Source organism: Faecalibacterium prausnitzii, assembly GCF_003324185.1.
Classification (GTDB): Bacteria; Bacillota; Clostridia; order Oscillospirales; family Ruminococcaceae; genus Faecalibacterium; species Faecalibacterium prausnitzii.
On record NZ_PXUP01000010.1, the window covers coordinates 1 to 54611 of the forward strand.

The following is a 54611-nucleotide window of genomic DNA, read 5'->3' on the forward strand; positions in this document are numbered from 1 at the left end:
TAGCCGTTTTACTGCGTACGTGCGTACGAGAGATTGGTACGCACGTACGCAGCGATTTGCCCGAAGCGCACCCTATACAGCCGTTTCCCCCTCGGAGAGCCCACTACACTTTGCAGACCGCAGGGATGAAAGTGTCATAGTGGGTTATTACACTTCCGCAGAAGCGCCTTTTCCTCGCCGCAAACAGCCGGGGTGCACTTTTGTGGAGCTCTTCTGTGCGGCGAATCCACATCGCCCACAGGCGATGTGAGCAGGGATTCCAAAGAGGGCGCAGCACCCTTGGCACACGACTTTGGTACAAAGTCTAGTGTGTTACACCTTGATAGAGGTGTACAGAATCCCGATATGCAAAAAGCCCCATGCCCAACACCTTAACGGTGCGGACATGGGACTTGATGCTTCCTCGGCCTAGCCGGGTACTCGTAACCAATCCTGACAGGCAGTTGCCATGTCATTTCTCGAAAACTGTTTTACGAACACCCAGCTAACAGCCGGGGTGCTTTTTGTCTGGTCATGAAAGCTTTTTGTAATATATACTTGTCATTTAGAATGGTAAATGCTACTATATGTCCAGAGGATAAAACAAATGCCGACCCGGCAGGAAAGGAGCGTATCAATGCCGAAGAACCTGAAATTAAAGGCCGCTCGTGCGGAAAAGGACATGACGCAAGGCGCGCTTGCCGAGGCGGCAGGGGTTTCGCGCCAGACTATCAATGCCATTGAAAAAGGGGAGTACAACCCCACCATCAACCTTTGCCGCAGTATCTGTAAAATTCTGGATAAGACATTGGATGAACTGTTCTGGGAGGAATGAACTATGAAATTTTCACTATACAGCAAGAAAAACCAGTTAGACGAGATGCAGGAGCAGACCATGCGCAAAATTGAAAGCCATGGCTTCTGGCTGCTGTGGGGCAGCCTTCTGGCGGCGTGGATCGTGCAGACGGTGTTCGGGGCTGCGGACAAGGCCGCCGGAGAGTGGGTCGTATTCATGATCGGCTGTATCTATACGGTTGTCGCGTGTCTGCGCAATGGTCTGTGGGATCGCCACTTTTTGGATACGCCCCCGGCCAATGCCGTGTGGTCTCTGGTGGCTGCGGTGGCGGTTACGCTGATCTGCGGTTTTTCCCGTGGATACTGGGTCGGTGCCGCTTTTGCCGGTGTTTTTACCGGCATCCTGTGCTTTGCATTGCTGCAGCTGTGCGCCGTATTGACACGCAAACGGCGCGAGCATCTGGATGACCCGAAGGACGGAGAATAATATTATAAAAAGGGGCTGCTGCACAGCATTTGATGCAGCAGCCCCTTTTGCATGGGTGCATGATATTATCCCGCATTGACAAATCTGCGCAGAATAAGTACAATAAAACATAGCTATCCGCAAATTTTTTGCATGAGAATAAAGGAGCGTTTTTCTATGCCGAGCAATAAAGTCCGCACCCGTTTTGCACCCTCGCCCACGGGTTATATGCACGTTGGCAACCTGCGTACCGCCCTGTACACCTACCTGATGGCCAAGCACGAGGATGGCACCTTCATCCTGCGCATCGAGGACACCGATCAGGGCCGCTATGTGGAGGGCGCTGTGGATGTCATCTACAATACCCTGCGGGAGACCGGCCTTCTGTGGGACGAGGGCCCGGATATCGGCGGCCCCGTGGGCCCCTATGTGCAGAGCGAGCGCATGGGCATGTTCAAGCAGTACGCCGAGCAGCTGGTGGCAGAGGGCAAGGCCTATTACTGCTTCTGCACCGAGGAGCGTCTGGAAGCCCTGCACGCCGAGCAGCGCGCTGCCGGTGAGATGACCCACTACGACGGCTGCTGCCGCGAGCTGCCCAAGGAGGAAGTGGAAAAGCGCCTTGCCGCAGGCGAGCCTTACGTCATCCGCCAGAAGATCCCCCGCGAGGGCGTGACCGGCTTTGACGATGTGGTGTACGGCCACATCGAGGTGAACAACAGCGAGATGGACGACCAGATCCTCATCAAGACCGATGGGATGCCCACCTACAACTTTGCCAACGTGGTGGACGACCACCTGATGGGCATTACCCACGTCATCCGCGGCAGCGAGTATCTGTCCTCCACCCCCAAGTATAACCTGCTGTATCAGGCCTTTGGCTGGGACATCCCCACCTATATCCACTGCCCGCCGGTGATGAAGGACGCCCAGAACAAGCTGTCCAAGCGCAACGGCGATGCAAGCTATCAGGATCTGGTAGCAAAGGGCTACCTGACCGAGGCAGTGCTGAACTATATCTGCCTGCTGGGCTGGAGCCCCCGCGGCGAGTACGCCGAGCAGGAGATCTTCTCCCTGCCGGAGCTGGTCAAGATCTGGTCCCCGGAGGGCATCTCCAAGTCCCCCGCCATCTTCGACCCCCTCAAGCTGCGCGCCATCAATGCGGAGTATATCCGCCGCCTCAGCCCCGAGGAATTCCAGAAAAAGGCCGAGCCGTGGATCGACAGCGCCGTGCACAGCGCCATCGACAAAAAGCTGCTGTGCGCAAACCTGCAGCCCCGGTGCGAGGTGCTGGGCGAGATCCCCGAGCAGCTGGATTTCTTTGACGCCATGCCGGAGTACGACGTGAGCCTGTACGCCAACAAAAAGCAAAAGACCACCCCGGAGACTGCAAAAGAAGCACTGGAAGCCCTGCTGCCGGTGCTGAGCGACGAGGCGCTGGATTTTGCAAACCGCGATGCCGTGTTTGATGCCTGCAAGGCAAAGGCAGAGGAGCTGGGCAAAAAGAACGGCTGGCTGCTCTACCCGCTGGGCATTGCCCTGTCCGGCAAGCAGCGCACCCCCGGCGGCGGCACCGACCTTGCCTGCATGATGGGCCGCGAAAAGACCCTGCAGCGCGTGCAGGATGCCATTGCAAAGCTGAACGGTTAAGTGATATAAGTACAGTGATCTGGGAGGTGGAACCTATGATGTACCCGTTTATGACATTGGACGACGATACCGAAATCGTGCATTCCGAGATGAAGCCCGATGGCCGGGTGAAGGTGTACCTTGAAAAACCGGATGCAGAAGATTGTTTCCACTCAGCAGTGTGCTGGCTGCCGGGCTATGACTGGCAGGAGGTGCACGGTTTCACGCCGGAGGAGATCGCGCGGTATCAGAAAATCGTGGAGTCCACCGCGCATCTGATCTTGCAGTTCTCCCAAGAAGGAGGCGTGGAAAATGCCGCAGGTTTTTAAGGTTGGCTCCTACTGGGTCTACTTCTGGGCCAATGAGAACGAACCGCTGGAGCCAATCCATGTGCACGTTGCACAGGGGGCACCCAACAGCAACGCCACCAAGATCTGGATCACCAAGGCGGGTGGCTGCTACCTGTGCAATAATAACTCTCAGATCCCGCCCCGGGTGCTGCGCAACATTATGGCAGTTATTGAAGCGCGCAGCGGGGAAGTGATCGAAAAATGGACAGCCTTTTTTGGCGAGATCCGCTATTTCTGCTGAACAGTTGAAAATACCCCCAAAGCCCTGCGGCAAAATGACGGCCGCAGGGCTTTTTTGCGTCTTTGGGCGGGTTTGGGGCGGTTCTATGCACCGCGCCAAAAACTGCCGCTGCCCCGCGTTACAGTATATGCAGACAGTGCGGGGAACAGAACAAAATTCCCCGCCGGAAAGCGGGGGATTTTTATGACAGAGCGGATGAGTGTTTTATCTTCGGACGGGCGGTGCTTGCAGCCTTCGCCCTTGGCGGCACGGGCGATGCTGCGCCCGGCGGCGCGGCGGCTGGCAGCGGTGGGCATCGGCTTTGCCGGCGGCTGGGCGGTGCTGTACGGGGCGCTGATGCCCTTTGGGCTGGGGCTGACCCTTGGGCTGGCAGAGGATTGCTTTGCGCCCTGTGCGGCAGGGGCGGCGCTGGGGCTGCTGCTCCATGGGCTGGGGGCGCTTTCGCTGCGCAGCCTGTGTCAGCTGTGTGCGCTGGGCGCTGCCGTGGCAGCCCGCTGGCTGCTGCCGCAAAAGTTTGTCCCCGCCGCGCTGGCGGGCTGCGGTACATTGACCGGTATGGCGCTGTGCTTTGCGCTGGGCAGCAGCGGCGGGGCAGACCTTTTGTTGTACAGTGCGGCAGACGCATTGCTTGCGGCGGGCATCGGCTTCGGACTGCGTAGATTCGCCCCGGAGCGCCCGGGCATGGGCACGCTGCTGGTGGGCGCAGCTGTGGCGGCGGCGCTGGGCAGTGTGCGGTGGGGGTGGTTTTCGCCCGGGGTATTGGCGTGTGCCGCCGCAGAGCTGGCGCTGTGCTGCCGGGCACAGAAGTTTGCCGCCCTGAGCGGCAGCGCGGTACTGGGGGCAGCTCTCTGCGCCGCAGACCCTGCCCTTGCCCCGGCGGCAGCGGGGCTTGGCTGTGCCACGGCAGCGGCGGCGGTGCTGGCACCCGGACGGCGGATGGAAACCCTTGCCGCCTACGCGGGCGGGTGCGTGTCCGGGGTACTCTGCGTACAGCCGCCCGGAAACGCCTTTGGGCTGCTGTTCAGCGCCTGCGGCGGCATGGCGGTGGTCTGTCTGCTGCCCGGCGGCTGGCTTGCCCCGGCAGCAGACACCCCGCAGAGCGGGGAAAACGCTCCCGCGCCCGCCCGCAGTGCGGCGGCGTCCACCCGGCTGGAAGCCGTGGCACAGAGCCTTTCCTCGCTGGCGGAGACGGTGAACGCGGTCTACGAGGGCTTGCCCCGGCGGCGGGAAGGTTTCCGCTGGGTCATAGACAATGTACATGATACTCTTTGTTTTAACTGCGGGCGGCGGGAGACCTGCTGGAAGCAGGAATACACCGCCACCATGGCGGGCATGGAAGCGCTGCGTCCGCTGCTGGAACAGAATGGAAGCGTGGAAGCGGCACAGTTGCCCGGGGAATTGTCCCGCTGCATCCACCCGGCGGCGCTGTGTGCGGCGGCGGGGCGCAGCTTTGCGCTGTACCGCAGCCGCAAGGAAGCGCGCATCCATTCCGAGGCCATGCGCACCGCCCTGACCGAGCAGTACAGCGCCGTAGCCGAGGCACTTGGGGTGCTCAGCGAGCAGCTGGGACGTCCCGGCGACCCCGAGCCCTATAAATCCAGCCGGGTGGCGGAGTTCTTCACCGGGCTGGGTGCGCCGCCGCAGGAGTGCGCCGTCACGCTGGACGACCTTGGCCGCACCCATGCCGCCGTCACCCTGCCGCGCACCCGGTTCACCCCGCAGGAGCTGGCGGCGCTGGCGGGGGAGGTGGGGCATATCTGCCGCCGCACGCTGGAGGTGCCGCAGGTGCTCTCCTGCAAGGGCATGACCACCCTGCTGTTCAGCGAAAGACCGGCGCTGCGGGCGGTGTTCGGGGCGGCAAGCGCTGCCGCCCGGGGTGAGGTATCCGGCGATGCAGTGCAGCAGTTTTGCAGCCCTACGGCGGCGCAGATGATCCTATGTGACGGCATGGGTACCGGACGCCCGGCGGCGGTGGACGGCAATCTGGCGGCAGAGCTGACCGCCCGGCTGCTCAAGGCGGGCTTTACCGCCGAGCTGGCGGCGCGGCTGGTGAACGTGGCGCTGGCCCTGAAAAGCGAGGACGAGAGCGGCGCAACGCTGGACCTGATCAGCGTGGACTTATACACCGGCACGGCGCGGCTGTTCAAGGCCGGTGCCGCCCCGGGGTTTCTGGTGCACGGCGGGCGGGTGCGGGCTGTGGGCGAAGCCACCCTGCCCATGGGAGTGCTGGGCGGGGTGAACGGGCAGAGCCGGGTGGTGCACCTGACCGCCGGGGACTACGCGGTACTGGTATCGGACGGCTTGCTGGTGGATGGCGCGGGCTGGGTGGCGAAGCAGGTGGAGCTTTCGGCGGCGGCAGGAGACGCACCGGAAAAGCTGGCGGAGACGCTGGTACAGACCGCCCGCATCCGCGCGCAAAAGACCGGCCGCCCGGATGATATCACCGCCGCCGTGCTCCGGCTGGAAAAGAGCGGATAACAGGCGTTGCATATCATGAGCAATTCTCCGCTTAAAGGCTTCCCCCGGTCGGGGAAAATCTGTCCCCAAGGGGTGAAGGCTTTTGTGCTGGCGGGAAAGTTTGTGGCATAACGAAAGGCTTCCGTTGCAATTTGCGGGAAGGAGGGGTATACTGGAAGCATATTTTTCAGCCCGGCAGTGCCGGGCGCAGGAGGCGGCTTATGCTTACCATCAATGTTGCACCCGACGGCAGCGGACAGTTTACCACCATTTCCGAGGCGGTGCTGGCAGTGCCCTACGACTGCCCTGCGGTCATCCGCATCGCGCCGGGTATTTACCGGGAAAAGCTGGTTTGTGAGAAAAAGGATATCACCCTTGCGGGCGCGGGCATGGATGCCACCCGGCTGGTATGGAACGACGGCGGCAAGCTGCCGCACCCGGACGGGCGCCCCACCCACACCTTCCGCAGCTATACCGCCTTTTTCAGCGGCGAAAAGCTGCGGGTGGAGGATATGACCATCGAGAACGACGCAGGCCCCGGCGCAAAGGCCGGGCAGGCCATCGCAGCCTATGTGGACAGCGCCCGGGCGGCGTTTGACCGTGTGCGGCTGCTGGGCAATCAGGATACTTTGTTCTGCGCCCCTCTGCCGGAGAAAGAGCGGGAGAAGGACGGCTTTCTGGGCCCGCGCGGGCTGGCACCCCGCCGGGCAAGCGCACAGTATTACCACGCCTGCGAAATTGCCGGGGACATTGATTTTATCTTTGGCGGGGCAGACGCCCTGTTTGAGCACTGCACCCTGCGCACGGTGGATAACGGCCTTGCGCACAGCTGGGTCACCGCACCCTCCGGTGCGGCGGATGGGCTGGGCTTTGTGTTCTGGGACTGCGATTTTGTCTCGGACTGCCCGGCGGGCAGCGTGTATCTGGGCAGACCGTGGCGGCCTACCGGTAAAACGGCGGTGCTGGACTGCCGCCTTGGGGCGCACATTGCGCCGGAGGGTTTTGCCGGCTGGAACGACCGCACCGACACGGCGCTGGCCGGCTTTGCTGAGGCAGGCAGCACCGGCGCAGGCGCAGGAGAGCGCCCCGGGTGGGTGCAGGCGCTTTCGGCTGCCGAGGCCGCTGCGCTGCTGCGCGCTGCCCGGCAGAAGTGCCGCATGGAGACTACGGAAAGGATAACGGAATGAAAAAATTACCCAATGCAGTAAAATGGCTCATCATTCTGGTGGTGCTGGGTGCCATGGGTGCCATGATGTGGGCGGTGAACGACCGCGCCTCCCGCGTGGAGATGCCCGCCCCGGACAACACCTTTGGCATCTACCATACAGCAGAGAGCGGAACATAATAAAGCACCGGCAGTTTCCCGATTGGAAGAGTTGGAAAACTGTCGGTGCTTTTTCTGTGTTACAGGGGGCGTTCACTTGCCCTCAAAGTCGTCCACATAGGGCAGGTCACTCATGACGAACCAGAAGGTGGTGCCCTTGCCTACGGTGCTTTGTACGCCGAAGCGGAAGCTGTGCTGCTGGAAGATGGCTTTGGTGATGGAAAGCCCCAGACCGGTGCCCTGCTTGCCCGCGTCCGAGCGGGAGCGGTAGTACCGGTCAAAGATATAGGGCAGGTCGGCGGCGGCAATGCCCGGGCCATGATCCTCCACCTCTACCCGCACGCCCTCAGAGCAGCGGAAGGCGCGCAGGATAAAAATGCCGTCCTGGCCGATGTGGTGCATGGCGTTGCCCAGCAAATTGTGCAGCGCGCGCTGCATCATGTCCGGGTCGGCGTAGACCGGCAGTTCCTCCTCCGGCAGTTCCAGCTGCAGCTGCCAGCCGTTCTGGGCGCAGATGGCGTCGTAGCGCTCGCTCACCTCGTCGCACAGCTGCCCCATGTCAAAGTGCACCCGCTCACACTTATAGGTGCCGCTGGTCACCTTGCTCAGCTCCATCACGCTGGAGACCAGCGCGGTCAGGCGGTCGGCCTCGTCCACGATGATGTTCATCTGCTCGTCCCGGTGGGCTTTATCGTCGCCGGTCAGATCGCGCACCGTCTCGGCGTAGCCCTTGATGAGGGTCAGCGGGGTGCGCAGGTCGTGGGAGACGTTGGCCAGCAGATCGCGCTGCATCTGCACCGCGTGCTGCACCTCCTCGGCCATGTGGTTAAAGTCCCGGGCAAGGTCGCCCAGCTCGTCGTTGCGGCGGTTGTCCACCTGCACGGCGTAGTTGCCCAGCGCCATCTGCCGTGCGGCGCTGGAAAGCTGGCGCAGCGGCTTTGTGAACCACTCGCTGAACAGCCACGCCGCCGACATGGCAAAGCCGAAGATCAGCGCCGCCGCCAGCGGCAGCAGGGTGCTGAGCACCTTGCCGGCCTCGGTAACGTGCACAAGGCTGGTGGTCACCAGCACGGTATAGCTGCCGTCGGCGGTAATGCGCCCTACCAATAGCTGCGCCGAGCCGGAGAGCCGGGGCGGGTTGAGCGTCTGCACAAAGCTGCCCACGCTGCGGCACTTGCGGCGCATGGCAAGGGCAGTGGCAATGATCTTATCGTTGTTGGCAGAGTCTGAAAGATAGGTGCCGTGCAGGTTGCAGAAGGACTGGTTCTCGATCTTATAAATGGTGTGCAGGGTGGTGTCCGAGATATCCACGCAGAAACTGTTCAAAGAGCCTTTGGTGTACAGTTCCAGCGTGAGCTTATCAAAAAAATCACTGTTGACCGCAAGCTGCCCAAAAGACCAGCTGGACAGCACCTTGCCCTCGGCAATGGCATCGTCCAGCCGCTCCACGATGCTGTCGGCCTGATTGGTAAGCTGGGTCTCGATGTGTTTGGTGTACAAAGGCTCCAGCAGCTGGGTGGACAGCAGCCAGAACAACCCCAGCAGAAACAGGCAGATGAAGCACAAAAACCACATCAGCTGTCCGCGGATGCCAAGGGTATGCCGTGCTTTGGTGGTTTGCCGCATGCTCCGCACGCTCCTTCAGTCAACGGGCGGCATCGGGGTCGAACTTATAGCCGATGCCCCATACCGTAGCAATGTAGCTGCGGCATTTGCCCAGATGGCCGCGCAGCATCTTCACATGGGTGTCCACGGTGCGGTCCTCGCCGAAGTAGTCGTAGTTCCACACCTTCTGCAAAATCTTTTCCCGGCTCAGGGCAATGCCTTTGTTGGAGGCCAGAAATACCAGCAGGTCAAACTCCTTGGGGGTCAGGGCGACTTCCTCGCCGGACACCCGCACGGTATGGCTGGCGGTGTCGATGGTCAATTCACCAAAGGTCATGGTGTCGGCGGCCTCGGTGGGGCGGGGCATGGTGCGGTTCAGCACTGCGCGCACCCGCGCCACAAGCTCCCGGGGGGAGAAGGGCTTTACCACATAGTCGTCCGCGCCGCTTTCCAGCCCGGCAAGCTTATCGTATTCCTCGCCCCGGGCGGTCAGGATGATGACCGGGGTGTTGATGTGGCGGGCACGCATCTCCCGCAGGCAGGTCATGCCGTCCATAAAGGGCATCATCAGGTCTAAGATCACCAGATCAAACCCGCCGCCGGACAGCTGTGCCAGCGCCGCAGAGCCGTCCCCGGCTTCCTCGCAGATATACCCGGAATATTGCAGATGCTCGTGGATCAGCTCCCGGATGCGGGGCTCATCGTCAACGATCAGGATCTTTGCCATAAAACAGGACTCCTCCCTATCATATATCAGTATACAGCTCTATTTTAATGCAAGAATTGGAAAAAGCTGTGAATTTTAAGTGAATGGTTTGGAAAAACAAAGCCGTCTGCACCCAGTATACCACACAGGGCGGCGGGGCGGCAATCTTTTTGCGGGAAAGCGCAGAAAAAGGCACTGGGGAACTTGACAAGAAAACGGGCGTTTTTGTAAAATAAAGTCGTAAAGACTGGGGTATTTGCGATGAAAAAGGAGAAGTGATCATGAGCATCCCCAAGATCATCCATTACTGCTGGTTCGGCGGCGGGCCCATCAGCCCGGAGAGCCGTAAATGTATCGAAAGCTGGAAAAAATACTGCCCGGATTACAAGATCATCGAATGGAACGAGCAGAACTTTGAGATCAGCCAAAACCGCTACGCACAGCAGGCCTACGAGGCAAAAAAATATGCCTTTGTATCGGACTATGTGCGGCTGGCAGTGCTGTATGAGTACGGCGGCATCTATCTGGACACGGACGTGGAGCTGGTGCGCCCGCTGGACGAACTGCTGGAGCACAAGGGCTTTATCGGCATGGAGCACAGTGCGCCCTCGCCCTACGGCCGCACGCTGCTGGTGAATACCGGCTCCGGCGTAGGCGCAGAACCGGGCTGCGAGATGATCGGCAAAATGCTGGCGGCCTACCGCAATGCCGCCTTTGTTCAGGAGACCGGCGAGCCGGATTTGCGCACCTGCACCCAGCGGGATACCCCGCTGTTTACCAAGGCCGGTTTGCAGCAGAAAGACGAGCAGCAGGAACTGGACGGCTTTCTGGTGCTGCCCACCGACTGCTTTTCCCCCTTTGATTATGTGACCGAGCGGATGCACCGGACACCGCGCACCTTCGGCATCCACTATTACAGTGGCAGCTGGCAAAGCGGCGATAAGGCAAACCGCTGGCGCAAGCGCTTCAAGTGCACCAAAGTCGGGCGCTGGTGTATGTGGCTGCGGCAGTGTTCGCCCCGCTGGCTGCGGGAAAAACGGCGCAGCCTGCATAACCGCTGCCGCCTGCAATGGAAAAAATGGTTCGGCTGCCGGGGACTGCAATTTGGCAGCAGCATCCTGCTGGACAGGGAACTCCGGCTGCGGCTGAACAGCGGCTCCCGGGTGACGCTGGGCGACCGGGTGGAGAGCGACGGGCGGATGTCCATCACCACCGGATATTCCAGCCAGCTGAACATCGGCAGCGGGGTCTACTTCAACGACGGCGCGGTCATCAGCTGCCTTGGAAAGATAACCATCGGCGAAAACACCCTTTTCGGCCCCGGGGTGAAGATCTTTGATAACAACCACCGCTTCAGCCGGGAGGAAGGGGTCAGCCGGGAATGCACGGCGGGCTGCATCACTGTGGGGCGCAGCTGCTGGATCGCCTCAGACGTGGTGCTGCTCAAGGGCACGGACATCGGGGACAACTGCGTCATCGGCGCGGGCTGCGTTATCCGGGGCGAGGTGCCCGCCGGTTCCCTCGTGACCCGCAGCGGGGAGCAGACCACCCGGCCAATCGAGATAAGATGAGAATCCCCTTCTCGTAAAAATGTGTTCATCGCGGCCCGCAGGCCGCGATGAACACTCAAATTTAAAAAAATCATTCCGCTGCGCATGGCCAGAGCAACGCGGAGGCCATTTGAAATCGTTGTTCTTAGAGGAGCTGCTGCACGATGCTGTGCGGCAGTTCTTTTTTGTCCCGCTTGCCCTTTTTGCGCAGGAATGCTATACTTTAGCGATAAAGGACAGTGCGCTGTCCGCAGGTTTTTCGGAGATAAGGAAAAGCGCTTATGCGAATCGGACTGATCGAATTTTTGCTCATACTGGCCATTGCGTCCCTCACGGTAGGGCCGCGGGTGGCTTTGTTCGTGGACCGGTGGATGCGCCGCGCCAACCGCGCCAACGCCATGGCGGCGCGCCGCCGGGCAGAGTATGCCGCCCAGATGGCCGCAGAACGGGACGCCATGCTCAAGCGGTTCCGCACCGCCAGCACCGTGTTCGGGGTGGGCATCCTGCTGGTGCTGGTGTACGCGCTGGGCTTCCGCCCCATCGACACCCCGCCGCAGATCTATAAAGCCCCCGACCTCCGGCAGGAGACGGGCGCGATGCAGACGGCCGTTTCCACCGACCGCAAGACCCAGCTGGAGCTGGGGGAGTATCAGGGCGTGGACTGCATCCGCGCCAAGGACGGCCTTTTGTATGCCGCTGCGTGGAACGGTGCTGCATTGAAAAAGCGCACCAGCGATCTTGTGCGCACCGATGGCGGGCACGCTGCCGCCATCCTGAGCGTGGAGGGCGAGCTGACCGGCTTTGCCTTTGATGCCGCCGGGGATGTGTGGCTGACCCAGCTGACCACCGCCGGGGGCACCTTGTGCCGCGCTAAGCACGACAGCTGGGGCGCAGCGGTGGAGCAGGTGGTCACCCAGCTGGACGGTGCGCCGCTGGGGGCGGTATCTGCCGTGGAGGTAAGCCCGGCGGGTAAGGTGTACTTTGCTGTGGCAGCGGCGGCAGGCGCGGAGAACGGGCTGGAAAGCGCCCTGCGCACCGAGCTGCTGGCGCACACCGCCACCGGCTGCGTGTATGTGTACGATCCCGCCGCCCGCACGGTGGAAAAGGTGCTGGGCGGGGTGGCAGGCGCTGCCGGTCTGGCGCTCAGCCCGGACGGCAGCACCCTGTATGTCTCCGACCTTGGCAGCCGCTGCATCTGGGCGGTGGATGCCGCTGCCCGGGAACTGACCGCCGGGGGACGGGGCTGCACCGCTGCCTTTGCCGGTCTGCCGGGCTATCCCGGAGCGCTGGCTGTGGACACGGACGGCACGCTGTACATCAGCTACCGCTGGGCGCGCAGCAACTGGCTGGAAAAGAACGCGGACAGCACCCTGCTGCGGGGCATTGCCCTGCGGGCGGGGCAGAATACGCAGGAGCGGCTGTTCCGGTGCACCGCAGATGCCCCCTGCGCCGAGGCGGTAAGCCTTGCCACAGGGACTTGGGAGCAGACCTTTACCGGCCTTGCACAGGACAGCTGCGCGGCGGTGTGTCCGGTGGAAAGTAAAGTATATTTCGGTGCAGCAGGGGCAGACAGTCTGCTGGCTGCAAACCGATAAGTGAGGTGTTTTTGTATGACCGAAGCATTTGCAAAACAGATTGAGGCCGAGGCACGGCAGGCTATGACCGAGCTGGTGGCTGCGGCAAAGCTGAAAAAGGGAGATGTGCTCGTGGTGGGCTGCTCTTCCAGTGAGATGGTGGGCGGTCACATCGGCAAGGATTCCAGCATAGAAGCCGCCCGGGCGCTGTACGCGGGCGCTGCGCCGGTGCTGGCGGAAAAAGGCATCTGGCTGGCAGCCCAGTGCTGCGAGCACCTGAACCGCGCCCTTATCCTTGAGCGGGAAGCCGCAGAAAAATACGGCTGGGAGGAAGTGTGCGTCGTGCCCCGTCCCCATGCGGGCGGCAGCTGGGCCACTACCTGCTGGAAAAACTTCAAAGACCCGGTGGCGGTGGAGGAGATCCGCGCCAACGCGGGCATGGATATCGGCGGCACCCTGATCGGGATGCATCTGAAGCGGGTGGCAGTGCCGGTGCGGCTGAGCCTTAATAAGATCGGTGAAGCAAACATTCTGTGTGCCTACACCCGCCCGAAGCTGATCGGCGGCGAGCGTGCCCGCTATACCGAGGAGGATTGAGCCAGATGGCAGAAAAAACGTTGGAAGAGATGCGGCAGGCCGTGGCCGAGATCCGGGAAAAGATGGCCGCAGCCGCCCGGGAAGCCGGGCGCGACCCGGCAGCGGTGCAGCTGTGCGCCGCCTGCAAGACCCGCACGGCGCAGACCATTGCAGCCAGTGCGGGTTTGCCCATTGATGTGTTTGGCGAAAACCATGTGCAGGAGCTGTGCGCAAACTACGATGCCGGAGCTTACTGCGGTAAGCCCAGCCATTTTATCGGCCACTTGCAGACCAATAAGATCAAAAAGGTGCTGGGGCGGGCAAGCCTGATCCAAAGCGTGGACAGCGAGCACTTGCTGCTTGCCATCGAGAAGGAAGCCGCCAAGGCCGGTATCGTGCAGGACATTTTGCTGGAAGTGAACATCGGCGGGGAAGAGAGCAAGACCGGTGCCGCGCCGGAATTGCTCTGGCCGCTGCTGGATACCGCCGCTGCACAGGAGCATATCCGGGTCAAGGGTCTGATGGCCATCCCGCCTGTGAACGATGACGATGCCCAGAACCGCCGGTATCTGGCGCAGGTGTATCAGCTGTTCGTCCGGGCAGGGGAGCGCGGCTACCACAACGTGGAGATGCAGACCCTTTCCATGGGCATGAGCGGCGATTTTGAGAACGCCATCCGCGAGGGCGCTACCCTTGTGCGCATTGGCACCGCCATCTACGGTGAGCGGGATTACAGTAAAAAGTAACGATAAAAACGGAGGAACCATGCCGAAAACTAAGACCAACGACCCCGGGGCGCACCACGCAAGCAGCGGTGCGCTGATCCGGCGTTTTCTGCCGTATCTGGCAAACTATAAGATGGTGCTGTGCCTTGACCTGTTCTGCGCAGCACTGACCACCCTGTGCGATATCGTGCTGCCCAAGATCATGAGCACCATCACCAACTCCGCCATGGGGGTGGGCATCACCCTGACGGCGGGCATCGTGCTGAAGCTGGCGGCGCTCTACTTTGTGCTGCGCATTATCGACGGCGCAGCCAGCTACTATATGTCCAGCATCGGTCATATCATGGGCGTGCATATTGAAACGGATATGCGCCGCGATGCCTTTGACCATCTTTTGCAGCTGGATCACACCTACTACAACAACACCAAGGTGGGCACCATCATGGGGCGCATCACCAACGATTTGTTTGATGTGACCGAGTTCGCCCACCACTGCCCGGAGGAGTTTTTCATCGCGGGCATCAAGATCGTGGCGTCCTTTGTCATCCTGTGCCGCGCCAGCATCCCGCTGACCTTGGCAGTGTTTGCCTGTGTGCCGCTGATGGGTGTGGTGTCGGTGTACCTGAACGGACGTCTGCGGGCACGCTTCCGCCAGCAGCGCGTCCAGATCGGCGAGCTGAACTCCACCATCGAGGACAGTCTGCTGGGACAGGGCGTGGTCAAGGCCTTTGCCGCCGAGGACGAGGAGCGGGAAAAGTTCGCCAAGGGCAACCGCGCCTTTGAGCAGATCAAGACCCTTGGCTACTACGCCATGGGCGCCTTCAACACCTCCACCCGCCTGTTTGACGGGTTGATGTATCTGGTGGTCATTCTGGCGGGCGGGCTGTCGCTGGTGTACGGCAAGATCACCGCCGGCGACCTTGTGGCCTATATGCTCTACGTCACCACCCTCATCGCCACCATCCGGCGCATCGTGGAGTTTGCCGAGCAGTTCCAGCGCGGCATGACCGGCATCGAGCGCTTTGCCGAGATCATGGACACCCCGGTGGCCATCAAGGACGCCCCGGACGCCGTGCCATTGCAGCCCGGCCCCGGCGAGATCCGATTCGAGAAGGTATGCTTTGAGTACCCGGACGACCACAACAAGGTGCTGCACGACGTCAGCTTGGACATCCGCGCCGGAGAGCGTCTGGCGCTGGTGGGTGCCTCCGGCGGCGGCAAGACCACCCTGTGCAACCTGATCCCCCGCTTTTACGAGGTGACCAGCGGCCGCATCCTCATTGACGGACAGGATATCCGCCGGGTCACCCTGAAGAGCCTGCGGCAGGATATCGGCATCGTGCAGCAGGACGTGTACCTGTTCAGTGGCACGGTGGCGCAGAACATCGCCTACGGCAAGCCCGGCGCCACCCGGCAGGAGATCGAAGCCGCCGCCCGGCTGGCGGGCGCGGAAAAGTTCATCCTTGCGCTGAAGGACGGCTACGACACCTATGTGGGCGAGCGCGGCGTCAAGCTGTCCGGCGGACAGAAGCAGCGCATCGCCATTGCCCGGGTATTCCTGAAGAACCCGCCCATCCTGATTCTGGACGAAGCCACCAGCGCACTGGACAACGAGAGCGAGATCCTTGTGGGACAGAGCCTTGAAAAGCTGGCTCATGGCCGCACCACCCTGACCATCGCCCACCGTCTGACCACCATCAAGGACTACGACCGTATCCTTGTGCTGGGCGAGGAGGGCATCGTGGAAGAGGGTACCCATGCCCAGCTGCTGGAAAAGCAGGGCGTCTACTACCGCCTGTGGAACCAGCTGCCCGCAGAGGATGGGGAGTAAAAGCGCCTGAAATACAAAAAAGACACCCGAAAGGGTGTCTTTTTGTCTCTTGTCAAGGGAAGTGAACGGGTTTCATCTCTAGGTGCCCACCGATTCATCTTGTTTGGTGTTTTGCATCCACCGCACCAGCGCTTCGGCGTCCTGTTTGCCTTTGGCGTACATTTTTTCAAGGCCGGCGCGGTTCTTGGTCAGGGTGGACATTCCCTCGGTGCTGTCCGGGGCGATGATGCAGACAAGGCCCTGTCGCTCCAGCTCCCGCGCCCGCTGGACAGCCGTGTTGTACCGCCATGCCCGGCGGCGCAGCCCCTCGGCTGCAGCGGGGTAATGCGACTGCAGCAGGTGTGCCAGATGCTTGTCCCGGGCATCACTACTCACCAGCCCGATGGGCTTGGTCAGGATGAGAGCCACCCGGTCGCAGCCGTGGGCAAAGGCCCATTCCAGCGGGACGGGGTCGGCCAGACCGCCATCAAAATAAGGCACGCCGTCGATGACGCAGGGCTGGTCGATGACCGGGATGCAGCAGGACGCCATGAGGATGCGGTAGTCGTCCGGGTGGAAGTCTGCCTTGGTGAAATACTGCGCCTCGCCGTTCTGTGCATTAGCGGCCACCACGCAGAGCTCTGCCGGGCTACGGGCAAGCGCCGCGTAATCCAGCGGATTCTCGCCGCCTGCATTGCTGAGGGTGCCGTAGACATAGCCCAGATCGAGATAGGAGTGCTTGCGGATGAGGTTGTGCACGCTCATGTACTCCCTGCGGAAGGAGTATTCATCGTAAAAGGGCTTGTTCCGCCCATGCTGGCCTGCCAGATAGGACGCCATATTGGCGCTGCCCGCCGAAACGCCGATGCAGAGATCGAAGCGGAGGTCCTCCTCCAGGCAGCGGTCCAGCACGCCAGCGCCGTAAATGCCCCGCAGGCCGCCACCCACATCGATGACACCGTATTTCATGGTCTGTTCCTCCATCGTTTAATTCCATTTCCCTCCCAGTATAACGGGACGGCGGGAAATACTCATTGAGCAAACGGCGGGATCTGATGCAATTTGCGGCAGAAAGCAGGATCTGCCGCAATGGGGGCAAGCAAAAACGGCCAGCGTATCATGTGCTCTGTGATATGTACCCCGCCTGTGGAACCAGCTGCCCGCAGAGGATGGGGAATAAAAGCCCTTGAAATACAAAAAAGACACCCGAAAGGGTGTCTTTTTTCGTATGGGCCAGGCAGGACTTGAACCCGCGACCAAGCGGTTATGAGCCGCCAGCTCTGACCAGCTGAGCTACTGGCCCGCAGGGGTGCTGCATTGCTGCAACACGCACTAGTATAACAAAAACCGCGCAAAAAGGAAAGCATTTTCCGCAAAAATCATTTGGTGCGGTGGGCATCCAGCTTTTGCAGCATAAATTCGTCCAGCATGGCGGGCGGGAACAGCGGCTCCTTGTAGCCAAAAGCCTCCCGGATAAAGATCAAAGTTACCACAGTCTGGCGGCCGGGGTCCAGCCGCAGGGTGTACAAAGTGTCCAGCGGCTGCTGGCTGGGCTGGTGCAGCGTCAGGTGCAGCAGAAAGCTGCCGTCGTTCTCCCGGCGGCACTCGTAGGCAAAGAGGTCGGTGTCGCTGCGGGAGTCCAGACGGTCAAAGCACTCGTCCAGCGCAAGGCCGGTGCGGAACTCGGACAGGCCGGCGGGGCCGTACTGGCTGCGGCGGGTTGTCTCCCGCCGGGAGAGCAGGTACACGATGATGCCCAGCGCACAGGCCAAAAGACAGACGGAAACGACAGCGTTCATGGAAAGACCCTCCCCAAAAGAGTTTTCCTTATTGTAACACAACCTGCGGGGGTTTGTGCTATAATATTTACAATTCTTTTTTAAATTTTTCTGCAAGCCGGGCGCAAACGCCCGGGGGAGGGCTTCATGAAGCTTAAATTTACACGCAAGACCTGGTATTTCTTTTTGCTGGCTGCGGCGGCAGTGTCCATGCTGGGCGGCTTTGCCGTGCTGGGCGGAATGGATTTTTCCGGGCTGGAAATGATCGTATTCTGCCTTACCGGCATCGCGGTGCTGTTTCTGGCGGCGCAGAAGGGTGCACCGGCAAGGGAAAAGCGCAACTACACCGGCGTGTTCGTGGTGCTGATGCTCAGCAAGCTGGGTGCCAGCGGCTGGGCGGGGGATATCTGCTCGGCGCTGGTGTGGCCTGCGCTGCTTGCCACCGAGTACGAGCGCGGCAAGCCCATCCAGCGGCAGTTGCAGCTGGTGAGCGCCGCCGAGGTGCTGCGGCTGGTGTTCTGGATGCTGACCAAGTACGCGGGCATGAGCGGCCTTGCCTTCTGGACGAATATCATGTTCGTGCTGCTGACCTGCGCCCGGGGCTGGGCGGGGCTTACCCTGTATAAGACACAGGAGGAGACCCTGTGACCCAGCGCCGCAGGACGTCTAAAGCCAAGGCAAAACGCCGCTTTGGCCGCCGGGCCTTTCTGACCGGGGCGGGTGTTGCCGCCTGTGCTGCGGCGGGATGGTGCCTGCGGCAGAAAAGCGATGCAGACCACACTGCCGCCTCCGGGCAGGATACGCCCACGGCACCCAACCCCGCCCTGCCCGCCGGGGAGTGGCGGGCGGTGTGGGTGAGCTATCTGGACTGGGCGCTGCTGGATTTTTCCACCGCGGACACCTTCCGCGCCGGGGCGGCGCAGCTGCTGGACAACTGCGCCGGGCTGGGGCTGAACACCGTACTGGCACAGGTGCGCCCCTTCGGGGATGCACTGTACCGCAGCAGTTTGTTCCCGTGGAGCCATCTGTGCACCGGGGTGCAGGGCAAGGACCCCGGCTTTGACCCGCTGGATGTCTTTCTGACCGAGGCGCACCGCCGGGGCATCGGGGTGGAAGCGTGGGTCAACCCCTACCGCCTGCGCTCCTCGGCGGCGATGCCGCCGAATCTGGCAGAGAATAATCTGGCAAACACCCACCCGGACTGGCTGTGCACCGCCGGGGAGGGGCTGTACCTGAACCCCGCTGTGCCTGCCGCCGCAGACTATGTGGTGCAGGGGGTGGCAGAGCTTGTGCAGAACTACCCGGTGGACGGCATCCACTTTGACGATTACTTTTACCCCACCACCGATGCCGCCGTGGACGCGGCGCAGTTTGCGGCAAGCGGCGCAGCCGACCTTGCCGCGTGGCGGCGGCAAAATGTTACCGCGCTGGTGGCGAAAGTGTACCGCACCGTAAAGGCGGCAGACCCCACCTTGCGGTTCGGCATCAGTCCGCAGGGCAACCCGGACAACGACCTTGACCAGCAGTACAGCGATGTGACCGCATGGCTGGCGGCGGGCGGGGAAGAAAAGGTCATCGACTACCTCTGCCCGCAGGTGTACTGGGGCTACGGCTTTACCTTGCAATCCGGAAGCACCCGCTTTGCCTTTGAAAACATCGTCCCGGCGTGGCTTGCCTACCCCCGGGCGGGGGATGTGGCGCTGTACTTTGGGCTGGGCGCGTACCGGGTGGGCACCGGGGACGGCGGCGCGAACCCGGACAGCGTATCCGGCTGGAGCACCGGCAGTGCGCTGGCGGCGCAGGTAAAGGACTTACGGCAGCAGGCGGCGGGCGGCTGGGCACTGTACCGCTACGGCAGTCTGTTCGGGGCGGAGGCACCCGCGCTGGCCGAGGCCGAGTGCGCAGCGCTGCGGGCGCTGAATACGTGAAAATTGTGCAGAAACAGGCGGCAAACCGCACAAAATAAATACAGGTATCTTGTGCAGAGCGGCAAAATGCGGTATACTTACCCTGTATCTGTCCGTTGGCAGAGACGCACGAAAAAGAAAAGTTTCTTTGTTTCTATGAGGAAAGCTATGAAGATGAAAAAACAGCTTTTGGCATTGCTGCTGGCGGCGGTGATGGTGCTTAGCCTGACCGGCTGCAAGGAGACCCTGAAAAAGGTGGCGCAGAAGGTGACAGGCCACTCCGAGGAAGTGCAGGAGGAGGACACCACCCGCTGGGCGGAAGCCACCACCGACCCGCTGATCATTCAGGGCATTGCGGATGCCTCGGCAAAGTATGCCAACGCCACCGCAGACGGCTGCCTGTACGCAGTGTTCAACGGCATCTGGAGCCGCAACACCGGCTACTTTACCGTGCCGGGCGGCAGTTTGAACATTATGGCCTGCGGCACCGCCGAGGGCACCCAGAAGTTCAAGGTTGCACTGTGGAAAAAGGTGGACGGCGGCGCAGAGTATGTGCCGGACAGCACCTACTATATCAAGACCGATGGCACCGACTACCGCTGCACCATTTCCGGGCTGGACCCGGCGGCGCAGTACCGCGTGACCATCTCGTATGATTCCAGCCGGTACTACCTGTACGGCCTGATGAAGGTGGAGGGCATTGCCGGATGACGAACCAGACGAAAAATTCAATGCTGCTGATGCTGTGCGCCCTGATCTGGGGCACAGCTTTTGTGGCGCAGAGCGCCGGCTCCGGCATGGGCGCGTTCTCCTTTCTGGCAGGGCGCAGCTGGATGGCGGTTCTGGTGCTGATCCCCACGGTCAAGGCGTTTGACGCCTTGCACCACCGGCAGGGCAGGCCGGACGGCAAGCCCAAAACGGCGGCAGAGCGCAAGCTGCTGCTGAAAGCCGGGCTTGTGTGCGGCACGCTGCTGTTTCTGGCAAGCGCGGCGCAGCAGCTGGGTATCACGCTGGACCCCTCCACCGCAAAGGCGGGCTTCCTGACCGCCATGTATGTGGTGCTGGTGCCGGTGTTCGGCCTGTTTCTGGGGCGCAAGGGCAGCGCGCAGCTGTGGGTGAGCATGGCCATTGCCGTGGTGGGGCTGTATCTGCTGTGCATGAAGGATGGCTTTGGCAGCATCCAGAGCAGCGACTGGCTGCTGCTTTTGTGCGCGGTGCTGTTCAGCTTCCAGATCATGGCGGTGGATCATTTCTCCCCGCAGATGGACGGCGTGCGCCTGAGCCTTGTGGAGTTTTTTGTGGTGTCGGTGGAAAGCACCGTGGCGGCGCTGCTGTTCGAGCAGCCTGCCATGGCAGAGTTTGTCACCTACGCCGGGCCTATCCTGTACTGCGGCGTGATGTCCAGCGGCGTGGCCTACACCCTGCAGATTCTGGGTCAGCGGGACCTGAATCCCGCCGTGGCCAGCCTGATCATGTGTTTGGAAAGCGTATTCAGCGCCCTGGGCGGCTGGCTGCTGCTGCACCAGAACCTCTCCTTCCGGGAATCTACCGGCTGCGTGCTGCTGTTTGCCGCCGTGGTGCTGGCGCAGCTGCCCCTTGGCCGCCTGATGCGGAGCAAGGCCTGAGATGTCGGCAAAGCCGTGCGCCCAGCTGCGCAGCGTGGAGGGCATTCAGTACGAACTGGTGCGCAAAAAGGTAAAGCAGCTGCATCTGCGGGTGCGCAGCAACGGCACCGTGATGGTAAGCATCCCTTTGACGGCCAGTCTGGAGCAGGCTGACCGTTTTGTGCTGCAAAACGCCCAGTGGATCCGGGATACCCGGGTGAAGAATATCACGAAGCTCAACAAGGACAACGCCGACCTGCCGGACAAGGCCACGGTGCTGGCCTACTTTACCGCCATGAGCGATAAGGTCTACCCGGCCTTTGCCGGGGTGCTTGGCGGGCAGAAGCCCATCCTGAAGGTGCGCAGCATGACAAGCTGCTGGGGCGTGTGCTGCCCAGCTAAGCGGCAGATCACCTTTGCCTTGCAGCTGTATAACCAGCCCCCTGCGGCGCAGATCTATGTGGTAGTACACGAGTACTGCCACTTTTTGCAGTTGAACCACAGCCCGGCCTTCTGGGCAGAGGTGGAAAAGCTGCTGCCGGACTGGAAAGCCCGGCGGGAGCTGCTGAAAAGATAATCTATCGTAAAAACGGAGGGAAATTCCCTTGGAAAACGAAAAAAAGACCGGCGATAAATATTCCAAGCTTGCCGGCAATACTTTGATCTTTGCAATCTCCAGCTTTTCGTCCAAGCTGCTTACCCTGATCGTACAGCCCTTTCTGACCTACGCCATGGCGGAGATCTCGGATCTGGGTCTGTCCAAGATCCTGAGCCAGTACGCCAACCTGCTCATCCCCTTTGTGTCCATGGGCATGTCCAACGCCATCATCCGCTTTGGTCTGGACAAGGGCAACAGCGAAAAACAGGTGTTCACCAATGGCCTGCTCACCATTCTGGGCGGCTTTGGCATTCTGGTGTTGTGCTGGCCGGTCACCCAGTTTTTGCCGGATATGGCGCAGTACGGCCTGCTGATCTACATTTATGTGCTCATGAGCTGTCTGCGCACCCTGTGCACCCAGTTCGTGCGCAGCCGCCAGTGGAATAAGCTGGTGGCGGTGGACGGCGTGCTGTGCACCGTGGCGACCATGGCGTTTTATGTGCTGTATCTGGTGGGCTTCAAGTGGGGCGCCAATGGCTACCTGCTGGCCATTATCAGCGGTGACCTGACCAGCGTGCTGTTCTTGCTGTTCACCGGCAAGCTGTGGAACTATGTGGAGCTGAAGGGCATCAACAAAAAGCTGTGGCGGCAGATGCTCAACTTCTCGCTGCCCATGATCCCGGCACAGATCAGCTTCTGGATCATCAATGCTTCTGACCTGTTCTTTGTGCGCGAAATGTGCGAAGGGTTGGACGGACGCACCGGCAACGCATGGAGCGGTCTGCTTTCCACCGGCTACTTCCTGCCCACCATCCTGACCACGCTGGGTCTGATCTTCTACGATGCGTGGCAGCTTTCCGCCGTCACCGAGGAGGAGGAGCGCGCCCGGTTCTTTACCAAGATCTTCCGCACCTATTCCAGCGTGCTGTTCTGCTGTGCGGCGGGCATTATCTGGCTGTGCCGCCCGGTGATGCACGTCATGAAGTCCAACTATTACTACGCATGGCACTTTGTGCCCTTCCTCGTGCTGGCTTCCACCTGCAGCTGCTTTAACCAGTTCATGAACAGCGTGTACGTTGTGACCAAAAAGTCGCAGCGCAGCATGGTCACCATGATGGCGGGTGCCATCAGCAACTGCATCATGAACTATTTCTTCATCAAGCTGTGGGGGCCCGTGGGCGCGACCTATGCGTCCTTCCTTGGCCTTGCGCTGGTGTTCACCCTGCGTGCGGTGGACGCCCGCCGCATGATCGGGATGCGCGTCCACCCGGCGCGGGTGCTGGCAAATGCCGCTGTGCTGGTGTTTGAGGCCTTTGTGCTGTTGGCAGAGCCGCCGCTGTACGGACTGTGGACAGGGCTGATCACGCTGGTTATCATCCTGTACAACTTTGCGGGCGTATGGGCCATGGCGCGTGTGCTGCTGCCCCGCCTGCTGGGCCGCCGGGGCAAGGCGCTGGTAGCCGCCGTGGACGGCTGGCTGAAGCCGAAAAAGGCGTAAAGCGGGACGATTTGGAATGCGCTCCGCATTTGCTTTGCGCATATTCAGCGGAAAAATTATTTATAAGTTCGGAATACCGGAGCGTCTGCGGACGCTCCGGTATTCCATTTTCACGGGGAAGGAAATAAAGGTGAGTAATATATTTTTACAATTTATGGAATATGCTCAAGTTTTTTCCTTCTGCGGATTGACGGCATAGCCCTGAATCCGTATACTATAAATATATCTTGCACAAAAGTGTACAAACAGGATACAGACGAAAGGCGGTGGACATCATTCTCAGACGATCGCTCCCCAAGCTGCGGGAAAAGCTTTTGGAGGCGCTGCAGGCGGTGCTGCCCATTGTGGCCATTGTGCTGGTGCTCTGCTTCTCGGTAGCACCGGTATCGCCCAGCATCCTGCTGTGTTTTTTGCTGGGCGCTGCCATGATCGTGGTGGGCATCATGTTCTTTACTCTGGGTGCAGAGATGAGCATGACCCCCATGGGCGAGCGGGTGGGTGCAGTCATCACCCGCAGCCGCAAGCTGCCCCTCATTCTCGTGCTCGGCTTTTTGCTGGGCTTCCTTATCACGATCTCCGAGCCGGACTTGCAGGTGCTGGCAGATCAGGTGCCCTCCATCCCCAGCGGCACGCTGATCCTCTCGGTGGCGGCGGGCGTGGGCCTGTTTCTGGTCTTTGCCTTCCTGCGTATGCTCATCGGCGTTGCGCTGCCAAAGCTGCTGGTGCTGTTCTATGGGCTCATCTTTCTGCTGGCGGCCTTTGTGCCCAAGGAGTTTCTCGCCGTGGCGTTTGACTCCGGCGGCGTGACCACCGGCCCCATGACTGTGCCCTTTATCATGGCGCTGGGCGTGGGTGTTTCTGCGATCCGCAGTGACCGCCATGCGGCAGACGACAGCTTTGGTCTGGTGGCCATGTGCTCCATCGGCCCCATTCTGGCGGTGCTGACGCTGGGCATCGCGTTCCGCGCAGCGGACAGCACCTACATCCCGCCTGTTCTGCCGGAGGTGGCAGACTCGGTGGAGCTGTGGCGGCTGTTCCGGGAAGGTCTGCCCACCTATCTTGCCGAGATCGCCCGCTCGCTGCTGCCCATTGTGCTGATGTTCGGGGCATTTCAGCTCATTGCCCTGCGGCTGGACCGCCGCACGCTGGGGCGCATCGGCGTGGGCCTTGTGTATACCTATATCGGCCTTGTGCTCTTTCTGACCGGCGCAAACGTGGGCTTTATGCCCGCCGGTAACTATCTGGGTCAGGTGCTGACAGGCGGCGGGATGCGCTGGGTGATCATTCCCATCGGAATGCTCATCGGCTACTTCATCGTCAAGGCCGAGCCTGCGGTCTATGTGCTGAACAAGCAGGTGGAAGAGGTGACCGACGGCGCTATCTCGGCGCAGGCCATGGGTCTGGCGCTTTCCGCAGGCGTGTCCATCTCGGTGGGGCTTGCCATGGTGCGGGTGCTGACCGGCATCTCCATCCTGTGGTTCCTTGTGCCGGGCTATGTGTTCGCCATCAGCATCTCCTTTGTGGTGCCCAAGCTGTTTACCGCCATCGCGTTTGACGCGGGCGGTGTGGCCTCCGGCCCCATGACCGCTACCTTCCTGCTGCCGCTGGCGCAGGGTGCCTGCGTGGCGGTGGGCGGCAATATCGTCACCGACGCTTTCGGCGTGGTGGCGATGGTCGCCATGACCCCGCTGATCACCGTGCAGATGATGGGGTTGGTGGCGCAGCTGCGCACCCGCAAGGCACGGACGGCACAGCCCGCTGCGGTGCTTGCCACCGTGTTTGCGGACCTGCCGGATGACGCCATTATCGAGCTGTAAAGGAGGCAGAACGTGAGCAGTTTGTTTTTGATGATCACCATCACCGACCGCCGCTCTACCGACGGCTTTTTGCAGCTGTACAAAAGCCACGGCGTAACGGTAAGTATGCGCACCGTGGGCTCCGGCACGGCGGTGCAGGAGACGCTTTCCACCCTTGGGCTGGAAAAGACCGAAAAGGCGGTGCTGCTGGCTGTGGTAACGGCAGAAAGCTGGCAGAAGATCCAGAAGGATCTGCGCCGCAAAATGCAGATCGATGTGCCGGGCACCGGCATTGCGTTCATTGTGCCGCTGAGCAGCATTGGCGGCAAACGGGCGCTGATGTTCCTTACCGAGCACCAGCCCCTTACATGGAAGGAGGAGAGCACCTTGAAGGATACCCGCTACGAACTGCTGCTGGTGGTGGCAAATCAGGGCTACACCGGCTCCATTATGGATGCTGCCCGCACCGCCGGTGCAGGCGGCGGCACGGTGATCCACGCAAAGGGCACCGGCATGGAGGGTGCAGCCGCCTTTCTGGGCGTGGAACTGGTGAACGAAAAGGAGCTGGTGCTCATCGTCAGCCGCACCAGCCAGAAGAACACCATCATGAAGGCCATTATGGAGGGGGCAAACCCCAAGGCGGGCGCCATCGTGTTCTCACTACCGGTGACCGATACCGCCGGTCTGCGGCTGATGGAAGAGGACGAGGCTCAGCCGGAAGCCGCCCTGTGACCCCTTAAAAATCGATCCCGATATCCGCATTTATCGCCGAAGGCTTGATAAATGCGGATATTTTCGTTATCATAGTAGAAGAGACTTCAACTATAAACAAAGGAAGATGAAGATGACGCAATTAACACGCAAGCAACAGCAGCTCTTCAACGCACTGTCCATCGTGGTGGGCAACGCGATGTATGCGCTGACTGTGGTATTATTTCTGATGCCCTCCGGCCTCATCACCGGCGGTGCCACCGGTATCGCACTGGCGTTCAACAAGGTCACCGGACTGCCGGTGTCCGCAGTGCTGTTCGTGGTCAACGTGGCCATGCTGCTGCTGGGCTGGTGGGTGCTGGGCCGCCGCTTTGCCCTGAATACTATGGCAAGCACGGTGCTCAGCCCCTTTTTTATGGCGCTGTGGGAGCGGCTGCTGGGTGATCTTGTACTGACCGATGATCTGGTGCTGAACACCGTATTCGCGGGCTTTGGCATCGGCATCTCGCTGGGCATCACCATCCGCGCCGGTGCTTCCACCGGCGGCATGGATATCCCCCCGCTGGTGCTGAACAAGTGGTTCCACCTGCCGGTGTCCAGCACCATGATGGTTTTCGACTTTATCATTCTGGCGGCGCAGGCGGCCTTCAGCCCGGTGCGGCAGTCCCTGTACGGCGTGGTGATGGCTATCATTTACACGGTCGTGCTGGACAAGGTGCTCATGCTGGGCACCACCCGCACCGAGGTAAAGATCATCAGCGCCAAGTCCGACGAGATCTGCGCTGCCATTTTTGCGCAGCTGGACCGCGGTGTGACCATCCTGCACGGCGAGGGCGGCTACCTGCGGGAGCCGGAGTCGGTGCTGCTGAGCGTGGTCTCCAACCGGCAGCTGCCAAGGCTGGAAAAGCTGGCGCATGCCATCGACCCCACCTGCTTTATGATCGTGAGCCATGTTACCGAGGTAAGCGGGCGCGGCTTCTCGCTGGAAAAGGACTATCAGGCGGAGGGGTAAGCGGATTTCCCCAAGGCTCTTGCAAAACTGCCCCGGTTTGGGGTATAGTATAGAGGAACAGTAGGTTATACTGTATCTCACCCAAAACAGAAAGGAAAAGCTATCATGTTTGATATTTTCAATATGCTCAAAAAAGAGGCACACACCGCACCCAAGCAGGTGACCCGCGATACCATCATCGGCGACATTCTGGATATGGACCAGAGCACCGCACCCTACTTTATGGAGATCGGGATGCACTGTCTGGGCTGCCCGGCTTCCCGCGGCGAGACCATCGAAGAAGCCTGCGAAGTGCACGGCGTGAACTGCGATGAGCTGCTGGAGAAGCTGAACACTCATCTGGCAGCCAAGAAGGCCTGAGTGCTGCCCACACTGGATGCGCGTCTGACCGCTGCGGCCCAGCTGGTGCGCCCAGGACAGCCGGTGGCGGACATCGGCTGCGACCACGGCAAGCTGACGGCGGTGCTGGCGGCTTCGGGTAAGTACCCGAAGGTCATCGGGGCAGACCTGCGCCCCGGCCCGCTGGCCAAGGCAAAACAGACGCTGGAAAATGCAGGTTGTCTGGACCGCGCTGAGCTTCGGCTCGGCGACGGTCTTTCTGTGTTGTCTGCCGGGGAGGTGGGCAGCATCGTGCTGGCGGGCGTGTCGGCGCAGACCACTTGGGAGATCATCGAAAAAGCGCCGTGGGTGTCTGCTGTGGGCGGGCCACGCCTTGTCATGGTGCCCGCCACCCGGCACAGCGAGCTGCGCCGCTGGCTGTGGCAGCACGGCTTTGCCCTTGTGGCAGACCGTCCGGTGCAGGCCGCGGGCCGCTGGTATGCGGTGATGGCGGCAGAGTACACCGGCGAGGTGACAGAGCCTACCTTTAAGCAGTGTCTGCTGGGCGAGACTGGCCACTGGCCGGAGGGCGCGGGCTACGCCGCGTGGCAGCGGGCAAAGCTGCCCCGGATGCGGCTGGGCGTGCCGGACGGCAGTGCGCTTGCAGCAGAGATGGATGCCATTCTGAAAGAGGGAAACTGAAATGACCACGGTACAGCAGGTATACGAAGGAATGCAGCGGCTTGCCCCGCCGGAACTGGCAGAGCACTGGGATAACCCCGGCCTGCTGGTGGACTGCGGCGGCAATGTGCGCCGGGTGCTGGTGACGCTGGACATTACCCCGGAGGTGGTGGCAGAAGCTGCGGCAAAGCAGTGCACGGTCATCGTGGCGCACCACCCGGTCATCTTTGACCCGCTCAAGCGGCTGTGCCCCGCCGATGTGCCCTATCAGCTGGTGCAGGCGGGCATTTCCGCCATCTGTATGCACACCAATCTGGATGCCGCCGAGGGCGGGGTGAACGATGTGCTGGCCGACCTTTTCGGCATCCGGCAGCGCACCGTCTTTGCGGATGGCTGCGGCCGGGTAGGGGACATCGACCCCATCACCGTACCGGAACTGGCAGCGCTGGCGCAGTGCAAACTGGCTGCGCTGTGCAACGCGCCGGACACCGGTGCAGCGGTGCAGGTGAAGTTTGCCGACACCGGAAAGTCGGTGCACCGGCTGGCAGTCATCAGCGGCGCAGGTGGCAGTCTGTTTGCCGAAGCTCTTGCCGAGGGCGCGGACTGCCTGTTGACCGGCGAAGCCAACCACCACCATGCACTGGATGCCAAGCGGCTGGGGCTGTCCCTCATTGCGGCAGGGCATTACGCCACCGAGTTTCCGGTGACCGCCGCCGTGGCGGCTGCTCTGCGCACTGCCCTGCCGGAGCTGGAGGTGCTGGTGAGCACCGAGAACCGCGACCCGTATACTTATTTATAAAGAGAGAACCCTCTCCGTCATTGCTGCGCAATGCCACCTCCCCCGAAAGGGGGAGGTCTTTCAGCATAAACCGAAAAACTGGCAACGCCGCAGGCGACTGAGAGGGTTATAGATAAAACGAGGTAAACACTATGGCACTGGATGCCGCGACACTGGCGCTGACGGCAGCGGAGCTGAAAGCCACCCTGACCGATGCCAAGATCGCAAAAATTTTTGAACCGACCCGGGATGAGCTGGTCATCACCCTGCGCACCCGCACCGATACCTATGCGCTGCTGCTGTCTGCCCGCAGCGGCTCTGCCCGGGTGTGCCTGACCGAGGAGACCTTTGAAAACCCCGAGACGCCGCCCTCTTTCTGTATGCTCATGCGCAAGCACCTGACCGGCGGCAGACTGCTGGATGTGCACATGGAGCCGGGCGACCGCATCGTCTACTTTGATTTTCAGTGCACCAACGAGATGGGCGACCTTGTGCGCAATACCCTGTGCGCTGAGCTGATGGGGCGCTACTCCAACCTTGTGCTGGTGCAGAGCGGCAAAATTATCGACGCCCTCAAGCGGGTGGATTTTGAGGACAGTGACGTCCGGCAGCTGCTGCCGGGCTTGCCCTACACCACGCCCCCCAAGCCCGCCCGCCCGGATTTTCTGCTGGTGAGCAGCGCATCCATCGTGGCAGCGGCCTGTCAGCGGGAGCTGCCGGTGGCGGATGCTTTGAACAAAACGGTGGCCGGCGTAGGGCCGGTGGTCTGCCGGGAGGCCGCATGGCGCGCCTTTGACGGCGAGCACCTGCCCGCCAACGAGCTGACTGATGCCCAGAAACGCAGCCTGATGGCGGCAATCGACGAGCTGAAGGAACTGCACGCGCAGGGCGGCTGTCCGTGCAGCGTCACTGCGCCGGACGGCAAGCCGGTGGAGTATACCTTCTTCCGTCCGCAGCAGTATGGCGAGCAGTACACCATCCGGGAGTGGCCGTCCTTCAACGCGATGCTGGAGGGCTACTACGCCGAGAAGGACCGCGCTGAGCGGCTGCGCACCAAGAGCAAGGAGCTGCACAAGGCGGTGCACAATATGTACGACCGCGCTCTGCGCAAGCAGGCAGCACGACAGGAAGAGCTTGCTGCCAGCGGCAAAAGCGAAAAGCTGCGCCTGTACGGTGAGCTGCTGTCTGCCAACCTCTATCTGGCGCAAAAGGGCATGAAGAGCCTGACCGTGCCCAACTGGTACGACGAGGGCAAAGAGGTGATCATTCCGCTGGATCTGCGGTTTAGCCCCAGCCAAAACGCGCAGAACTTCTTTAAGAACTACAAAAAGAAGCAGACCGCCGCCCGGATGCTGGTGGACCTGCTGGCCGAGGGCGAAAAAGAGATCGCCTATTTGGAAACGGTGCTCTACGAGGTGGAAAGCGCCTCCGGCGAAGCCGCGCTGAACGAGATCCGCATGGAGCTGAAAAATCAGGGCTACCTGAAATACTACAAGCAGCGGGACAAAAAGCAGAAGCCTGCGGACTTTTTGCGCTATACTTCCAGCGACGGCTTTGAGATCCTGGTAGGCCGCAACAACGCCCAGAACGACAAGCTCACCCTGCACACCGCCCGGGGCAAGGATTTATGGTTCCATGTGCAGAAAGCACCCGGCAGCCATGTTGTGGTCATGAGCCGGGGCGAGGACATCCCGGACACCACCAAGCAGGAGGCGGCGGAGTTGGCGGTCATCCATTCCAGCGCCTACAAGGCGGGCACCGGCGCCAAGGTGGCGGTGGACACCACTGAGGTGAAGAACATCTGGAAAGCCAGCGGTGCCAAGCCCGGCATGGTGCTGTACGAGGTGTACACCACCGTCTACATCACCCCGCGGGAAGGGTTGGAGGAACAGCTGAAGAAGAAATGATTTGAACTGCGCATCTTCATAGGTATAACCCCCGCCCTTCCCGCCCATACTGATGCTGCAAAGGGGAGCGGGGGAGTTTTCCACCGGCAAAAAGCGCTGAGATTGTGCATCTTGCACAGAAAATGCGGCTGTTGACAAAACAGAGAAAATAAAAAAGAAAAATCGTAATTTTCTGCAAAAAACACTTGCCAAATAGACGAAGATGTGATAAAATATCTCTCGGCTGCAAAAGGCTTGTGCGATACAAGTCGTGCAGGCCAGCGATATGCGTTGATGCGGGAGGTTGTCATCCGGCGATAGCTGCGATGGGTTATTTCCGCGGAGTATGTCCGATCTTAGAACCGGGCGAAAAAATTACTGACAGCGATGGAATACGTTCCCTCGGCAGAGAAGTTACTCCTCTGCGAAACGGGCGGAACCAATGTTCGGATTTGATTTGCTAATATGTTTCCGGGAGAACTGCCATGCGGTTCACCGGTTTTTATAGTGCCAAATCGAGGAACACCCGGAACTGTGTAGAGCAATTTATCGGCTCGCCTAGGGCAAAAACAATTTTTCAGGAGGCGTAAGCAATGGCAGTCAAAGAGAAAATCAGAATCCGTCTGCAGAGCTATGATGCTCAGCTGATCGATGCCGCAGCAGAGAAGATCGTGGAGACCGCAAAGCGCACTGGCGCTCGCGTGTCTGGCCCCATCCCCCTGCCCACCGATCGTGAGGTCGTTACCGTTCTGCGCGCTACCCACAAGTACAAGGATAGCCGCGAGCAGTTCGAGAGCCGCACTCATAAGCGTCTGATCGACATTCTGAAGCCGTCCAACAAGACGGTCGAGGCTCTGATGAGCCTCCAGCTCCCCGCTGGCGTGGACATCGAGATCAAGCTGTAAACCACACACGATCAAATTCGATGCCCTCGTTTCCCGAGGGGTCATGTTGGCAGTGACGTGCGCTGCCAACCAATAACCTTTACAGGAGGAAAAGAAAATGGTTAAAGGCATTATCGGCAAGAAAGTCGGTATGACCCAGCTGTTCGATGAGAGCGGCAAGGTTATCCCCGTCACCGTCATCGAGGCAGGCCCCTGCACCGTCGTGCAGAAGAAGACTGTCGAGAGCGATGGCTATCAGGCTGTTCAGCTGGGCTTCGGCGAGGTTTCCGCCAAGAAGGTCAACAAGGCAGCTGCAGGTCACTTCAAGAAGGCAAACGTTGCCCCCAAGAAGACCCTGCGTGAGTTCCGTCTGGACGACGTTTCCGCAATGAACGTTGGCGACATCCTGAAGGCTGACGTCTTTGCAGCAGGCGACAAGGTTGACGTTGCAGGCGTTTCCAAGGGCAAGGGCTACCAGGGCGTTATCAAGCGCTTTGGCCAGCACCGTCTGCGTGAGAGCCACGGCACTGGCCCGGTGGCACGTCATGCAGGTTCTATGGGCGCTATTTCCAACCCCTCTCGCGTGTTCCCCGGCAAGCGCCTGCCCGGCCACATGGGCTGCGTGCGCGTTACCGTGCAGAACCTGACCGTTGTCAAGGTTGACACCGAGAACAATCTGATCGCTGTCAAGGGTGCGGTTCCCGGTTCCAAGGGCACCATCATCACCCTGGCCAACAGCGTCAAGGCGTAAGGAGGAAAGCTACAATGGCAAAGTTTAATGTAGTCGATATGAACGGTCAGCACGTTAGCGAGATCGAGCTTTCCGACGCCGTGTTCGGTATCACCCCGAATGAGAAGGCTGTCCACATTGCTGTGGTGAACTTCCTGGCCAACCAGCGTCAGGGCACCCAGAACACCAAGATCCGCATGGAAGTTTCCGGCGGCGGCAAGAAGCCTTGGCGTCAGAAGGGCACCGGCCACGCTCGTCAGGGCTCCATCCGTGCTCCGCAGTGGACCCACGGCGGCGTTGCTCTGGGCCCCAAGCCCCGCAGCTACAACTACCACATCAACAACAAGGTCAAGCGTCTGGCTCTGCTGAGCGTCCTGTCCGACAAGGCTGCCAATGGCAACATGGTCGTCGTTGACAAGTTCGCTTGCGACGAGTACAAGACCAAGGCTGTGGTCGCTATGCTGAACGCTGTGGGCGCCGGCAAGAAGAACCTGCTGGTCAACGAGACTGTCGATGCAAAGTTCGTCAAGAGCGCTGGCAACATCGCCGGTGTCAAGACCACCTTCGCAGGCAGCGTGAACACCTACGATGTGCTGAACGCCGACAAGCTGATCATCAGCGTCGACGCAGCTAAGAAGCTCGAGGAGGTGCTTGGCTAATGAAAACCGCACATGATATCGTCCTGAAGCCGGTCATTACCGAGAACTCCATGGCTGGCATCGCTGACAAGAAGTACACCTTCAAGGTCGCTACCGATGCTACCAAGGTCGAGATCGCTCAGGCAGTTGAAGTTCTGTTCCCCGGCGTCAAGGTCGCTAAGGTGAACACCGTCTCCGTCCGTGGCCGCTTCCGCCGTCAGGGTATGCACGCTGGTTACACCGCTGCATCCAAGAAGGCTATCGTGACCCTGACCAAGGACTCCAAGGAGATCGAGTTCTTCAACAGCATGGTCTGATAGAACCCGCCGAGGGTTCCTCTATGGGGATATGACCCCGATAATAATTCATAAGATAAACAAAGGAGAATAGCACAATGGCTATCAAAAAGTATGGCCCCACTACTCCGGGCCGCCGCGGCATGACCGTCACGGATTACAGCGTCCTGAGCAAGGTCGCTCCTGAGCGCAGCCTGCTGGAGCCCATGAAGAAGCACAGCGGCCGCAACAACACCGGTCGTATCACCGTCCGCCATCAGGGCGGCGGCAACCGCACCAAGTATCGTGTCATCGACTTCAAGCGTCAGAAGACCGATATCCCCGCTACCGTCAAGACTCTCGAGTACGATCCGAACCGCAGCGCATTCATCGCTCTGGTCGAGTACACCGATGGCACCAAGAGCTACATCATTGCTCCCGATGGCCTGAAGGTGGGCGACGTGGTCGTCAGCAGCAAGTCTGCCGATATCAAGCCCGGCAACTGCCTGCCCTTCGAGAACATCCCCGTCGGTACCATCATCCACAACATCGAGCTGTATCCCGGCCGCGGCGCTCAGCTGGTTCGTTCCGCTGGCAACATGGCTCAGCTGATGGCTAAGGAGAATGGCTACGCTCTGGTTCGTCTGCCCTCCGGTGAGATGCGCAACGTGCCCGTGAACTGCACTGCAGTCATCGGTCAGGTTTCCAACATCGACCACGAGAACGTCAACCTGGGCAAGGCAGGCCGCAAGCGCCACATGGGCGTGCGTCCCGGCAGCCGTGGTACCGTTATGAACCCCTGCGACCATCCCCACGGTGGTGGCGAGGGCCGCGCACCTGTTGGTCACTCCGGTCCTATGACTCCCTGGGGCAAGCCCGCTCTGGGTCTCAAGACTCGCAAGCATCATAAGCGCTCCGATAAGCTGATCGTGAAGCGTGCAGGTAAGTAAGAGAGGAGTTTAAGACAATGGGTAGAAGCATTAAAAAAGGACCTTTCGTCCAGGCTGCTCTTATGAAGCACGTTGAAGCGATGAACGCTTCCGGCAAGAAGCAGGTCATCAAGACCTGGAGCCGCGCCTCCACGATCTTCCCCGAATTCGTTGGTCACACCTTTGCCGTCCACGACGGCCGCAAGCATGTGCCTGTGTATGTGACTGAGGACATGGTTGGCCACAAGCTGGGTGAGTTCGTTCCCACCCGTACCTTCAAGGGCCACACTGGTAATTCTAAGTAATAGAGGGAGGAACACAACATGGAAGCTCGGGCAATTCTTCGTTATGCCCGCATTAGTCCTCGTAAGGTGTCTATCGTTATGGACCTGATCCGTAACAAGCCCCTGGACGAAGCGCTGGCAATCCTGCAGTACACCCCGAAGGCAGCTTGTGAGCCCCTTCTGAAGCTGGTGAAGTCTGCAGCCGCTAATGCGGAAAACAACTTCAATATGGACAAGAACAACCTCTACGTCGCCGAGTGCTACGTTTGCCCCGGCCCGACGCTGAAGCGCATGATGCCTCGTGCACAGGGCCGCGGCTACCGCATCCTGAAGCGCACCAGCCACATGACCGTTGTTCTGAAAGAGAAAGAGTAAGGAGGGAAAACAATGGGCCAGAAAGTAAATCCGCACGGCATTCGTGTCGGCGTTATTAAAGACTGGGACAGCCGCTGGTTTGCCTCCAAGAAGGATTTCAGCGATAACCTCGTCGAGGATCACAAGATCCGCACTGAGCTGAAGGCTCAGCTGAAGGACGCTGGCGTCCCCAAGATCGAGATCGAGCGCACTGTGGATCCTTCCACTTCCGCTCCTCGCGTTAATGTTAACATCTACTGCGCTAAGCCCGGTATGGTCATCGGCAAGGGCGGCGAAGAGCGCATCGCCCTGCAGAACAAGCTGACCAAGGAGTATGGCAAGACCGTTATCGTCAATGTCATCGAGGTGAAGAGCCCCTCCACCAACGCACAGCTGGTTGCTGAGGACATCGCTCGTCAGCTGGAGAACCGCGTCACCTTCCGTCGTGCTATGAAGCAGTGCATGCGCAATGCCATGAGCCCCCGCGATCGCGCAACCGTTCCCGCAAAGGGCATCAAGGCAATGTGCTCCGGCCGTCTGGGCGGCGCTGATATCGCCCGCACCGAGAGCTACCACGAGGGCACCATTCCCCTGCAGACCCTGCGCGCCGACATCGATTACGGCTTTGCAGAGGCTGCTACCACCTACGGCCGCATCGGCGTTAAGGTGTGGATCTACAAGGGCGAGGTCCTCAAGAGCGCAAAGACCGCTCCTAAGAAGGAAGGAGGCAACAAGTAATGTTACTGCCTAAGCGTGTTAAGTACCGCCGCGTTCAGCGCGGCCGCATGACCGGCAAGGCTACCCGCGGCAACGTGGTGTGCCAGGGTCAGTACGGCCTTGTTGCTCTGGAGCCGGCATGGATCTCCTCCAAGCAGATCGAGGCTGCCCGTGTTGCCATGACTCGTTACATCAAGCGTGGCGGCAAGGTTTGGATCAAGATCTTCCCCGATAAGCCCGTGACTGAAAAGCCCGCTGAGACCCGCATGGGCTCCGGTAAGGGCTCTCCCGAATACTGGGTTGCAGTCGTGAAGCCCGGCCGCGTGATGTTCGAGCTGGCAGATGTCGATGAGGCAACTGCTCGCGAGGCTCTGCGTCTGGCTATGCACAAGCTGCCCATCAAGTGCAAATTTGTTGTCCGTGAGGACTCCGTGAAGGAGGATGGCACCAATGAAGGCTAATGAACTCCGCGAAATGCAGACCGCAGAGCTGACCAGCAAGCTGGCAGATCTGAAGGCTGAGCTGTTTAACCTGCGCTTCCAGCATGCCATCAACCAGCTGGAGAACCCCGGCCGCATCGAAGCAGTCAAGAAGGACATCGCCCGCGTGATGACCGTTCTGGCTGAGAAGCAGTAAGGAGGTTAAACGATGGAAGAACGTAATCTGAGAAAGACCCGCGTCGGCGTCGTCGTGTCCGACAAGATGGATAAGACCATCGTGGTTGCCGTTAAGGATAGCGTGCAGCACCCCCTGTACAAGAAGATCCTGAAGCGTACCGTGAAGTTCAAGGCTCGTGACGAGCAGAACGAGTGCGGTATCGGTGACCGTGTTGAGATCATGGAGTGCCGCCCCCTGAGCAAGGATGTGCGCTGGCGCCTGGTCCGTATCGTTGAGAAGGCAAAGTAATCTTTGCCCGCTGCTTTGAACAGTTTGAAAGGAGATATCTGATATGGTTCAGATGCAAACTTATCTCAAAGTTGCCGACAACACCGGTGCCAAGGAGCTGATGTGCTTCCGTGTGCTGGGCGGCACCCGCAAGAGATACGCAAACATTGGTGACGTCGTGGTCTGCTCTGTCAAGAAGGCAGCCCCCGGCGGCTCCGTTAAGAAGGGCGACGTCGTCAAGGCTGTCATCGTGCGCAGCAAGCATGGCGTGCGCCGCGACGACGGTTCCTACATCCGTTTTGATGAGAACGCCGCCGTTATCGTTATGGCCGACAAGAACCCCAAGGGTACCCGTATCTTTGGACCTGTTGCTCGCGAGCTGCGTGATGCCGGCTACACCAAGATCCTGAGCCTGGCTCCGGAATCGCTGTAAGGAGGTTTTAAAAATGAATAATCTTCATGTTAAAACCGGCGACAACGTGATGATCATCAGCGGCAAGGACAAGGGCCACACTGGTAAGGTCCTGCAGGTCAGCCCCGCTGAAGGCAAGGTCATCGTTGAAGGCCAGAACATGGTTACCAAGCACGTCAAGCCCCGCCGTCAGGGCGAGCAGGGCGGCATCGTTAAGGCTGAGGGCGCTATCTACGCTTCCAAGGTCATGCCCGTCTGCCCCAAGTGCGGCAAGGCCGTGCGTGTGGGTCACGTCGAAAAGGACGGCAAGATGGTTCGCGTCTGCAAGAAGTGCGGCGCTGAGCTGTAAGAAAGGAGTAAGGAACAATGGCTCGTTTGAAAGAACAGTATGTCAATGAAATTGCTCCTGCTCTGAACTCCAAGTTCGGTTACAAGAGCGTTATGCAGATCCCCAAGCTGGACAAGGTCGTCATCAACGTTGCCTGCGGCGAAGCCAAGGAAAACGAGAAGATCCTGGAAGCAGTTATGAAGGATCTGGGCCAGATCACTGGCCAGAAGGCAGTCGTCTGCCGTGCCAAGAAGAGCGTTGCTAACTTCAAGCTGCGCCAGGGCACCCCCATCGGCTGCAAGGTCACTCTGCGTGGTGAGCGTATGTACGAGTTCGTGGATCGCTTCTTCAACGTGGCTCTGCCCCGTGTGCGCGACTTCCGCGGCATCAACGGCAACGGCTTCGACGGTCGCGGCAACTTTGCCTGCGGTGTCAAGGAGCAGATTATCTTCCCCGAGATCGAATTCGAGAAGGTCGATGCAGTTCGTGGCATGGATGTCTGCTTTGTCACCACTGCCAAGACTGATGAGGAGGGCAAGGAGCTGCTGAAGGCTCTGGGCGCTCCCTTCGCAGAGAACAACTAAGGGAGGAGATTTGTACAATGGCTAAACTGTCTATGAAGCTGAAGCAGTCTCGTCCTGCTAAGTTCTCTACCCGTGCATACACCCGCTGCCGCATCTGCGGCCGTCCCCACTCCGTGCTGCGCAAGTACGGCGTGTGCCGTGTGTGCTTCCGTGAGCTGGCCTACAAGGGCGAGATCCCGGGCGTGAAGAAGGCTTCCTGGTAATTTACCAGAGGGCTGGATAATTTGTCGGATATCCGCCCCGGGGCAAACAACTTGTTTCGGGGCGGTATCATTATAAAACAAATGAGAGCTAATCTAAGGAGGTTAGTGGCAAATGCAGATTACTGATCCTATCGCGGACCTGCTGACTCGCATCCGCAACGCTAGCACTGCCAAACACCCTTCTGTGGAGATCCCCGCTTCCAACATGAAGAAGGCTATCTGCCAGATTCTGGTTGACGAGGGCTACATCAAGGGTATGCAGGTCAAGAACGATACCGTTCAGGGCACCATCGTTGTCACCCTGAAGTACCAGGCTAACGGCGAGCCCGTTATCGCTGGTCTGCGCCGTGTGTCCAAGCCCGGCCTGCGTATCTACACCAACTGCGAGGATATGCCCAAGGTCATGAAGGGCCTGGGCACCGCAATCATTTCCACCTCCAAGGGCATCATGACTGACAAGGCTGCACGTGCTGAGCACGTCGGCGGCGAAGTCCTGGCCTACGTGTGGTAAGAAAGGGGTAAAAGACAATGTCGAGAATTGGAAGAAAACCCATCGTCATTCCTGCCGGTGTCACTGTCACTGTCGATGAGGCAGCACACACTGTCGCCGTCAAGGGCCCCAAGGGCAGCCTGAATTCCAACTATCATCCCCTGATGACCGTTAAGGTCGAGGGCAATGAGGTTTTGGTTACCCGCCCCAATGACGAACCCAAGGCCCGCAGCCTGCACGGCCTGACCCGTACCAACATCGCCAACATGGTGAACGGTGTTGTGAACGGCTACGAGAAGAAGCTGGAGATCATTGGCGTTGGTATGCGCTGCCAGAAGCAGGGCTCCAACCTGGTCATGAATCTGGGCTTCTCTCATCAGGTGAATATCCCCGATACCGAGGATTGCACCATTGTGTGGCAGGATCCCAACCACTTCTCTGTTACCGGTATCGACAAGCAGAAGGTCGGCCAGTATGCTGCAGAGATCCGCGGCAAGAAGCCGCCTGAGCCGTACAAGGGCAAGGGCATCCGCTACGCCGGCGAGGTCGTCAAGCACAAAGAAGGCAAGGCCGGTAAGGGCAAGAAATAAGGTAAGGAGTGAAAGACAATGGTTAAGCAGATCGACAAGAACGAAGCTCGTCTTCGTCGTCATCGCCGCGTTCGCAACAAGATCAGCGGCACCGCAGCACGTCCTCGCCTGGATGTTTTCCGCTCCGCCAAGCACATCTACGCTCAGATCATCGATGATGAGCAGGGCGTTACTCTGGTGTCGGCGTCCACTATGGACAAGGACTTCAACGGCAACGGCGGCAACGTCGAGGCCGCTGCTGAGATCGGCAAGAAGGTTGCAGCAAAGGCTCTGGAAAAGGGCATCACCGAGGTCGTGTTCGACCGTGGTGGCTACGTTTATCATGGCCGTGTTAAGGCCCTGGCTGATGGCGCCCGTGAGGGCGGCCTGAAGCTGTAATGAGAGGAGGAAACACATTATGGCTATGAGAAACCGTGAAGACGACGGCATGATCACCAAGGTTGTGTCTATCAACCGCGTTTCCAAGACTGTCAAGGGCGGCCGCATCATGAAGTTTGCTGCTCTGGTTGTCGTTGGCGACGGCAAGGGCACCATCGGCTACGGCATCGGCAAGTCCGGTGAAGTTCCCGAGGCTATCCGCAAGGGTGAGGCCGCTGCCAAGAAGAACATGCACAAGGTTGCCCTGAAGGGCACCACCATCCCCCACGAGATCGTCGGCAAGTACGGCGCAGGCGCTGTTCTGCTCAAGCCGGCTGCACCCGGTACCGGTATGATCGCCGGCGGCCCCGTGCGTGCCGTCATTGAGGCTGCTGGCATCAAGGACGTTCGTGCGAAGTCTATGCGTTCCAACAACCCCATCAACGTTGTTGCTGCTACCTTTGCAGGTCTGTGCGGTCTGGTCAGCGCCGAGTCTGTCGCTGAGAAGCGCGGCAAGACCGTGAAAGAAATTCTGGGTTAAGGAGGTAACTAACCATGGCAGATAAGATGCTCAAGATCGAGCTGAAGAAGAGCCTGATCGGCCGCGGCGCTAAGCAGATCGCTACCGCTGAGGCTCTGGGCCTGAAGAAGCCGGGCGACGTTACCGTTCAGCCTGACAACGCCGCTACGCAGGGCAAGATCGCAAAGATCGGCTTCCTGCTCAGCGTCACCGAAGCCTAATAGCAGGGGGTATACGCACAATGAAGCTTCATGAATTGCACGCCAGCAAGGGCGCCAACAAGCCTGTGACCCGCAAGGGCCGCGGCATTGGCTCCGGCAATGGCAAGACTGCCGGCTTCGGCAGCAAGGGCCAGAAGGCCCGTTCCGGCGTGAAGCACGCTGGTTTCGAGGGCGGTCAGATGCCTCTGGCACGCCGCCTGCCTAAGGTTGGCTTTAACAACATCTTTGCTACCCAGTATGCCATCGTCAACGTGGCTGATCTGGAGGCTGCTTTCAATGCCGGCGATGTCGTCGATACCGAGGCTCTGAAGGCTAAGGGTCTGGTCAAGAAGACTCTGGACGGCGTTAAGGTTCTGGGCAACGGCGAGCTGACCAAGGCTCTGACCGTGAAGGCCGCAGCCTATTCCGCTTCTGCCAAAGAGAAAATCGAGAAGGCAGGCGGAAAGGCTGAGGTGATGTAAGGTGTTCCAGACATTCCGTAACGCATGGAAGATCCCCGAGCTTAAAAATCGTCTTCTGTTCACGCTGGCGATCCTCGTGGTTTACCGTCTTGGCTGTGCCATCCCCGTGCCGTTCGTTTCCGGCTCTGCACTGACGCAGATGTTTGCAAACGGCGATATGCTCTCGTACCTCAATATGATGAGCGGCGGCGCACTGGCAAGATGCACGCTCTTCGCGTTAGGTGTGACACCCTATATCAACGCCTCTATTATTGTGCAGCTGCTGACTGTGGCCATTCCTGCGCTGGAAAATCTGGCAAAGGAAGCAGACGGCCAGCAGAAGCTGCAGCAGATCAACCGGTACGCCGGTGCCGTGGTCGCACTGATCATGAGCATTGGCTACTACTTCGTGATCCGCAATATGGGCGCACTGAAGTATGTTTCCGGCGCAGTCGGCGTGTTCGCCGCTGTGGTCATCATCGCCACCTTCGTTGCAGGTGCTCAGCTGATCACCTGGGCGGGCGAGCAGATCGATGACAAGGGTATCGGCAACGGTGTTTCCCTTCTGATCTTTGCCTCCATCGTTTCCAACTGGTCCTCGCTGTACACCTCTGTCACGGGTCTGCTGACCCGCGCAGCGGCCGGCGAGCCTCAGTTCTACATCCTGCTGCCCGTTCTGGTAATTCTGGCGCTGGTCGCTGTGGTCTTTGTGGTGGTCATGACCAACGCAGAGCGCCGCATCACCATCCAGTACGCCAAGCGTGTGGTGGGTCGGAAGCAGATGGGCGGCCAGAACAGCTATCTGCCCCTGAAGCTGAACATGAGCGGCGTCATGCCCATCATCTTCGCTTCGGCTCTGGTGTCCATCCCGGGCACTATCGGCAGCTTTTTGCAGATCGATCAGACCGCTCACCCGGTCTGGTATGCGTTCTTCCATACCTTCAACTACACCTCTTGGCTGTACGTTGTGATCTACCTGCTGCTGATTTTGGCATTCAACTACTTCTATGTGGCCATCCAGTACAACCCTGTTGAGATCGCCAACAATCTGCGCCGCAACAACGGCTCGATCCCCGGCTTCCGTCCCGGCAAGCCGACCAGCGATTTCATCACCCGCACCCTGAACAAGATCACCCTCATCGGTGCCATCTTCCTGGCTGCGGTGGCTGTACTGCCGATCATTCTGGGCAACCTGACCGGTATGAGCATTCAGCTGGGCGGTACCAGCCTGCTGATCGTGGTTGGTGTGGCACTGGATACCACCCGCAGCCTCGATAGCTTTATGACCATGCGCAACCACAAGGGTTTCCTTGGCTGATCTGAAGCAATAAAGATGTAAGAAAGCACTGGAAAGGAGAGTACGCTCATACTTTTCAGTGCTTTTTTGCTTTTGTACGTATGTTTCTATCATGTGACATATAAGAAAGGAAGCGATCCTATGAATCTGATCCTGTTGGGCGCACCCGGCGCAGGCAAAGGCACGCAGGCCGAGATCATCTGCGCAAAGCTGAACATCCCTTCCATCAGCACCGGCAACATCCTGCGTGCTGCTGTCAAGGAGGGCACCGAGATGGGTCTGAAGGCCAAGAGCTTTATGGACGCCGGTGCACTGGTGCCCGATGAAGTTATCATCGGCATCCTGAAGGAGCGTCTGGCACAGGCTGACTGCGCCAACGGCTTCATTCTGGACGGCGTGCCTCGCACCATTGCGCAGGCAGAGGCCATCGAGACCATGGGCATCCGCATCGACAAGGTGCTGGAACTGCAGGTTGAGGACAGCGTGATCGTGGAGCGCATGAGCGGCCGCCGCGTCTGCGAGAAGTGCGGCGCAAGCTACCACATCCTGAACAAGAAGAGCAAGGTGGAGGGCGTCTGCGACCTGTGCGGCGGCAAGACCGTCATCCGCAAGGACGACCAGCCCGCAACCGTGCTGGATCGTTTGAAAGCCTACCATGAGCAGACCGAGCCGCTGGTGGAGTTCTACCGCACCCGCGGCAAGCTGGCAGAGATCAAGTTCTGCCCCTCCATCGAGGAGACTACGGCTGAAGTCATGAAGGCTTTGGAGGCATAAGCGTGATTCAGATCAAAAATGCAAAAGAGCTGGACGGTATGCGCCGGGCAAACGCCCTGAGCGCAGCTGCCCTGAAGTACGGCGGAGAGCACATCGAAGCAGGCATGACCACTTGGGAGCTGGACAAGCTGATCTACGACTTCATCGTGAAGCACGGCGGCATCCCCAACTTCAAGGGTCTGTACGGTTTTCCCGGCACAGCCTGCATCAGCCTGAACGATACCGTCATCCACGGCATCCCCTCTCATGATATCGTCATCCGCCCGGGTGACATCGTGAGCATCGATACTGGTGCCAAGGTGGACGGCTTCAACGGCGACAATGCCTGCACCTACGCGGTGGGCAAGGTGGACTTGGAAGCCCAGCGCCTGCTGGAGGTGACCAAGGCTTCTCTGTACAAGGGCATCGAGCAGGCCGTGGCGGGCAACCGCATCGGTGATATCGGCTACGCCGTGCAGAGCTACTGCGAGGACGCAGGCTTCTCTGTGGTGCGTGACTTTGTGGGTCACGGCACCGGCAAGGAGCTGCACGAGGACCCCGAGGTGCCCAACTACGGCCATCAGGGCCGCGGGCCCCGTCTTGTGCCCGGCATGACCATTGCCATCGAGCCGATGATCTGTCAGGGGGACTACAAGATCAAGCAGCTCAGCGACGGCTGGACTGTCAAGACCAAGGACGGCGGGCTGGCTGCTCACTTTGAGCACTCCATCGCCATCCTGAAGGACCACACCGAGATCATGACCCGCAGCTGGGATGACCCGGATTTTGATCCGGCCACCTTCAGCCTGAAGTAAGCAACCTTTGTAAAGGAGCCGCTGCACGGACGATGTGCGGCGGCTTCTTTCTCTTCTCACTCCTGCAATTTGTGCAATTGTGACAAGTTTTCGTGAAAAAGTTTCACCTTCACGGTGGAGAAACGCGAAAGGAGGACGGGACGGAAAAGAGCTTTTATACAGAATAATTTTTTATCGGAAATACGGAAAAAACCTCTTGCAAATTGACAACAAAAGGTGTATAATCTATAAATGGCTGTGGAAGCCAGATACTTCCTCGACGGACAGGCTTAGTCTGCCCGTTTTGCGGATTTTGTGCCGCAGGAGATGAAGTATGTGGCGCTCATCGCCACCTGTCCGTCTGGGGATCGGCGTGAAAGCTCTTGAAAAGAGAAGCGGCAAACTGCACAAAAACGGGCGCAGGCACGGAAGAATGCAGTGCTTTCTGTTTTTTGGAGCGGGAGCACCGGTGCTCAATTATGACAAACTGAGCAGATCCAATGAGGAGGCAAATAGCTTGTCTAAAGAAGACGTCATCGAGATCGAAGGCATTGTGCGTGAAGCCATGCCCAACGCCATCTTTAAGGTGGAAATGTTGAGCGAGGATAAGAACACCGGGAAGCTCACTCCCAGCGGTCACATCCTCTTAGCGCACATCTCCGGCAAGCTGCGGACCAATTTCATCCGTATCCTGCCCGGGGACAAGGTAACCGTGGAAATGTCGCCCTATGATCTTTCTAAGGGCCGCATCACCTGGCGCTCCAAATAAGCGTCAGGGCATCAACCAAAAGGAGGTTCAACATCATGAAGGTCAAGCCTTCCGTGAAACCCATCTGCGAAAAGTGCAAGGTCATCCGCCGCAAAGGCCGCGTGATGGTCATCTGCCAGAACCCCAAGCACAAGCAGCGCCAGGGCTAATTCGGGCGCCTGGGGGTCAAGTGCGTAGAGTCCCGGCGCAGACCCCGACACTGACATGGGATGATTTTTGGAGGAAACTACTATGGCACGTATTGCCGGCGTTGACCTGCCCCGCGAGAAGCGCGTTCAGGTGGGTCTCACCTACGTTTATGGTATCGGCCAGACCACTGCTAACAAGATCCTGGAAGCAACTGGCATCAACCCCGATACCCGCGTCAAGGATCTGACTCTGGACGAAGAGGCTAAGATCCGTGACTACATCGATCAGGCAAACATCCTCGTTGAAGGCGACCTGCGCCGCAACGTGGCTCTGGACATCAAGCGTCTGGTCGAGATCCAGTCCTTCCGTGGCACCCGCCATCGCAAGAATCTGCCCTGCCGCGGCCAGCGCACCAAGACCAATGCTCGTACCTGCAAGGGTCCCAAGCGCACTGTCGCAAACAAGAAGAAGTAAGGAGGATTTGAGAAATGGCAAGTGCAAATAACGCCAAGAAGGGCGCAAATGTCCGCATGAAGCGGAAAGAGCGCAAGAACATTGCTGCTGGTCAGGCTCACATCCAGTCTACCTTCAACAATACTGTCGTTACCATCACCGACCTGCAGGGTAATGCAGTGTCTTGGTGCTCCTCTGGCTCCCTGAACTTCCGTGGCAGCCGCAAGAGCACCCCGTTCGCAGCTCAGTCCGCTGCCGAGACCGCAGCTAAGACCGCGATCGAGCACGGCATGAAGACTGTTGAAGTTTACGTCAAGGGCCCCGGCGCTGGCCGCGAGTCCGCTATCCGTGCGCTGCAGGCTACCGGTCTGGAAGTCACCCTGATCAAGGACGTGACTCCCATCCCCCACAACGGCTGCCGTCCCCCGAAGCGCCGTCGTGTCTGATCGAAGGAGGAAATTGAATTATGGCAAAGAATACGCAGCCTATCGCAAAGCGTTGCAAGGCCCTGGGCATTTCTCCTGCGGTCATGGGCTATGCAAAGAAGAATACCACCCGCAACTCCAACGGCAATGTCCGCAAGAAGCAGTCTGAGTACGCATCTCAGCTGAAGGAGAAGCAGAAGGTCAAGTTCATCTACGGCGTTCTGGAGAAGCAGTTCCACAACGCTTACCTGAAGGCAGAGTCTCGCCCCGGCAAGACCGGTGAGAACCTGCTGCAGATCATGGAGTGCCGTCTGGACAACGTCGTGTTCCGTCTGGGCTTTGCTCAGACCCGCCGTGATGCTCGTCAGCTGGTGTCTCACGCTCACTTCACCGTCAACGGCAAGAAGGTCAACATCCCCTCTTACCAGGTGAAGGCCGGCGATGTGATCGAAGTGCGCGAGTCCAGCCGCAGCTCTGCAAAGTTTGCAAAGCTGACCGGTGCCGAGGCTCCCGTCGTGGCTCTGCCCGCATGGCTGAACCGCGAGACCGGTTCTCTGAAGGGCGTTGTCGCTAAGCTGCCCGAGCGCAGCGATATCGACTACGAAGTCGCAGAGCACCTCATCGTCGAGCTGTACTCCAAGTAATCCATTAAGAAGGCGCTGCCTTCCTTTTGGATGGTACGCTTTCGCATTCTTTTTTGAAAGAATTCAATAATGGGCCGGTGGAAACACCGGTTTGACAAGGAGGGCATAGATATGATGGAGATTGAACGTCCCAAGATCGAAACGGCAAGCCTGTCCCCGGACGGCCGCTACGGCAAATTCGTGGCAGAACCTCTGGAGCGTGGCTTTGGCATCACACTGGGCAATAGCCTGCGTCGTGTGCTTCTTTCCTCTCTGCCCGGTGTCGCCGTGACCAGCGTCAAGATTGACGGTGTGGTCCACGAGTTCTCCACCATTGAGGGCGTCAAGGAAGACGTCACCGAAATTGTCCTGAACCTGAAGGGTATCGCTGCAAAGCTGTACACCGATGGTCCGAAGACAGTGCGTGTTGAGGCAGTTGGTCCCTGTGAGGTCACTGCTGACAACATCAAGCAGGGCGACGACATCGAAATTCTGAACCCTGAGTGGCACATTGCAACTCTGGGCGAGGGTGCCAAGCTCGTTATGGAGCTGACTTTCGACAAGGGTCGCGGCTATGTGCCCGCAGAGCGCAACAAACAGGCTATCATCGAGAAGAACGATATCAACACCCTTCCCGTTGACAGCATTTACACCCCTGTGCTCAAGGTGAATTATAACGTCGAGAGCACCCGTGTTGGACAGGCCATTGATTACGACAAGCTGACCATTGAGGTTTGGACGGATGGCACGATCAACGCACAGGAAGCCGTTTCTCTGGCTGCCCGTGTGCTGACCGAGCACCTGAACCTGTTCGTCAACCTGTCTGACGAGGCCGCCGGCGCTGAGATCATGGTAGAGAAGACCAACGACGACAAGGAGAAGGCTCTGGAGATGACCATCGAAGAGCTGGATCTGAGCGTGCGTTCCTTCAACTGCCTGAAGCGCGCAGGGATCAACACGGTGGAAGATCTGGTCAGCAAGAGCGAGGACGAGATGATGAAGGTCCGTAACCTCGGTCGCAAGAGCCTGGAGGAAGTCATGGCTAAGCTGGACTCCCTCGGCTTCAAGCTGAACACGGATGACGAATAACTAAAATAATTTAAGGAGTGAAACGGGATGCCCGGTACCAGAAAGCTCGGTAGAACCAGCGACAGCCGCAACGCTATGATGCGCGCTATGGTTACCTACCTGTTAGAGAATGGCAAGATTGAGACCACTGTCACTCGCGCTAAGGACGTTCGTTCCATGGCCGAGAAGATGATCAGCCTTGGCAAGGCCAGCGACCTGCACACCAAGCGTCAGGTCTACGCCTACATCACCAAGGAAGATGTTGCAAAGAAGCTGTTTGACGAGATCAGCCCCAAGTACGCTGACCGCAACGGCGGCTACACCCGCATCATCAAGATCGGCGCTCGCCGCGGCGATGCAGCTGAGATGGCAGTTCTGGAGCTCGTCTGATCCTGCTCTGACTGTTTGATACAGTAACAAGAGAAACCATTGCACAGCTTTTGTGCAGTGGTTTCTTTTTTTGTGGTTTACCTCCTCAGTCGCTGCGCGCCAGCTCCCCCAAGGGGGCGCCTTTCGGTGCTGCCGCAAAGTTTCCCGCCACCGCGAAAAGCCGTCCCCTTGGGGAAGGTGGCTGCGAACGCAGTAAGCAGACGGAAGGGGTGACTTCCGCGTAAGCACCCCCTTTTTTGTATCCGCAAAGTGTGGTATACTGAAAATAGCATTTTATGCCCGGAAGGAGGTTGACCGGTATGAACAGAACCCGCAGGCTGCGGCTGGTGCTGTGCACGCTGCTGTGCTTTGTGCTGTGCAGCTGCCAGACCGTGCTGCCGGCCAACGAAAAGGCACAGGTAGAGGAACTGCTGCGTGCCCCGAAGCTTTCCGGCGATTACGGCGCGCTGCAAACGGCCCTGAACGACTGGCTGGGGGAGAGTGCCCAGCTGAAATATCCTATTCAGGGCGAGCTGCTTTCCCCCTTTGTGCTGCAGGACTTGGACGGTGACGGTCAGCAGGATGCGGCGGTGCTGTATACCACCGCCCAGACCGCCAACGTCTGCGTGGCCATTTTGCAGCGAGACGACGCCGGAAGCTGGCAGGTGCGCCAGAGCGTGGAGGGTCTTGCCGAAACGGTGGAAAACGTCAGCCTTGCCCAATTGCAGGATACGGACAGCTGCCAGCTGGTGGTGGGCTATACCGCTGCCCAGAATGACCACTATCTGGCGGTGTACTCCTATCAGAAGGGCACCCTGTCCACCATTCTGGAGCAGCAGTACGAGCAGTATCTGGTGGAAAATATCACCGGCGGCAGTAGTCAGGATCTGATCCTGATGTCCACGCAGGAGGACGGCAGTGTGCAGATCGAACTTCTGACCGCAGACCGCGAGGGCAGCTTCCGGCAGGTGGCGGTCAACGGCCTTTCCGCAGATAAGTTTTCCGGCTGCGCCTCGGTGGCGGCGGGCGCAGGTGCGGACGGACGGCACTATCTGGTGCTGGACGGCTGGACTGGCATTTCCGGCAACAATCTGGCCTCGGTGCTGCTGTGCTACGACGAGACTAGCCAGCAGATGGTGCCCGCCACACGGATCAGCAGCCAGCGGCTGTATAACGCCTCTTTGCGCAACGTGCCCACGCTGGTCAGCCGGGATCTGGACGGGGACGGCATCGTGGAGATCCCCACCCAGCCGGACGAGGCGGGTCTGCTGAACCTGAGCCAGAGCCGCCGCATGGACTTTATCGTCTGGATGGACTACACCAGCAGCCACCCGGAAAAAAGCTTTGGCCTACTGGACGAAGAGACCAACTGTTATATCGAGCTGCCCGCCGAGTGGGAGGGCAACCTGAAGCTGACCGACAGCGAGGAATTTGACGGCGCAGTGGAGCTGCGCACGGTGGACGAGGATCAGCTGGTGCTGACGGTACGGCTGGCAAGTACCTCGGCCAACTCCACCGGCTGGACCCGGCTGGGCGTGGTAGCGTCCCGTCAGGTGCAGGCCAGAATGGGTCCGGACGTTTTGCTATCTGACACGAACTACCGCCTTTCCAAGGCGTTGTATCTGCTGAATTAAGGAATGGAGGATGCTGCATGGTACGAGTGCTTGTTGTAGAAGATGAAGCTAATATCCGCGATATGATCGCCCTGAACCTGCGCCATGCGGGGATGGAGGTGGTGGAGGCCGAAAGCGCCGAAGCCGCCCTGCCGCTGCTGGCACAGAAACCCGGCTGTGATGCCGCCATTCTGGACGTGATGCTGCCGGGCATGAACGGGTTCTCGCTGTGCGAGACCATCCGCCGCACCGACCAGCAGATCGGCATCATCATCCTCAGCGCCAAGGGGCAGGAGCAGGATAAGATCCGCGGTTTGTCCATCGGCGCAGACGATTACATGACCAAGCCTTTCAGCGTCAGCGAGCTGCTGGCGCGTGTGGAGGCGCTGTGCCGCCGGGTGATCCGCACCAAGGAGGAGGACAGCAACGGGAACACCCCACTGGGCACGTTGACCAGCGGTGAGTTTGTGCTGGACGAGAACCGCCGCGTTCTGCTGAAGGCCGGTCAGCCCATTGAGCTGACACAGGTGGAGTTCCAGATCATGGAGCTGTTCTTCCGCAACCCGGGCACTGCGCTGGTGCGCGAAAAGATCCTGAAAGGGGTCTGGGGCGAGAACTACTTCGGCGATGTAAAGATCGTGGATGTGAACATCCGCCGCCTGCGCATGAAGGTGGAGGACGAGCCCAGCCACCCCGCCCACATCATGACCGTGTGGGGCTATGGCTACCGGTGGGAAGAATAAAAATGTGATTCAGGAAAGTCCTACGGACTTTCCTGAATCACAAAAAATATCTTTTTATTATCGATACTCACCGAAAGGAGGACACTGTTATGCGAAGCGGTATCACCCGCCGCTGGCTGCGGGGCAACCTGCTCATCACCGTACTGGTGGTGCTGCTGGCCGAGGCAATGTTTTTGTACAGCTATACCCGCAGCTACTACGGCAGTGTGCAGCAGATCATGTACCGGCGGTTCTCCTCGGTGACCGGTCAGCTGAAAATGTATACCGGCGATACCGCCCAGAGCGCGGCTGCCAGCCGCAGTCTGGCGCTGCGGCGCATGGTGGAACAGTTTGCCGATAAGGACAAATACGAGTTCATGCTGCTGGACAGCTACGGCGGCGTGATCGCCTCCTCCAGCGGTACGGATGCGGAAGGCATCGTCAGCAGTAAGGACTTTGAGCAGGCGCTCAACGGCCCGGACGGTCTGGGCGTGGCGGTGTACCGCACCCAGTCTGGCGAGATAGTCATGGCGGCCTGCTCGCTGGTGCCCTACGACGCCGAGGACGTGGCCGCGCTGCGGCTGGTCACCAGTCTGGCGCTGGTGGAGCGGCAGGTCAAAAACGCCATCATTATCAGTGTGTTCCTTGCGGTGGCGATCTTGCTGTTTACGATCATGTCCGGGCTGTACTTCGTGCGGGGCATCGTGGTGCCGCTGGGGCAGGTGGAGCGCACCGCCGCCGGCATCGCCCGGGGCGAGCTGGACGTGCGTCTGCCCCTGACCGGCGACCCTCACGACGAGGTGGACCGGCTGCGCGGCACCATCAATCAGATGGCCGAGGGACTGGAAGAGACCGAGAAGATGAAGAACGAGTTCATCAGCTCGGTGTCCCACGAGCTGCGCACCCCGCTTACCTCCATCCGGGGCTGGGTGGAGACCTTGATGACCCTAGACGACCCCACCGACGAGAACTACCGCAAAGGACTGGAGATCATCAACAACGAGACCGGGCGGCTGAACAATATGGTGGAGGAGCTGCTGGATTTCAGCCGCCTGCAGAACGGACGCATCCGCATGGAGTGCCGTCCGCTGGACTTGGTGGCAGAGTTGACCGATGCGGTGCTCTTCTGCGAGGCGCGCATCCGGCAGGAGGGGCTGCTGCTCCACTACGCCGAGCCGGAGGAGATGATCCCTGTCTACGCCGACCCGGACCGTCTGCGGCAGGTGTTCATCAATATTCTGGATAACGCCATCAAATACTCTGCCCCCGGCGGGCGCATCACGGTCAAACTGTGGGCAGGGGAGTACAAGGCCTTTGTGGAGATCATCGATCAGGGACGCGGCATCCCGCCGGAGGATCTGGAAAACGTAAAGACTAAGTTCTACAAGGGCAGCAACTCGGTGCGCGGCAGCGGCATCGGTCTGGCGCTGGTGGATTCCATCATGACCGCGCTGGACGGCACGCTGGATATCAAGAGCACCCTCGGGCGCGGCACCGTGGTCACCTTGGGTCTGCCGCTGTACCATAAGGCGTGAGCAGCACCCAAAACACAGATTTTGTCACATTTGTGTGCTAGAATAAATTTTGCCCGGGTTCTGACCCGGATATAATACAAAAAAGACCGCCCTTTGCCCAAAGCGGCAGGAGCGGATATCGGGAGAAGCCAATGAATCAACCTAAAAAGGAACGCTTTAAGACCAGCGTAGGCGGGCAGGCACTGATGGAGGGCATCATGATGCGCGGCCCCAAGCAGATGTGCTGCGCCGTGCGCAAGCCGGACGGCACCATTGAGACCAAGCTCGACCCCACCCCCGCCCACGGGGTATGGATGAAGATCCCGCTGGTGCGCGGTGCCATTGCCATGATCGAAAGCATGATCGTGGGCTACCGCTACATGATGTACTCGGCACAGGTGAGCATGGGGGACGACTACGACCCCGCCGAGGAGGAGACCGCCTTTGAAAAATGGGTGGGGGAGCATCTGGGCGAAAAAGCCGAGAATGCGCTGATGACCGTGGCGGCGGTGCTGGGCGGTCTGCTGGCGATTTTGCTGTTCACCGTGCTGCCCACCTTCCTTGTGGGCGGGGTGAACCGTCTGCTGCCGCTGGGGCGCTGGGGCAAGGTGGTGCTGGAAGCCGTGCTGAAGGTGGCCATCTTCCTGACCTATATGGTGGGCATCTCCAAAATGAAGGAGATCCACCGCGTGTTTGAGTACCACGGTGCAGAGCACAAGACCATTGCCTGCTACGAGGCAGGCGACCCGCTGACCGTGGAGAACGTGCGCAAGTATACCCGTTTTCATCCCCGCTGCGGCACCAGCTTCCTCATTCTGGTGGTCATCGTCAGCGTGTTTCTGTACAGCGTGCTGCCGTGGGGCAGCATCGGTCTGCGGGTGGTGTGCAAGCTGCTGCTGCTGCCGCTGGTCATGGGCATCAGCTACGAGCTGCTCAAGTGGTGCGGCCGGTCGGATAACATCGCCACTCGCATCATCCGGCAGCCGGGCATCTGGGTGCAGCACCTCACCGTCTTTGAGCCGGACGACAGCATGATCGAGGTGGCCATTGCCGCCATCACCCCCGTGCTGCCTGAAAACCCGGAGGAGGGTAAATGGTAAGCGAAGCAATGCTCCCCCGCGCAGCGGTGCGGGAGGTGGAGCAGCGGCTGACCGCCGCAGGCTGCCCGGACGCAGACTTTGACGCGCGGGAGCTGTTCCGGCTGGCGACCGGGCGGGACGTGCGCCTTTCCGACCGTCCGCTGACCGCAGAGCAGGCGGCGGCGCTGGAAGTACTCTGCACCCGCCGCGCCGCGCGGGAACCGCTGCAGTACCTCTGCGGCAGCTGGAGCTTTTTAGACTTTGAGTTGGCGGTGGGCCCCGGGGTGCTCTGCCCCCGGGCAGATACCGAGGTGGTGGCACAGGCCGCCGCCGAGACCCTTGCGGGCATCGCAGCGCCCCGGGTGCTGGACCTCTGCGCCGGAACAGGCTGTCTGGGGCTGGGGGTCAAGCGCTTCTGCCCCGCCGCGCAGGTGACCTGCGTGGAAAAAAGCCCTGCGGCCTTTGCCTATCTGGAAAAGAACGCCCGCTGCGCCCTGACCGGGCAGGGCAGACAGACCGAGAATGTGCTGGAACCCTCTGCCCTCGAGCAGGCGGATGCGCCTACTTTTGACTGGGGCCCGGCGCTGAACGCGCTGCGGGCAGGCAGAAAGCCCGCCTACGCGGTGCAGCCGGTGCAGGCAGACCTGTTCACCTACTGGGAGACCCTGCCGGAGGGACAGCTGGAGCTCATCGTCTCGAACCCGCCCTACCTGACCGCCGCCGAGATGGAGCAGCTGCAGCCCGAGGTGGCACAGGAGCCTGCCATGGCGCTGGAAGCCGGGGAGGACGGTCTTGTGTTCTACCGTGCGCTGGCGCAGCACTACAAAAACGCGCTGTGCCCCGGCGGGGCGCTGGTATTGGAGATCGGCTGGCAGCAGCGGGAGGCTGTAACCGCCCTGCTGGCAGAGAACGGCTGGGCAGAGATCCGCTGCATTCAGGACTTTGGCGGCAACGACCGCTGCGTGACTGCCCGCCGCCCAAAATAAATTGGAAAAAACAAACAACTTCTTGTTGTAATATTTTGATTTTGTGTTATACTAAGAAGGAAAGCGAAGGACAGCCCGCCCTCTGCGGGCCCAAAGGATAAAAGGAGCAGCAGGCTATGGCAAAAAATCAGAACAACAACGTTGCACCGGCCACCCAAAAGACCGAGCCGGAAGCCAAGAAGGACGCGCTGGCTACGGCGCTGGCGCAGATCGAAAAGCAGTTCGGCAAGGGTGCCGTCATGAAGCTGGGCGACAACGCCTCCATGCAGGTGGATGCCATCTCTACCGGCAGTCTGGGGCTGGATCTGGCGCTGGGCGTGGGCGGTGTGCCGCGCGGCCGCATCATCGAGGTGTACGGCCCGGAATCCAGCGGTAAGACCACGCTGGCACTGCACATCCTTGCCGAAGCCCAGAAGAAGGGCGGCGAGGTGGCCTTTATCGACGTTGAGCACGCACTGGACCCCACCTATGCCGAGGCGCTGGGCGTGGACATCAACAACCTGCTGGTCAGCCAGCCGGACACCGGCGAGCAGGCCATGGAGATCTGCGAAGCACTGGTGCGCTCCGGTGCCATTGATGCCATCGTAGTGGACTCGGTAGCCGCTATGGTGCCCCGCGCCGAGATCGAGGGCGAGATGGGCGACAGCCATGTGGGCCTGCAGGCACGTCTGATGAGTCAGGCCATGCGTAAGCTGACCAGTGTCATCGGCAAGACCAACACGGTCTGCGTGTTCATCAACCAGCTGCGTGAGAAGGTGGGCGTCATGTACGGCAACCCGGAGGTGACCACCGGCGGCCGCGCCCTGAAGTACTACGCCTCGGTGCGTATCGACATCCGCCGCGTGGAGGGTCTGAAGGACTCCTCCGGTCAGTTCATCGGCAACCACACCCGCGCCAAGATCGTGAAGAACAAGGTGGCTCCGCCGTTCCGTGAGGCCGAGTTCGATATCATGTTCGGCGAGGGCATCTCCAAAATGAGCGAGCTCATCGATGTGGGTGTCAAGCTGGGCATCGTGCAGAAGAGCGGCGCATGGTTCAACTACGGCGATATCCGTCTGGGTCAGGGCCGCGACAACGCCAAGCAGTTCCTGAAGGATAACCCCGAGATCGCAAACGACATCGAGGGTCAGATCCGCGCCAACGCCGATAAGCTGTACGCCACCCGCCGTCCGGCCGGCCGCGCCGCCGCAGTGGAGAAGCCCGCCGACCCCGCCGCCGCAAAGGAGCCGGTGGTCAAGGCACCCACCCGCAGCAGCGAGAGCGAGCTGGATATCATGGTGGAGGACTAAATGGCCTTCTACCGCCGTCGACCCCGCCCGGATGCGGAAAAGTGCGCCGACCCCGCCAAGGCGCGGGCCAGCGCGCTGGAAACGCTGGCCGGGCAGGAGGTCTCTGCCAATATGCTGTATGAGCGGCTGTGCCGCCGCTATACCGAACAGGCCGCTGCCGCTGCTGTGGCGGAGATGGTGCAGCTGGACTATGTGAACGATGCCCGCTACGCCGAAGCACGGGCACACAGTCTGCTGGCTGCCCGCAAAAGCCGCCGCGCCGCCGCCCAGAGCCTGCGCCAGAAGGGGCTTGCCCCCGCCGAGGTAGCGGGCGCGCTGGAAGCGGTCTACGCCCCGGAGGACGGCGGCGATGACCCGGAGCTGGAAGCCGCCGCCGCGCTGGTGGACAGCCGCTACCGCAAAAAGCTTGCTATCGGCCGTCGCGACCTTGTGGTGGCGGCGCTGCAGCGCCGCGGTTTTGCCTACCCTGTCATCAAGGAAGCCATCCGCAGGGTGGAGGAGGAAGGGTAGAGGCGGTAGACGGGAGAGGTTCTCTT

General features: G+C 59.9%; 68 protein-coding genes and 1 tRNA gene. 64 read left to right on the forward strand and 5 right to left on the reverse strand.

From position 1 onward, the window contains the following. Window positions 1-616: 616 nt before the first annotated feature. The 8 genes from C7J97_RS07945 to C7J97_RS15000 all read left to right on the forward strand — a co-directional run bounded on the left by C7J97_RS07945 (window position 617) and on the right by C7J97_RS15000 (window position 7259). Window positions 617-814 carry a helix-turn-helix transcriptional regulator gene (locus tag C7J97_RS07945; protein ID WP_015537233.1) on the forward strand — a complete coding sequence of 66 codons (198 nt, stop codon included), beginning with the start codon at window positions 617-619 and terminating at the stop codon, window positions 812-814. A 3-nt stretch (window positions 815-817) separates the two neighbouring features. Further along, the gene (locus C7J97_RS07950; RefSeq protein ID WP_113992675.1) at window positions 818-1261 is read left to right on the forward strand and encodes a DUF6773 family protein; all 444 of its coding nucleotides are present in this window, start codon (window positions 818-820) and stop codon (window positions 1259-1261) included. A 156-nt stretch (window positions 1262-1417) separates the two neighbouring features. After that, the gene (gltX, locus tag C7J97_RS07955) at window positions 1418-2887 is read left to right on the forward strand and encodes a glutamate--tRNA ligase (RefSeq protein ID WP_015537235.1); all 1470 of its coding nucleotides are present in this window, start codon (window positions 1418-1420) and stop codon (window positions 2885-2887) included. Between the two features lie 35 nt (window positions 2888-2922). Continuing rightward, the gene (locus C7J97_RS07960; protein ID WP_005921958.1) at window positions 2923-3195 is read left to right on the forward strand and encodes a hypothetical protein; all 273 of its coding nucleotides are present in this window, start codon (window positions 2923-2925) and stop codon (window positions 3193-3195) included. After that, a complete protein-coding gene (locus C7J97_RS07965) occupies window positions 3179-3457 on the forward strand; it encodes a DUF4160 domain-containing protein (RefSeq protein WP_005921956.1) in 279 nt (92 codons plus the stop codon). The genes C7J97_RS07960 and C7J97_RS07965 overlap by 17 nt, the downstream gene beginning before the upstream one ends. A gap of 195 nt (window positions 3458-3652) precedes the next feature. Next, window positions 3653-5935, forward strand: a complete 2283-nt coding sequence (locus C7J97_RS07975; RefSeq protein WP_242983469.1) for a serine/threonine-protein phosphatase — start codon at window positions 3653-3655, stop codon at window positions 5933-5935. A gap of 200 nt (window positions 5936-6135) precedes the next feature. Next, the gene (locus C7J97_RS07980; protein WP_113992673.1) at window positions 6136-7101 is read left to right on the forward strand and encodes a pectinesterase family protein; all 966 of its coding nucleotides are present in this window, start codon (window positions 6136-6138) and stop codon (window positions 7099-7101) included. Then, window positions 7098-7259 (forward strand): hypothetical protein, encoded by a 162-nt coding sequence (locus tag C7J97_RS15000; protein WP_005921947.1) that lies wholly within the window; start codon window positions 7098-7100, stop codon window positions 7257-7259. The genes C7J97_RS07980 and C7J97_RS15000 overlap by 4 nt, the downstream gene beginning before the upstream one ends. Window positions 7260-7331: 72 nt before the next feature. Here C7J97_RS15000 and C7J97_RS07985 read toward each other — a convergent pair whose 3' ends face one another. Together C7J97_RS07985 and C7J97_RS07990 are read right to left on the reverse strand one after the other, a co-directional pair. Next, window positions 7332-8864, reverse strand: coding sequence for a sensor histidine kinase (locus tag C7J97_RS07985; protein WP_005921943.1), 1533 nt, complete (start codon window positions 8862-8864; stop codon window positions 7332-7334). A gap of 19 nt (window positions 8865-8883) precedes the next feature. After that, window positions 8884-9570 (reverse strand): response regulator transcription factor, encoded by a 687-nt coding sequence (locus tag C7J97_RS07990; RefSeq protein ID WP_055186656.1) that lies wholly within the window; start codon window positions 9568-9570, stop codon window positions 8884-8886. 260 nt (window positions 9571-9830) lie between these two features. Between C7J97_RS07990 and C7J97_RS07995 the strand changes: the two genes are divergently transcribed. The 5 genes from C7J97_RS07995 to C7J97_RS08015 all read left to right on the forward strand — a co-directional run bounded on the left by C7J97_RS07995 (window position 9831) and on the right by C7J97_RS08015 (window position 15805). After that, window positions 9831-11120, forward strand: coding sequence for a glycosyltransferase (locus tag C7J97_RS07995; RefSeq protein ID WP_113992672.1), 1290 nt, complete (start codon window positions 9831-9833; stop codon window positions 11118-11120). A gap of 260 nt (window positions 11121-11380) precedes the next feature. After that, entirely contained in the window at window positions 11381-12694 is a 1314-nt protein-coding gene (locus C7J97_RS08000; protein WP_113992671.1) for an SMP-30/gluconolactonase/LRE family protein, read from the forward strand. A gap of 15 nt (window positions 12695-12709) precedes the next feature. Next, entirely contained in the window at window positions 12710-13270 is a 561-nt protein-coding gene (locus tag C7J97_RS08005; protein WP_113992670.1) for a TIGR01440 family protein, read from the forward strand. A gap of 5 nt (window positions 13271-13275) precedes the next feature. Beyond that, window positions 13276-13995 (forward strand): YggS family pyridoxal phosphate-dependent enzyme, encoded by a 720-nt coding sequence (locus C7J97_RS08010; RefSeq protein ID WP_113992669.1) that lies wholly within the window; start codon window positions 13276-13278, stop codon window positions 13993-13995. Window positions 13996-14014: 19 nt separating this feature from the next. Continuing rightward, window positions 14015-15805 carry an ABC transporter ATP-binding protein gene (locus C7J97_RS08015; RefSeq protein WP_113992668.1) on the forward strand — a complete coding sequence of 597 codons (1791 nt, stop codon included), beginning with the start codon at window positions 14015-14017 and terminating at the stop codon, window positions 15803-15805. A 78-nt stretch (window positions 15806-15883) separates the two neighbouring features. Here C7J97_RS08015 and C7J97_RS08020 read toward each other — a convergent pair whose 3' ends face one another. The 3 genes from C7J97_RS08020 to C7J97_RS08030 all read right to left on the reverse strand — a co-directional run bounded on the left by C7J97_RS08020 (window position 15884) and on the right by C7J97_RS08030 (window position 17583). Further along, window positions 15884-16753, reverse strand: coding sequence for a patatin family protein (locus C7J97_RS08020; RefSeq protein ID WP_242983470.1), 870 nt, complete (start codon window positions 16751-16753; stop codon window positions 15884-15886). Window positions 16754-17013: 260 nt separating this feature from the next. Further along, window positions 17014-17087 (reverse strand) — tRNA-Ile (locus tag C7J97_RS08025). A 76-nt stretch (window positions 17088-17163) separates the two neighbouring features. Next, window positions 17164-17583, reverse strand: a complete 420-nt coding sequence (locus tag C7J97_RS08030; RefSeq protein ID WP_005921920.1) for a hypothetical protein — start codon at window positions 17581-17583, stop codon at window positions 17164-17166. A 126-nt stretch (window positions 17584-17709) separates the two neighbouring features. On the opposite strand from C7J97_RS08030, the gene C7J97_RS08035 reads away from it, so the two are divergent. The 51 genes from C7J97_RS08035 to C7J97_RS08290 all read left to right on the forward strand — a co-directional run bounded on the left by C7J97_RS08035 (window position 17710) and on the right by C7J97_RS08290 (window position 54585). Then, entirely contained in the window at window positions 17710-18210 is a 501-nt protein-coding gene (locus C7J97_RS08035) for a hypothetical protein (RefSeq protein WP_005921918.1), read from the forward strand. After that, window positions 18207-19490 (forward strand): glycoside hydrolase family 10-like protein, encoded by a 1284-nt coding sequence (locus C7J97_RS08040; protein WP_113992666.1) that lies wholly within the window; start codon window positions 18207-18209, stop codon window positions 19488-19490. Before C7J97_RS08035 ends, C7J97_RS08040 begins: the two co-directional genes overlap by 4 nt. 147 nt (window positions 19491-19637) lie before the next feature. Then, window positions 19638-20180, forward strand: a complete 543-nt coding sequence (locus tag C7J97_RS08045) for a hypothetical protein (protein WP_242983471.1) — start codon at window positions 19638-19640, stop codon at window positions 20178-20180. Further along, entirely contained in the window at window positions 20177-21094 is a 918-nt protein-coding gene (locus tag C7J97_RS08050; RefSeq protein ID WP_113992664.1) for a DMT family transporter, read from the forward strand. The genes C7J97_RS08045 and C7J97_RS08050 overlap by 4 nt, the downstream gene beginning before the upstream one ends. A 1-nt stretch (window position 21095) precedes the next feature. Next, window positions 21096-21650 carry a M48 family metallopeptidase gene (locus C7J97_RS08055; RefSeq protein ID WP_113992663.1) on the forward strand — a complete coding sequence of 185 codons (555 nt, stop codon included), beginning with the start codon at window positions 21096-21098 and terminating at the stop codon, window positions 21648-21650. Between the two features lie 28 nt (window positions 21651-21678). Further along, entirely contained in the window at window positions 21679-23169 is a 1491-nt protein-coding gene (locus C7J97_RS08060) for a lipopolysaccharide biosynthesis protein (RefSeq protein WP_097785318.1), read from the forward strand. A gap of 266 nt (window positions 23170-23435) precedes the next feature. Continuing rightward, window positions 23436-24986 carry a DUF1538 domain-containing protein gene (locus tag C7J97_RS08070; protein ID WP_113992661.1) on the forward strand — a complete coding sequence of 517 codons (1551 nt, stop codon included), beginning with the start codon at window positions 23436-23438 and terminating at the stop codon, window positions 24984-24986. 30 nt (window positions 24987-25016) lie between these two features. Further along, window positions 25017-25697 (forward strand): P-II family nitrogen regulator, encoded by a 681-nt coding sequence (locus tag C7J97_RS08075; RefSeq protein ID WP_154252122.1) that lies wholly within the window; start codon window positions 25017-25019, stop codon window positions 25695-25697. A gap of 112 nt (window positions 25698-25809) precedes the next feature. After that, window positions 25810-26688 (forward strand): YitT family protein, encoded by an 879-nt coding sequence (locus C7J97_RS08080; RefSeq protein WP_015537242.1) that lies wholly within the window; start codon window positions 25810-25812, stop codon window positions 26686-26688. 105 nt (window positions 26689-26793) lie between these two features. Beyond that, a complete protein-coding gene (locus tag C7J97_RS08085) occupies window positions 26794-27048 on the forward strand; it encodes a DUF1858 domain-containing protein (RefSeq protein WP_113992659.1) in 255 nt (84 codons plus the stop codon). Further along, a complete protein-coding gene (locus C7J97_RS08090) occupies window positions 27049-27708 on the forward strand; it encodes a class I SAM-dependent methyltransferase (RefSeq protein ID WP_113992658.1) in 660 nt (219 codons plus the stop codon). A gap of 1 nt (window position 27709) precedes the next feature. After that, complete coding sequence (locus C7J97_RS08095; RefSeq protein WP_113992657.1) at window positions 27710-28486, forward strand: Nif3-like dinuclear metal center hexameric protein; 777 nt, start codon at window positions 27710-27712, stop codon at window positions 28484-28486. A 131-nt stretch (window positions 28487-28617) separates the two neighbouring features. Then, window positions 28618-30372, forward strand: coding sequence for an Rqc2 family fibronectin-binding protein (locus tag C7J97_RS08100; RefSeq protein WP_113992656.1), 1755 nt, complete (start codon window positions 28618-28620; stop codon window positions 30370-30372). A 572-nt stretch (window positions 30373-30944) separates the two neighbouring features. Further along, window positions 30945-31256 (forward strand): 30S ribosomal protein S10, encoded by a 312-nt coding sequence (gene rpsJ, locus C7J97_RS08105; RefSeq protein ID WP_005921888.1) that lies wholly within the window; start codon window positions 30945-30947, stop codon window positions 31254-31256. A gap of 97 nt (window positions 31257-31353) precedes the next feature. Continuing rightward, window positions 31354-31986, forward strand: coding sequence for a 50S ribosomal protein L3 (rplC, locus tag C7J97_RS08110; RefSeq protein ID WP_005921887.1), 633 nt, complete (start codon window positions 31354-31356; stop codon window positions 31984-31986). Window positions 31987-32000: 14 nt separating this feature from the next. After that, the gene (rplD, locus tag C7J97_RS08115; protein ID WP_005921886.1) at window positions 32001-32624 is read left to right on the forward strand and encodes a 50S ribosomal protein L4; all 624 of its coding nucleotides are present in this window, start codon (window positions 32001-32003) and stop codon (window positions 32622-32624) included. Beyond that, window positions 32624-32920 carry a 50S ribosomal protein L23 gene (rplW, locus tag C7J97_RS08120; RefSeq protein WP_005921885.1) on the forward strand — a complete coding sequence of 99 codons (297 nt, stop codon included), beginning with the start codon at window positions 32624-32626 and terminating at the stop codon, window positions 32918-32920. The genes rplD and rplW overlap by 1 nt, the downstream gene beginning before the upstream one ends. Window positions 32921-32997: 77 nt before the next feature. Beyond that, the gene (gene rplB, locus C7J97_RS08125) at window positions 32998-33828 is read left to right on the forward strand and encodes a 50S ribosomal protein L2 (protein ID WP_005921884.1); all 831 of its coding nucleotides are present in this window, start codon (window positions 32998-33000) and stop codon (window positions 33826-33828) included. Window positions 33829-33845: 17 nt separating this feature from the next. After that, the gene (rpsS, locus tag C7J97_RS08130) at window positions 33846-34112 is read left to right on the forward strand and encodes a 30S ribosomal protein S19 (RefSeq protein ID WP_005921883.1); all 267 of its coding nucleotides are present in this window, start codon (window positions 33846-33848) and stop codon (window positions 34110-34112) included. Window positions 34113-34130: 18 nt separating this feature from the next. Continuing rightward, window positions 34131-34466 (forward strand): 50S ribosomal protein L22, encoded by a 336-nt coding sequence (gene rplV / locus C7J97_RS08135; protein ID WP_005921882.1) that lies wholly within the window; start codon window positions 34131-34133, stop codon window positions 34464-34466. Window positions 34467-34478: 12 nt separating this feature from the next. After that, window positions 34479-35183, forward strand: coding sequence for a 30S ribosomal protein S3 (rpsC, locus tag C7J97_RS08140; RefSeq protein ID WP_005921881.1), 705 nt, complete (start codon window positions 34479-34481; stop codon window positions 35181-35183). Further along, window positions 35183-35623 carry a 50S ribosomal protein L16 gene (rplP, locus tag C7J97_RS08145; protein ID WP_005921880.1) on the forward strand — a complete coding sequence of 147 codons (441 nt, stop codon included), beginning with the start codon at window positions 35183-35185 and terminating at the stop codon, window positions 35621-35623. The genes rpsC and rplP overlap by 1 nt, the downstream gene beginning before the upstream one ends. Continuing rightward, the gene (gene rpmC / locus C7J97_RS08150) at window positions 35613-35798 is read left to right on the forward strand and encodes a 50S ribosomal protein L29 (protein ID WP_005921879.1); all 186 of its coding nucleotides are present in this window, start codon (window positions 35613-35615) and stop codon (window positions 35796-35798) included. Before rplP ends, rpmC begins: the two co-directional genes overlap by 11 nt. 12 nt (window positions 35799-35810) lie before the next feature. Then, window positions 35811-36068 (forward strand): 30S ribosomal protein S17, encoded by a 258-nt coding sequence (gene rpsQ / locus C7J97_RS08155; protein WP_005921877.1) that lies wholly within the window; start codon window positions 35811-35813, stop codon window positions 36066-36068. Window positions 36069-36111: 43 nt separating this feature from the next. Further along, window positions 36112-36480, forward strand: coding sequence for a 50S ribosomal protein L14 (rplN, locus tag C7J97_RS08160; protein WP_005921875.1), 369 nt, complete (start codon window positions 36112-36114; stop codon window positions 36478-36480). Between the two features lie 13 nt (window positions 36481-36493). After that, a complete protein-coding gene (gene rplX, locus C7J97_RS08165; RefSeq protein WP_015537247.1) occupies window positions 36494-36808 on the forward strand; it encodes a 50S ribosomal protein L24 in 315 nt (104 codons plus the stop codon). A gap of 17 nt (window positions 36809-36825) precedes the next feature. Further along, the gene (rplE, locus tag C7J97_RS08170; RefSeq protein WP_113992655.1) at window positions 36826-37371 is read left to right on the forward strand and encodes a 50S ribosomal protein L5; all 546 of its coding nucleotides are present in this window, start codon (window positions 36826-36828) and stop codon (window positions 37369-37371) included. Window positions 37372-37388: 17 nt separating this feature from the next. Then, window positions 37389-37574, forward strand: coding sequence for a type Z 30S ribosomal protein S14 (locus C7J97_RS08175; RefSeq protein ID WP_005921866.1), 186 nt, complete (start codon window positions 37389-37391; stop codon window positions 37572-37574). A gap of 112 nt (window positions 37575-37686) precedes the next feature. Continuing rightward, window positions 37687-38085: a 30S ribosomal protein S8 gene (gene rpsH, locus C7J97_RS08180; RefSeq protein WP_005921861.1), complete on the forward strand. Its 399-nt coding sequence runs from the start codon at window positions 37687-37689 to the stop codon at window positions 38083-38085. 17 nt (window positions 38086-38102) lie between these two features. Further along, window positions 38103-38654 (forward strand): 50S ribosomal protein L6, encoded by a 552-nt coding sequence (gene rplF, locus C7J97_RS08185; protein WP_113992654.1) that lies wholly within the window; start codon window positions 38103-38105, stop codon window positions 38652-38654. Window positions 38655-38672: 18 nt separating this feature from the next. Next, window positions 38673-39032 (forward strand): 50S ribosomal protein L18, encoded by a 360-nt coding sequence (gene rplR, locus C7J97_RS08190; protein WP_005921856.1) that lies wholly within the window; start codon window positions 38673-38675, stop codon window positions 39030-39032. A 19-nt stretch (window positions 39033-39051) separates the two neighbouring features. Then, window positions 39052-39552, forward strand: a complete 501-nt coding sequence (gene rpsE, locus C7J97_RS08195; protein WP_005921854.1) for a 30S ribosomal protein S5 — start codon at window positions 39052-39054, stop codon at window positions 39550-39552. A gap of 14 nt (window positions 39553-39566) precedes the next feature. Next, on the forward strand, window positions 39567-39752 hold the full coding sequence (gene rpmD, locus C7J97_RS08200; protein WP_005921851.1) for a 50S ribosomal protein L30: 186 nt from the start codon (window positions 39567-39569) through the stop codon (window positions 39750-39752). Window positions 39753-39772: 20 nt separating this feature from the next. Next, window positions 39773-40213: a 50S ribosomal protein L15 gene (rplO, locus tag C7J97_RS08205; RefSeq protein ID WP_005921848.1), complete on the forward strand. Its 441-nt coding sequence runs from the start codon at window positions 39773-39775 to the stop codon at window positions 40211-40213. Window position 40214: 1 nt separating this feature from the next. Further along, window positions 40215-41510, forward strand: a complete 1296-nt coding sequence (gene secY / locus C7J97_RS08210; RefSeq protein ID WP_055185960.1) for a preprotein translocase subunit SecY — start codon at window positions 40215-40217, stop codon at window positions 41508-41510. Between the two features lie 120 nt (window positions 41511-41630). Then, on the forward strand, window positions 41631-42263 hold the full coding sequence (locus C7J97_RS08215) for an adenylate kinase (RefSeq protein WP_005921841.1): 633 nt from the start codon (window positions 41631-41633) through the stop codon (window positions 42261-42263). 2 nt (window positions 42264-42265) lie between these two features. Beyond that, a complete protein-coding gene (map, locus tag C7J97_RS08220) occupies window positions 42266-43057 on the forward strand; it encodes a type I methionyl aminopeptidase (protein ID WP_112121782.1) in 792 nt (263 codons plus the stop codon). A gap of 496 nt (window positions 43058-43553) precedes the next feature. Then, window positions 43554-43805, forward strand: coding sequence for a translation initiation factor IF-1 (gene infA, locus C7J97_RS08225; protein WP_005937979.1), 252 nt, complete (start codon window positions 43554-43556; stop codon window positions 43803-43805). 35 nt (window positions 43806-43840) lie between these two features. Then, window positions 43841-43954 (forward strand): 50S ribosomal protein L36, encoded by a 114-nt coding sequence (rpmJ, locus tag C7J97_RS08230; RefSeq protein ID WP_005921832.1) that lies wholly within the window; start codon window positions 43841-43843, stop codon window positions 43952-43954. A gap of 82 nt (window positions 43955-44036) precedes the next feature. Continuing rightward, entirely contained in the window at window positions 44037-44408 is a 372-nt protein-coding gene (gene rpsM / locus C7J97_RS08235) for a 30S ribosomal protein S13 (protein WP_005921827.1), read from the forward strand. Between the two features lie 14 nt (window positions 44409-44422). After that, on the forward strand, window positions 44423-44833 hold the full coding sequence (rpsK, locus tag C7J97_RS08240) for a 30S ribosomal protein S11 (protein WP_005921825.1): 411 nt from the start codon (window positions 44423-44425) through the stop codon (window positions 44831-44833). A 20-nt stretch (window positions 44834-44853) separates the two neighbouring features. Further along, a complete protein-coding gene (gene rpsD, locus C7J97_RS08245) occupies window positions 44854-45456 on the forward strand; it encodes a 30S ribosomal protein S4 (RefSeq protein ID WP_005921823.1) in 603 nt (200 codons plus the stop codon). A 111-nt stretch (window positions 45457-45567) separates the two neighbouring features. After that, window positions 45568-46524, forward strand: coding sequence for a DNA-directed RNA polymerase subunit alpha (locus C7J97_RS08250; RefSeq protein ID WP_015537248.1), 957 nt, complete (start codon window positions 45568-45570; stop codon window positions 46522-46524). Window positions 46525-46551: 27 nt separating this feature from the next. After that, window positions 46552-46893: a 50S ribosomal protein L17 gene (rplQ, locus tag C7J97_RS08255; protein ID WP_005921819.1), complete on the forward strand. Its 342-nt coding sequence runs from the start codon at window positions 46552-46554 to the stop codon at window positions 46891-46893. Window positions 46894-47192: 299 nt separating this feature from the next. Next, window positions 47193-48506: a hypothetical protein gene (locus tag C7J97_RS08260; RefSeq protein WP_097785329.1), complete on the forward strand. Its 1314-nt coding sequence runs from the start codon at window positions 47193-47195 to the stop codon at window positions 48504-48506. Between the two features lie 17 nt (window positions 48507-48523). Beyond that, complete coding sequence (locus C7J97_RS08265; RefSeq protein ID WP_097782924.1) at window positions 48524-49228, forward strand: response regulator transcription factor; 705 nt, start codon at window positions 48524-48526, stop codon at window positions 49226-49228. Window positions 49229-49317: 89 nt separating this feature from the next. Further along, entirely contained in the window at window positions 49318-50742 is a 1425-nt protein-coding gene (locus C7J97_RS08270) for a sensor histidine kinase (RefSeq protein WP_113992653.1), read from the forward strand. 131 nt (window positions 50743-50873) lie between these two features. Next, the gene (locus C7J97_RS08275) at window positions 50874-51821 is read left to right on the forward strand and encodes a DUF1385 domain-containing protein (protein WP_113992652.1); all 948 of its coding nucleotides are present in this window, start codon (window positions 50874-50876) and stop codon (window positions 51819-51821) included. Further along, the gene (locus tag C7J97_RS08280) at window positions 51815-52786 is read left to right on the forward strand and encodes a N5-glutamine methyltransferase family protein (RefSeq protein WP_113992651.1); all 972 of its coding nucleotides are present in this window, start codon (window positions 51815-51817) and stop codon (window positions 52784-52786) included. Before C7J97_RS08275 ends, C7J97_RS08280 begins: the two co-directional genes overlap by 7 nt. Window positions 52787-52902: 116 nt before the next feature. Beyond that, entirely contained in the window at window positions 52903-54075 is a 1173-nt protein-coding gene (gene recA, locus C7J97_RS08285) for a recombinase RecA (protein WP_097779121.1), read from the forward strand. Further along, complete coding sequence (locus C7J97_RS08290) at window positions 54076-54585, forward strand: regulatory protein RecX (RefSeq protein ID WP_112090924.1); 510 nt, start codon at window positions 54076-54078, stop codon at window positions 54583-54585. Window positions 54586-54611 lie beyond the last annotated feature (26 nt).

Coding starts and splice junctions, on each gene's coding strand:
- rplV (WP_005921882.1), top strand. CDS start 34,131: ATGGAAGCTCGGGCAATTCTTCGTTATGCCCGCATTAGTCCTCGTAAG.
- rpsH (WP_005921861.1), top strand. CDS start 37,687: ATGCAGATTACTGATCCTATCGCGGACCTGCTGACTCGCATCCGCAAC.
- rplX (WP_015537247.1), top strand. CDS start 36,494: ATGAATAATCTTCATGTTAAAACCGGCGACAACGTGATGATCATCAGC.
- C7J97_RS07985 (WP_005921943.1), bottom strand. CDS start 8,864: ATGCGGCAAACCACCAAAGCACGGCATACCCTTGGCATCCGCGGACAG.
- rpsS (WP_005921883.1), top strand. CDS start 33,846: ATGGGTAGAAGCATTAAAAAAGGACCTTTCGTCCAGGCTGCTCTTATG.
- rplQ (WP_005921819.1), top strand. CDS start 46,552: ATGCCCGGTACCAGAAAGCTCGGTAGAACCAGCGACAGCCGCAACGCT.
- C7J97_RS08215 (WP_005921841.1), top strand. CDS start 41,631: ATGAATCTGATCCTGTTGGGCGCACCCGGCGCAGGCAAAGGCACGCAG.
- C7J97_RS08260 (WP_097785329.1), top strand. CDS start 47,193: ATGAACAGAACCCGCAGGCTGCGGCTGGTGCTGTGCACGCTGCTGTGC.
- rpsQ (WP_005921877.1), top strand. CDS start 35,811: ATGGAAGAACGTAATCTGAGAAAGACCCGCGTCGGCGTCGTCGTGTCC.
- C7J97_RS08095 (WP_113992657.1), top strand. CDS start 27,710: ATGACCACGGTACAGCAGGTATACGAAGGAATGCAGCGGCTTGCCCCG.
- C7J97_RS07995 (WP_113992672.1), top strand. CDS start 9,831: ATGAGCATCCCCAAGATCATCCATTACTGCTGGTTCGGCGGCGGGCCC.
- rpmJ (WP_005921832.1), top strand. CDS start 43,841: ATGAAGGTCAAGCCTTCCGTGAAACCCATCTGCGAAAAGTGCAAGGTC.
- rplN (WP_005921875.1), top strand. CDS start 36,112: ATGGTTCAGATGCAAACTTATCTCAAAGTTGCCGACAACACCGGTGCC.
- C7J97_RS07965 (WP_005921956.1), top strand. CDS start 3,179: ATGCCGCAGGTTTTTAAGGTTGGCTCCTACTGGGTCTACTTCTGGGCC.
- rplF (WP_113992654.1), top strand. CDS start 38,103: ATGTCGAGAATTGGAAGAAAACCCATCGTCATTCCTGCCGGTGTCACT.
- C7J97_RS08055 (WP_113992663.1), top strand. CDS start 21,096: ATGTCGGCAAAGCCGTGCGCCCAGCTGCGCAGCGTGGAGGGCATTCAG.
- C7J97_RS07975 (WP_242983469.1), top strand. CDS start 3,653: ATGAGTGTTTTATCTTCGGACGGGCGGTGCTTGCAGCCTTCGCCCTTG.
- C7J97_RS08020 (WP_242983470.1), bottom strand. CDS start 16,753: ATGAAATACGGTGTCATCGATGTGGGTGGCGGCCTGCGGGGCATTTAC.
- C7J97_RS08015 (WP_113992668.1), top strand. CDS start 14,015: ATGCCGAAAACTAAGACCAACGACCCCGGGGCGCACCACGCAAGCAGC.
- rplC (WP_005921887.1), top strand. CDS start 31,354: ATGGTTAAAGGCATTATCGGCAAGAAAGTCGGTATGACCCAGCTGTTC.
- C7J97_RS08290 (WP_112090924.1), top strand. CDS start 54,076: ATGGCCTTCTACCGCCGTCGACCCCGCCCGGATGCGGAAAAGTGCGCC.
- C7J97_RS08275 (WP_113992652.1), top strand. CDS start 50,874: ATGAATCAACCTAAAAAGGAACGCTTTAAGACCAGCGTAGGCGGGCAG.
- C7J97_RS08080 (WP_015537242.1), top strand. CDS start 25,810: ATGACGCAATTAACACGCAAGCAACAGCAGCTCTTCAACGCACTGTCC.
- C7J97_RS07980 (WP_113992673.1), top strand. CDS start 6,136: ATGCTTACCATCAATGTTGCACCCGACGGCAGCGGACAGTTTACCACC.
- C7J97_RS15000 (WP_005921947.1), top strand. CDS start 7,098: ATGAAAAAATTACCCAATGCAGTAAAATGGCTCATCATTCTGGTGGTG.
- C7J97_RS08045 (WP_242983471.1), top strand. CDS start 19,638: ATGAAGATGAAAAAACAGCTTTTGGCATTGCTGCTGGCGGCGGTGATG.
- rpsJ (WP_005921888.1), top strand. CDS start 30,945: ATGGCAGTCAAAGAGAAAATCAGAATCCGTCTGCAGAGCTATGATGCT.
- rpsK (WP_005921825.1), top strand. CDS start 44,423: ATGGCAAGTGCAAATAACGCCAAGAAGGGCGCAAATGTCCGCATGAAG.
- rpmC (WP_005921879.1), top strand. CDS start 35,613: ATGAAGGCTAATGAACTCCGCGAAATGCAGACCGCAGAGCTGACCAGC.
- C7J97_RS08000 (WP_113992671.1), top strand. CDS start 11,381: ATGCGAATCGGACTGATCGAATTTTTGCTCATACTGGCCATTGCGTCC.
- C7J97_RS08265 (WP_097782924.1), top strand. CDS start 48,524: ATGGTACGAGTGCTTGTTGTAGAAGATGAAGCTAATATCCGCGATATG.
- C7J97_RS07945 (WP_015537233.1), top strand. CDS start 617: ATGCCGAAGAACCTGAAATTAAAGGCCGCTCGTGCGGAAAAGGACATG.
- C7J97_RS07990 (WP_055186656.1), bottom strand. CDS start 9,570: ATGGCAAAGATCCTGATCGTTGACGATGAGCCCCGCATCCGGGAGCTG.
- gltX (WP_015537235.1), top strand. CDS start 1,418: ATGCCGAGCAATAAAGTCCGCACCCGTTTTGCACCCTCGCCCACGGGT.
- C7J97_RS08085 (WP_113992659.1), top strand. CDS start 26,794: ATGTTTGATATTTTCAATATGCTCAAAAAAGAGGCACACACCGCACCC.
- C7J97_RS08100 (WP_113992656.1), top strand. CDS start 28,618: ATGGCACTGGATGCCGCGACACTGGCGCTGACGGCAGCGGAGCTGAAA.
- C7J97_RS08280 (WP_113992651.1), top strand. CDS start 51,815: ATGGTAAGCGAAGCAATGCTCCCCCGCGCAGCGGTGCGGGAGGTGGAG.
- rplB (WP_005921884.1), top strand. CDS start 32,998: ATGGCTATCAAAAAGTATGGCCCCACTACTCCGGGCCGCCGCGGCATG.
- C7J97_RS07960 (WP_005921958.1), top strand. CDS start 2,923: ATGATGTACCCGTTTATGACATTGGACGACGATACCGAAATCGTGCAT.
- C7J97_RS08050 (WP_113992664.1), top strand. CDS start 20,177: ATGACGAACCAGACGAAAAATTCAATGCTGCTGATGCTGTGCGCCCTG.
- rpsM (WP_005921827.1), top strand. CDS start 44,037: ATGGCACGTATTGCCGGCGTTGACCTGCCCCGCGAGAAGCGCGTTCAG.
- rplD (WP_005921886.1), top strand. CDS start 32,001: ATGGCAAAGTTTAATGTAGTCGATATGAACGGTCAGCACGTTAGCGAG.
- recA (WP_097779121.1), top strand. CDS start 52,903: ATGGCAAAAAATCAGAACAACAACGTTGCACCGGCCACCCAAAAGACC.
- C7J97_RS08010 (WP_113992669.1), top strand. CDS start 13,276: ATGGCAGAAAAAACGTTGGAAGAGATGCGGCAGGCCGTGGCCGAGATC.
- C7J97_RS08035 (WP_005921918.1), top strand. CDS start 17,710: ATGAAGCTTAAATTTACACGCAAGACCTGGTATTTCTTTTTGCTGGCT.
- C7J97_RS07950 (WP_113992675.1), top strand. CDS start 818: ATGAAATTTTCACTATACAGCAAGAAAAACCAGTTAGACGAGATGCAG.
- rplW (WP_005921885.1), top strand. CDS start 32,624: ATGAAAACCGCACATGATATCGTCCTGAAGCCGGTCATTACCGAGAAC.
- C7J97_RS08250 (WP_015537248.1), top strand. CDS start 45,568: ATGATGGAGATTGAACGTCCCAAGATCGAAACGGCAAGCCTGTCCCCG.
- C7J97_RS08030 (WP_005921920.1), bottom strand. CDS start 17,583: ATGAACGCTGTCGTTTCCGTCTGTCTTTTGGCCTGTGCGCTGGGCATC.
- C7J97_RS08005 (WP_113992670.1), top strand. CDS start 12,710: ATGACCGAAGCATTTGCAAAACAGATTGAGGCCGAGGCACGGCAGGCT.
- rplP (WP_005921880.1), top strand. CDS start 35,183: ATGTTACTGCCTAAGCGTGTTAAGTACCGCCGCGTTCAGCGCGGCCGC.
- rpsC (WP_005921881.1), top strand. CDS start 34,479: ATGGGCCAGAAAGTAAATCCGCACGGCATTCGTGTCGGCGTTATTAAA.
- C7J97_RS08175 (WP_005921866.1), top strand. CDS start 37,389: ATGGCTAAACTGTCTATGAAGCTGAAGCAGTCTCGTCCTGCTAAGTTC.
- rpsE (WP_005921854.1), top strand. CDS start 39,052: ATGGCTATGAGAAACCGTGAAGACGACGGCATGATCACCAAGGTTGTG.
- rplR (WP_005921856.1), top strand. CDS start 38,673: ATGGTTAAGCAGATCGACAAGAACGAAGCTCGTCTTCGTCGTCATCGC.
- rpsD (WP_005921823.1), top strand. CDS start 44,854: ATGGCAAAGAATACGCAGCCTATCGCAAAGCGTTGCAAGGCCCTGGGC.
- C7J97_RS08075 (WP_154252122.1), top strand. CDS start 25,017: ATGATCACCATCACCGACCGCCGCTCTACCGACGGCTTTTTGCAGCTG.
- rplO (WP_005921848.1), top strand. CDS start 39,773: ATGAAGCTTCATGAATTGCACGCCAGCAAGGGCGCCAACAAGCCTGTG.
- rpmD (WP_005921851.1), top strand. CDS start 39,567: ATGGCAGATAAGATGCTCAAGATCGAGCTGAAGAAGAGCCTGATCGGC.
- rplE (WP_113992655.1), top strand. CDS start 36,826: ATGGCTCGTTTGAAAGAACAGTATGTCAATGAAATTGCTCCTGCTCTG.
- C7J97_RS08270 (WP_113992653.1), top strand. CDS start 49,318: ATGCGAAGCGGTATCACCCGCCGCTGGCTGCGGGGCAACCTGCTCATC.